General features: G+C 35.5%; 66 protein-coding genes (2 of these 66 only partly in view). 51 read left to right on the top strand and 15 right to left on the bottom strand.

The genetic code is table 11. The features are described 5' to 3' along the window. From AN957_RS15530 to AN957_RS15505, 6 genes are all read left to right on the top strand, one after another. On the top strand, positions 1 to 123 hold the final stretch of the coding sequence (locus AN957_RS15530; RefSeq protein WP_053476365.1) for a magnesium transporter CorA family protein. Its footprint begins 819 nt before the window's first position; the window shows 123 of its 942 coding nt (coding positions 820-942); the start codon falls outside the window, past its left edge; the stop codon is at positions 121 to 123. 228 nt (positions 124 to 351) lie between these two features. After that, on the top strand, positions 352 to 585 hold the full coding sequence (locus AN957_RS15525) for a hypothetical protein (protein WP_053476364.1): 234 nt from the start codon (positions 352 to 354) through the stop codon (positions 583 to 585). 196 nt (positions 586 to 781) lie between these two features. Continuing rightward, positions 782 to 1,108, top strand: a complete 327-nt coding sequence (locus AN957_RS15520) for an STAS domain-containing protein (protein WP_053477550.1) — start codon at positions 782 to 784, stop codon at positions 1,106 to 1,108. Beyond that, on the top strand, positions 1,105 to 1,587 hold the full coding sequence (rsbW, locus tag AN957_RS15515; RefSeq protein WP_053476363.1) for an anti-sigma B factor RsbW: 483 nt from the start codon (positions 1,105 to 1,107) through the stop codon (positions 1,585 to 1,587). The genes AN957_RS15520 and rsbW overlap by 4 nt, the downstream gene beginning before the upstream one ends. After that, entirely contained in the window at positions 1,553 to 2,335 is a 783-nt protein-coding gene (gene sigB / locus AN957_RS15510; RefSeq protein WP_056684989.1) for an RNA polymerase sigma factor SigB, read from the top strand. Before rsbW ends, sigB begins: the two co-directional genes overlap by 35 nt. A gap of 316 nt (positions 2,336 to 2,651) precedes the next feature. Next, entirely contained in the window at positions 2,652 to 3,086 is a 435-nt protein-coding gene (locus AN957_RS15505; RefSeq protein ID WP_053476361.1) for a hypothetical protein, read from the top strand. Positions 3,087 to 3,208: 122 nt separating this feature from the next. Here AN957_RS15505 and AN957_RS15500 read toward each other — a convergent pair whose 3' ends face one another. Then, on the bottom strand, positions 3,209 to 3,463 hold the full coding sequence (locus AN957_RS15500; RefSeq protein ID WP_053476360.1) for a GlsB/YeaQ/YmgE family stress response membrane protein: 255 nt from the start codon (positions 3,461 to 3,463) through the stop codon (positions 3,209 to 3,211). A 243-nt stretch (positions 3,464 to 3,706) separates the two neighbouring features. Here AN957_RS15500 and AN957_RS15495 point away from each other — a divergent pair, with 243 nt between their 5' ends. Next, a complete protein-coding gene (locus AN957_RS15495) occupies positions 3,707 to 4,033 on the top strand; it encodes a YflT domain-containing protein (RefSeq protein WP_053476359.1) in 327 nt (108 codons plus the stop codon). A 114-nt stretch (positions 4,034 to 4,147) separates the two neighbouring features. Beyond that, positions 4,148 to 4,327: a hypothetical protein gene (locus AN957_RS15490; RefSeq protein ID WP_053476358.1), complete on the top strand. Its 180-nt coding sequence runs from the start codon at positions 4,148 to 4,150 to the stop codon at positions 4,325 to 4,327. A gap of 104 nt (positions 4,328 to 4,431) precedes the next feature. Here AN957_RS15490 and AN957_RS15485 read toward each other — a convergent pair whose 3' ends face one another. Together AN957_RS15485 and AN957_RS15480 are read right to left on the bottom strand one after the other, a co-directional pair. Next, positions 4,432 to 5,793, bottom strand: coding sequence for an amino acid permease (locus tag AN957_RS15485; RefSeq protein ID WP_053476357.1), 1,362 nt, complete (start codon positions 5,791 to 5,793; stop codon positions 4,432 to 4,434). A 171-nt stretch (positions 5,794 to 5,964) separates the two neighbouring features. Next, positions 5,965 to 6,549 (bottom strand): LysE family transporter, encoded by a 585-nt coding sequence (locus tag AN957_RS15480; protein WP_053476356.1) that lies wholly within the window; start codon positions 6,547 to 6,549, stop codon positions 5,965 to 5,967. 115 nt (positions 6,550 to 6,664) lie between these two features. On the opposite strand from AN957_RS15480, the gene AN957_RS15475 reads away from it, so the two are divergent. The 3 genes from AN957_RS15475 to AN957_RS15465 all read left to right on the top strand — a co-directional run bounded on the left by AN957_RS15475 (position 6,665) and on the right by AN957_RS15465 (position 9,739). Further along, a complete protein-coding gene (locus tag AN957_RS15475; protein ID WP_053476355.1) occupies positions 6,665 to 7,219 on the top strand; it encodes a helix-turn-helix domain-containing protein in 555 nt (184 codons plus the stop codon). A 135-nt stretch (positions 7,220 to 7,354) separates the two neighbouring features. After that, positions 7,355 to 8,683, top strand: coding sequence for a radical SAM/SPASM domain-containing protein (locus tag AN957_RS15470; protein WP_056684987.1), 1,329 nt, complete (start codon positions 7,355 to 7,357; stop codon positions 8,681 to 8,683). A 498-nt stretch (positions 8,684 to 9,181) separates the two neighbouring features. After that, complete coding sequence (locus AN957_RS15465) at positions 9,182 to 9,739, top strand: GNAT family N-acetyltransferase (RefSeq protein ID WP_053476353.1); 558 nt, start codon at positions 9,182 to 9,184, stop codon at positions 9,737 to 9,739. Positions 9,740 to 10,101: 362 nt separating this feature from the next. Here the strand turns inward: AN957_RS15465 and AN957_RS15455 are convergent, their stop codons facing one another. Further along, positions 10,102 to 10,992, bottom strand: coding sequence for a helix-turn-helix domain-containing protein (locus tag AN957_RS15455; protein WP_053476351.1), 891 nt, complete (start codon positions 10,990 to 10,992; stop codon positions 10,102 to 10,104). Positions 10,993 to 11,424: 432 nt separating this feature from the next. Between AN957_RS15455 and AN957_RS27805 the strand changes: the two genes are divergently transcribed. The 5 genes from AN957_RS27805 to AN957_RS15435 all read left to right on the top strand — a co-directional run bounded on the left by AN957_RS27805 (position 11,425) and on the right by AN957_RS15435 (position 15,456). Continuing rightward, positions 11,425 to 11,571: a hypothetical protein gene (locus AN957_RS27805; protein WP_156319124.1), complete on the top strand. Its 147-nt coding sequence runs from the start codon at positions 11,425 to 11,427 to the stop codon at positions 11,569 to 11,571. A gap of 103 nt (positions 11,572 to 11,674) precedes the next feature. Continuing rightward, positions 11,675 to 12,424, top strand: coding sequence for a glucose 1-dehydrogenase (locus AN957_RS15450; protein WP_053476350.1), 750 nt, complete (start codon positions 11,675 to 11,677; stop codon positions 12,422 to 12,424). 101 nt (positions 12,425 to 12,525) lie between these two features. Beyond that, positions 12,526 to 13,485, top strand: a complete 960-nt coding sequence (msrA, locus tag AN957_RS15445) for a peptide-methionine (S)-S-oxide reductase MsrA (protein WP_053476349.1) — start codon at positions 12,526 to 12,528, stop codon at positions 13,483 to 13,485. Between the two features lie 307 nt (positions 13,486 to 13,792). Further along, positions 13,793 to 14,293 carry an Lrp/AsnC family transcriptional regulator gene (locus AN957_RS15440; protein ID WP_053476348.1) on the top strand — a complete coding sequence of 167 codons (501 nt, stop codon included), beginning with the start codon at positions 13,793 to 13,795 and terminating at the stop codon, positions 14,291 to 14,293. Next, positions 14,293 to 15,456, top strand: coding sequence for an aminotransferase (locus tag AN957_RS15435; protein ID WP_053476347.1), 1,164 nt, complete (start codon positions 14,293 to 14,295; stop codon positions 15,454 to 15,456). The genes AN957_RS15440 and AN957_RS15435 overlap by 1 nt, the downstream gene beginning before the upstream one ends. A 65-nt stretch (positions 15,457 to 15,521) precedes the next feature. Here AN957_RS15435 and AN957_RS15430 read toward each other — a convergent pair whose 3' ends face one another. From AN957_RS15430 to AN957_RS15415, 4 genes are all read right to left on the bottom strand, one after another. Then, positions 15,522 to 17,462, bottom strand: coding sequence for an FtsX-like permease family protein (locus AN957_RS15430; protein ID WP_053476346.1), 1,941 nt, complete (start codon positions 17,460 to 17,462; stop codon positions 15,522 to 15,524). Continuing rightward, positions 17,452 to 18,213 carry an ABC transporter ATP-binding protein gene (locus tag AN957_RS15425; RefSeq protein ID WP_053476345.1) on the bottom strand — a complete coding sequence of 254 codons (762 nt, stop codon included), beginning with the start codon at positions 18,211 to 18,213 and terminating at the stop codon, positions 17,452 to 17,454. Before AN957_RS15425 ends, AN957_RS15430 begins: the two co-directional genes overlap by 11 nt. A 103-nt stretch (positions 18,214 to 18,316) precedes the next feature. Beyond that, on the bottom strand, positions 18,317 to 19,321 hold the full coding sequence (locus tag AN957_RS15420) for a sensor histidine kinase (RefSeq protein WP_053476344.1): 1,005 nt from the start codon (positions 19,319 to 19,321) through the stop codon (positions 18,317 to 18,319). Beyond that, positions 19,314 to 20,009, bottom strand: a complete 696-nt coding sequence (locus tag AN957_RS15415; protein ID WP_053476343.1) for a response regulator transcription factor — start codon at positions 20,007 to 20,009, stop codon at positions 19,314 to 19,316. Before AN957_RS15415 ends, AN957_RS15420 begins: the two co-directional genes overlap by 8 nt. Before the next feature lie 184 nt (positions 20,010 to 20,193). Between AN957_RS15415 and AN957_RS15410 the strand changes: the two genes are divergently transcribed. The 11 genes from AN957_RS15410 (at position 20,194) to AN957_RS15370 (ending at position 29,815) form a co-directional block, all read left to right on the top strand. Further along, positions 20,194 to 21,171, top strand: coding sequence for a ring-cleaving dioxygenase (locus AN957_RS15410; protein WP_053476342.1), 978 nt, complete (start codon positions 20,194 to 20,196; stop codon positions 21,169 to 21,171). Between the two features lie 489 nt (positions 21,172 to 21,660). After that, positions 21,661 to 21,810, top strand: coding sequence for a hypothetical protein (locus AN957_RS27800; protein WP_156319123.1), 150 nt, complete (start codon positions 21,661 to 21,663; stop codon positions 21,808 to 21,810). A gap of 22 nt (positions 21,811 to 21,832) precedes the next feature. Next, on the top strand, positions 21,833 to 22,588 hold the full coding sequence (locus tag AN957_RS15405; protein WP_053476341.1) for a GTP pyrophosphokinase: 756 nt from the start codon (positions 21,833 to 21,835) through the stop codon (positions 22,586 to 22,588). A gap of 24 nt (positions 22,589 to 22,612) precedes the next feature. Further along, on the top strand, positions 22,613 to 23,233 hold the full coding sequence (locus tag AN957_RS15400; RefSeq protein ID WP_053476340.1) for a TetR/AcrR family transcriptional regulator: 621 nt from the start codon (positions 22,613 to 22,615) through the stop codon (positions 23,231 to 23,233). Positions 23,234 to 23,419: 186 nt separating this feature from the next. Next, positions 23,420 to 24,205: an SDR family oxidoreductase gene (locus AN957_RS15395; RefSeq protein WP_053476339.1), complete on the top strand. Its 786-nt coding sequence runs from the start codon at positions 23,420 to 23,422 to the stop codon at positions 24,203 to 24,205. 120 nt (positions 24,206 to 24,325) lie between these two features. Continuing rightward, positions 24,326 to 26,206, top strand: coding sequence for a molecular chaperone HtpG (gene htpG, locus AN957_RS15390; RefSeq protein WP_053476338.1), 1,881 nt, complete (start codon positions 24,326 to 24,328; stop codon positions 26,204 to 26,206). Positions 26,207 to 26,276: 70 nt separating this feature from the next. Next, a complete protein-coding gene (locus AN957_RS15385; protein ID WP_053476337.1) occupies positions 26,277 to 26,750 on the top strand; it encodes an SRPBCC family protein in 474 nt (157 codons plus the stop codon). A gap of 93 nt (positions 26,751 to 26,843) precedes the next feature. Then, positions 26,844 to 27,812: a bile acid:sodium symporter family protein gene (locus tag AN957_RS15380; RefSeq protein WP_056684984.1), complete on the top strand. Its 969-nt coding sequence runs from the start codon at positions 26,844 to 26,846 to the stop codon at positions 27,810 to 27,812. 31 nt (positions 27,813 to 27,843) lie between these two features. Next, complete coding sequence (locus AN957_RS29010; RefSeq protein ID WP_342668493.1) at positions 27,844 to 28,200, top strand: EamA family transporter; 357 nt, start codon at positions 27,844 to 27,846, stop codon at positions 28,198 to 28,200. Beyond that, on the top strand, positions 28,185 to 28,784 hold the full coding sequence (locus AN957_RS29005; RefSeq protein ID WP_342668492.1) for a DMT family transporter: 600 nt from the start codon (positions 28,185 to 28,187) through the stop codon (positions 28,782 to 28,784). The genes AN957_RS29010 and AN957_RS29005 overlap by 16 nt, the downstream gene beginning before the upstream one ends. Next, positions 28,781 to 29,815 (top strand): DmpA family aminopeptidase, encoded by a 1,035-nt coding sequence (locus AN957_RS15370; protein ID WP_053476334.1) that lies wholly within the window; start codon positions 28,781 to 28,783, stop codon positions 29,813 to 29,815. Before AN957_RS29005 ends, AN957_RS15370 begins: the two co-directional genes overlap by 4 nt. Before the next feature lie 257 nt (positions 29,816 to 30,072). On the opposite strand, the gene AN957_RS15365 is transcribed toward AN957_RS15370, so the two are convergent. After that, positions 30,073 to 31,980, bottom strand: coding sequence for an endonuclease MutS2 (locus AN957_RS15365; RefSeq protein ID WP_053476333.1), 1,908 nt, complete (start codon positions 31,978 to 31,980; stop codon positions 30,073 to 30,075). Between the two features lie 602 nt (positions 31,981 to 32,582). Between AN957_RS15365 and AN957_RS15360 the strand changes: the two genes are divergently transcribed. Beyond that, the gene (locus AN957_RS15360; RefSeq protein WP_053476332.1) at positions 32,583 to 33,041 is read left to right on the top strand and encodes an SRPBCC family protein; all 459 of its coding nucleotides are present in this window, start codon (positions 32,583 to 32,585) and stop codon (positions 33,039 to 33,041) included. Between the two features lie 61 nt (positions 33,042 to 33,102). On the opposite strand, the gene AN957_RS15355 is transcribed toward AN957_RS15360, so the two are convergent. Further along, on the bottom strand, positions 33,103 to 33,516 hold the full coding sequence (locus AN957_RS15355) for an acyl-CoA dehydrogenase family protein (protein ID WP_231690084.1): 414 nt from the start codon (positions 33,514 to 33,516) through the stop codon (positions 33,103 to 33,105). Positions 33,517 to 33,692: 176 nt separating this feature from the next. On the opposite strand from AN957_RS15355, the gene AN957_RS15350 reads away from it, so the two are divergent. The 3 genes from AN957_RS15350 to AN957_RS15340 are packed head-to-tail and all read left to right on the top strand — an operon-like array spanning position 33,693 to position 37,386. After that, on the top strand, positions 33,693 to 35,189 hold the full coding sequence (locus AN957_RS15350; RefSeq protein WP_053476330.1) for a spore germination protein: 1,497 nt from the start codon (positions 33,693 to 33,695) through the stop codon (positions 35,187 to 35,189). A 30-nt stretch (positions 35,190 to 35,219) separates the two neighbouring features. Further along, entirely contained in the window at positions 35,220 to 36,317 is a 1,098-nt protein-coding gene (locus AN957_RS15345; RefSeq protein ID WP_172797644.1) for a GerAB/ArcD/ProY family transporter, read from the top strand. Next, complete coding sequence (locus AN957_RS15340) at positions 36,301 to 37,386, top strand: Ger(x)C family spore germination protein (protein ID WP_053476328.1); 1,086 nt, start codon at positions 36,301 to 36,303, stop codon at positions 37,384 to 37,386. The genes AN957_RS15345 and AN957_RS15340 overlap by 17 nt, the downstream gene beginning before the upstream one ends. An 87-nt stretch (positions 37,387 to 37,473) precedes the next feature. Here AN957_RS15340 and AN957_RS15335 read toward each other — a convergent pair whose 3' ends face one another. Together AN957_RS15335 and AN957_RS15330 are read right to left on the bottom strand one after the other, a co-directional pair. After that, positions 37,474 to 38,673: an MFS transporter gene (locus AN957_RS15335; protein ID WP_056684978.1), complete on the bottom strand. Its 1,200-nt coding sequence runs from the start codon at positions 38,671 to 38,673 to the stop codon at positions 37,474 to 37,476. Positions 38,674 to 38,979: 306 nt separating this feature from the next. Then, a complete protein-coding gene (locus AN957_RS15330; RefSeq protein WP_056684975.1) occupies positions 38,980 to 39,897 on the bottom strand; it encodes a spore germination protein in 918 nt (305 codons plus the stop codon). Between the two features lie 135 nt (positions 39,898 to 40,032). On the opposite strand from AN957_RS15330, the gene AN957_RS15325 reads away from it, so the two are divergent. Further along, positions 40,033 to 41,403, top strand: a complete 1,371-nt coding sequence (locus tag AN957_RS15325; RefSeq protein ID WP_053476324.1) for an aldehyde dehydrogenase — start codon at positions 40,033 to 40,035, stop codon at positions 41,401 to 41,403. A 75-nt stretch (positions 41,404 to 41,478) separates the two neighbouring features. Beyond that, positions 41,479 to 41,736: a hypothetical protein gene (locus AN957_RS15320; RefSeq protein WP_053476323.1), complete on the top strand. Its 258-nt coding sequence runs from the start codon at positions 41,479 to 41,481 to the stop codon at positions 41,734 to 41,736. 38 nt (positions 41,737 to 41,774) lie between these two features. Here AN957_RS15320 and trhA read toward each other — a convergent pair whose 3' ends face one another. Continuing rightward, positions 41,775 to 42,422, bottom strand: a complete 648-nt coding sequence (gene trhA, locus AN957_RS15315; protein WP_053476322.1) for a PAQR family membrane homeostasis protein TrhA — start codon at positions 42,420 to 42,422, stop codon at positions 41,775 to 41,777. Positions 42,423 to 42,563: 141 nt separating this feature from the next. Here trhA and AN957_RS15310 point away from each other — a divergent pair, with 141 nt between their 5' ends. The 10 genes from AN957_RS15310 to AN957_RS15270 all read left to right on the top strand — a co-directional run bounded on the left by AN957_RS15310 (position 42,564) and on the right by AN957_RS15270 (position 50,103). After that, on the top strand, positions 42,564 to 43,151 hold the full coding sequence (locus tag AN957_RS15310; protein WP_053476321.1) for a DUF1836 domain-containing protein: 588 nt from the start codon (positions 42,564 to 42,566) through the stop codon (positions 43,149 to 43,151). Between the two features lie 355 nt (positions 43,152 to 43,506). After that, a complete protein-coding gene (locus AN957_RS15305) occupies positions 43,507 to 44,571 on the top strand; it encodes a multicopper oxidase domain-containing protein (RefSeq protein WP_053476320.1) in 1,065 nt (354 codons plus the stop codon). Positions 44,572 to 44,738: 167 nt separating this feature from the next. Beyond that, entirely contained in the window at positions 44,739 to 46,100 is a 1,362-nt protein-coding gene (locus tag AN957_RS15300) for a right-handed parallel beta-helix repeat-containing protein (protein WP_053476319.1), read from the top strand. Then, the gene (locus tag AN957_RS15295; protein ID WP_056684973.1) at positions 46,090 to 46,563 is read left to right on the top strand and encodes a nitrous oxide reductase accessory protein NosL; all 474 of its coding nucleotides are present in this window, start codon (positions 46,090 to 46,092) and stop codon (positions 46,561 to 46,563) included. The genes AN957_RS15300 and AN957_RS15295 overlap by 11 nt, the downstream gene beginning before the upstream one ends. A gap of 38 nt (positions 46,564 to 46,601) precedes the next feature. After that, positions 46,602 to 47,555 (top strand): ABC transporter permease, encoded by a 954-nt coding sequence (locus tag AN957_RS15290; RefSeq protein WP_053476317.1) that lies wholly within the window; start codon positions 46,602 to 46,604, stop codon positions 47,553 to 47,555. 1 nt (position 47,556) lies between these two features. Beyond that, a complete protein-coding gene (locus tag AN957_RS15285) occupies positions 47,557 to 48,255 on the top strand; it encodes an ABC transporter ATP-binding protein (RefSeq protein WP_056684970.1) in 699 nt (232 codons plus the stop codon). A gap of 121 nt (positions 48,256 to 48,376) precedes the next feature. Continuing rightward, complete coding sequence (locus tag AN957_RS27795) at positions 48,377 to 48,526, top strand: hypothetical protein (protein ID WP_156319122.1); 150 nt, start codon at positions 48,377 to 48,379, stop codon at positions 48,524 to 48,526. A 32-nt stretch (positions 48,527 to 48,558) separates the two neighbouring features. Beyond that, positions 48,559 to 49,194 (top strand): FMN-dependent NADH-azoreductase, encoded by a 636-nt coding sequence (locus tag AN957_RS15280; RefSeq protein ID WP_053476315.1) that lies wholly within the window; start codon positions 48,559 to 48,561, stop codon positions 49,192 to 49,194. 388 nt (positions 49,195 to 49,582) lie between these two features. After that, positions 49,583 to 49,843: a CGCGG family putative rSAM-modified RiPP protein gene (locus AN957_RS15275; RefSeq protein ID WP_053476314.1), complete on the top strand. Its 261-nt coding sequence runs from the start codon at positions 49,583 to 49,585 to the stop codon at positions 49,841 to 49,843. Continuing rightward, complete coding sequence (locus tag AN957_RS15270) at positions 49,828 to 50,103, top strand: hypothetical protein (RefSeq protein WP_053476313.1); 276 nt, start codon at positions 49,828 to 49,830, stop codon at positions 50,101 to 50,103. Before AN957_RS15275 ends, AN957_RS15270 begins: the two co-directional genes overlap by 16 nt. Before the next feature lie 33 nt (positions 50,104 to 50,136). Here the strand turns inward: AN957_RS15270 and AN957_RS15265 are convergent, their stop codons facing one another. Next, entirely contained in the window at positions 50,137 to 51,276 is a 1,140-nt protein-coding gene (locus AN957_RS15265) for a CAP domain-containing protein (protein ID WP_053476312.1), read from the bottom strand. Positions 51,277 to 51,492: 216 nt separating this feature from the next. On the opposite strand from AN957_RS15265, the gene speD reads away from it, so the two are divergent. Continuing rightward, complete coding sequence (gene speD / locus AN957_RS15260) at positions 51,493 to 52,305, top strand: adenosylmethionine decarboxylase (protein ID WP_053476311.1); 813 nt, start codon at positions 51,493 to 51,495, stop codon at positions 52,303 to 52,305. Positions 52,306 to 52,399: 94 nt separating this feature from the next. Here speD and AN957_RS15255 read toward each other — a convergent pair whose 3' ends face one another. After that, positions 52,400 to 53,311, bottom strand: a complete 912-nt coding sequence (locus AN957_RS15255; RefSeq protein WP_053476310.1) for a MerR family transcriptional regulator — start codon at positions 53,309 to 53,311, stop codon at positions 52,400 to 52,402. A gap of 242 nt (positions 53,312 to 53,553) precedes the next feature. Between AN957_RS15255 and AN957_RS15250 the strand changes: the two genes are divergently transcribed. The 7 genes from AN957_RS15250 to AN957_RS15220 form a co-directional block, all read left to right on the top strand. Beyond that, positions 53,554 to 54,213 (top strand): TetR/AcrR family transcriptional regulator, encoded by a 660-nt coding sequence (locus tag AN957_RS15250; RefSeq protein WP_053476309.1) that lies wholly within the window; start codon positions 53,554 to 53,556, stop codon positions 54,211 to 54,213. Positions 54,214 to 54,227: 14 nt separating this feature from the next. Beyond that, complete coding sequence (locus tag AN957_RS15245; protein ID WP_053476308.1) at positions 54,228 to 54,998, top strand: CPBP family intramembrane glutamic endopeptidase; 771 nt, start codon at positions 54,228 to 54,230, stop codon at positions 54,996 to 54,998. Between the two features lie 82 nt (positions 54,999 to 55,080). Further along, positions 55,081 to 55,809 carry an AAA family ATPase gene (locus AN957_RS15240; protein WP_056684967.1) on the top strand — a complete coding sequence of 243 codons (729 nt, stop codon included), beginning with the start codon at positions 55,081 to 55,083 and terminating at the stop codon, positions 55,807 to 55,809. Positions 55,810 to 56,033: 224 nt separating this feature from the next. Beyond that, positions 56,034 to 56,459, top strand: a complete 426-nt coding sequence (locus tag AN957_RS15235) for a hemerythrin domain-containing protein (protein WP_056684965.1) — start codon at positions 56,034 to 56,036, stop codon at positions 56,457 to 56,459. 40 nt (positions 56,460 to 56,499) lie between these two features. Further along, the gene (locus AN957_RS15230; protein WP_245637792.1) at positions 56,500 to 56,811 is read left to right on the top strand and encodes a hypothetical protein; all 312 of its coding nucleotides are present in this window, start codon (positions 56,500 to 56,502) and stop codon (positions 56,809 to 56,811) included. Positions 56,812 to 56,825: 14 nt separating this feature from the next. Continuing rightward, the gene (locus tag AN957_RS15225) at positions 56,826 to 57,122 is read left to right on the top strand and encodes a hypothetical protein (protein ID WP_053476304.1); all 297 of its coding nucleotides are present in this window, start codon (positions 56,826 to 56,828) and stop codon (positions 57,120 to 57,122) included. Then, positions 57,103 to 57,447, top strand: the start of a protein-coding gene (locus AN957_RS15220; protein WP_056684960.1) for a nitrate reductase subunit alpha. The gene runs 3,339 nt beyond the window's last position; only the first 345 of its 3,684 coding nucleotides appear in the window; its start codon is at positions 57,103 to 57,105; the stop codon falls past the right edge of the window. Before AN957_RS15225 ends, AN957_RS15220 begins: the two co-directional genes overlap by 20 nt.

Raw genomic sequence — 57,447 nt, 5'->3', positions numbered from 1 at the left:
GGTTATATTTTGTCCATTATCTTAATTATTACGTCTACTCTCCTTCTTTATGCTTATTTAAAAGTAAAAGGATGGACTGGAGACCTGCTAAAAGGGAAAAAGAAGGGGTCATTTTTTAAGTAGCAAAGGCTTTTTACTAGATTACAAATATTTCAAACAGATTAAATTCCCAGGTAGAGAGTTTTGTATGTATCTTCTAGTGGTAAAACACTAGCAAGGTTATAAATTAGGTAACCTGACCGACTCAAAATCTAGGAGATGGAGAGTGATAGAAATATGTATTTGCTAGAAAAGAAGACTTAAATGATTTAGAAATGTTAACGATTCATTACTTAAAGGGAGGAAAAGTATATGAATATGAATGACCTTAATATTGTAGATATGTTGATAGAAGAAAATAAAACGAATAAAACTGGTACAAAAAAGCAAGAAGACGAGTATCTTAAACAGGACAGCCAAGTATATGGACATGTCACTGATAAAGATATGCAAGAGCAAAGCGGAATCCGATATGGAAATATCACTTCCGAGGATAACGTAAAAGAAAAGTTAGAAAATAAAGAGGAAGTGTCCCAACCGAAATAGGATTTGAACATTTGAATGAATGTGAGAATAAAAAGACTTGCACAATAAAACGTGCAAGTCTTTCTAACTTGAAATCTCTCGTCTGCTCTACATACTAATATTTTATAGTATTAAAATTTTTTAATAGAAAAGAGTTTCAATTTTAATAGGCGAGGGTATAAAAAAACAAATATTTAAAAGGTGTGATGATATGAAGATGAACATCAATAAACAATATAAAGAGAAGGAAGTATTGGTGTTTGTAGAAGGAGAAATCGATGCATTTACAGCTCCAAAGCTTAGAGAGGAACTGTGGCATTTGTCTGAAAAGGAAAACGCAACCGTGACTATTAATCTAAAGGAAGTCACCTATTTAGATAGTACTGGTCTCGGTGTATTTGTCGGATTATTCAAGCGATTAAATAGTAATAATGGAGAGTTGAAGCTAATTGAGTTATCTAACAGACTTTATAAACTCTTCGAAATGACAGGCTTAATAAACATAATGGATATTTGTGTGAATTCTGAAGATGGAGGGCGATGATGGAAGTGATGGATTATATTGAAATGAAGTTACCAGCTAAGCCTGATAATATTGGGATCGTTAGACTAACATTGTCAGGAATAGCCAGCAGCATGGGATTTACATATGAAGATGTTGAGGATCTTAAGATTGCTGTTAGTGAAGCATGTACGAATAGTGTTCAGCATGCTTATGATAATAATGAGGGTGGAGAAGTAGTTATTGGATTTGGGATTTATAAGGACAAGCTAGAAATGATGGTAGCCGATAGCGGAAGGAGCTTCAATTTTAACCGGATTAAAGCAGAGCTAGGCCCATATACCGAATCAAGTACTGTGGATCAGCTTGCAGTGGGAGGGTTAGGGTTGTATTTAATCGAAACACTCATGGATGAAGTTCGTGTAATGAATCATTCAGGGGTAACGGTCTACATGATGAAGTATCTAAATGGGGAGCGTGAAAATTATGGCACAATCAACCCAATCGGTAAGACGGTCTAAGGAAGAGATTGAGAGCCTAATTTTAGAGTTTCAAAATGGAAACTCAGTAGCCCAAACGACATTAATAGAACATTATACTGCACTTGTAGCAAGCCTCGCAAGAAAATATTCCAGAGGGAGAAATTTTCATGAAGATATCGTACAGGTAGGGATGTTGGGGCTACTATCTGCGATAAGAAGATATGACGTAGAAAAGGGAAGCTCATTTGAATCTTATTTATTTCCTACCGTTATCGGAGAAATTAAGCGATATTTAAGGGATAAGACATGGAGTGTCCATGTACCGAGGCGTATTAAAGAAATTTGGCCGAAATTAAATTCAATAGTGGACGAACTCACTAATCTAAATCAGCGATCACCAAAGATTAACGAAATCGCCTATTATCTTGGTATTTCAGAAGAGGAAGTACTTGAAGCAATGGAAATGGGCAAAAGCTATCAAGCTGCTTCAGTCGATCAGCCGATTGAAACTGGGAGAGAGGGCAGCATATTAACTACCTTGGATGTAGTAGGATCGTCAGATATAGGCTTTGAGAGAGTGGATCGGAAACTATTACTTGAAAGTGCACTTCATGTATTAACAGAAAGAGAAAAGGAAATCATCCATTGCACGTTTATTGAGAATAAAAGCCAAAAAGAAACAGGAGAGCAATTGGGTATTTCTCAAATGCATGTTTCAAGACTTCAAAAAAAGGCAATTGAAAAATTACGAAAAGAGCTTAAAATAGAGTTGGACAATAGCTCATGATAAGCATAACGTGTAATTACATTGTAAGCTATTATTAATAGCACAAATTGAGCCGCCCGAAAAGGTAGTATTAATCTTTCCGGGCGGCTCAATTTGTTAATTAGTGGTAGACACTACAACATCCTGACTGTCAGATAATGTCGCTTTTATTCAGAAGATGTAAATGATGCAGCTGGGAAGAAAAATTCACCCCAGCTTAGAGATTAGACTTTACCAATAAGAAATTCAAAATAAATGATATTCTCTGCTTTCGTTTAAAGGGTTTAAGTGATAAATGATGAATAGATTAAAAAGAGTAAAAATGAGGGGGGCTTGAATGAAAAGAATTCTTATCAATATATTTATTTTTACTATCTCCGTAATAACTCTTATTGGATGCTCAAATAATAATTTCCTTAAAGAGTTTGATTTGAACCAGCTAACTAGAGTTGATGTTCAAATATTCACAGGTGAAAAAAGTGATACTGAAACAATAATTTCAGAGGAAGAAAAGATTGTAACTTTAAGAGAATTATTTGCAAAAGTTGAATGGGAAGAGAACGTAAAGGCTGAAATGGCTCGAAAAGAAGATGTGAAATCAACTTTATTCTTCACATATGATAAAAATATGCCAGAAAGATTAATTGAATATTATATATGGTTTAATCAAGGCGGCACAATAGCGACGATTATGGACAGAGAAAAGAATGCTCTAGGAACATTAGACAAAGAAGATGCCCAAACATTAAAAGATACTCTAGTGAATAACTAAAAGAGCAGGGTGACCTGCTCTTTTTTGTGTGATTTGGTAGATTGAATTTTAATATTAATTCAAGTTTTTCATTCGAGAAGAGAACCAGTTAGGATGTTACTGAGACATCCCTTTTAGCAATTTTAAGCGGAGCGTCTCACACTTCTTAAAACGATGCTGACAATGAATACTAGAGCAACGGCACCTATAAGTGCTGGGATAAAGTGAAAACCACCAATAACAGGTCCCCAATTCCCTAAGATGAATGATCCTAGCCAAGCTCCGATAAATCCTGCGATGATGTTTCCGATCACTCCACCTGGTACATCACGACCAAGAATGAGCCCTGCTAACCATCCAATAATTCCTCCGATTATTAATGCCCAAATAAATCCCATGTTACATCACTCCTTTTAAATAGTTATAGCTAATGTGTACCCGCCTCTATAAAAAATAAACATTTTCGATAGAAATGCATGTTCACACATATATATTTATCTAAAAATCCTACATCTATTTAATAGATTAAGTTAAACAAATGTTTTGAAATCTCTTAAACTGGATATACAACTAGTAGAACCACATGCTGATGAATATATCAATCAGCCAAAAGATTTTTTACACTTAAGGAGGAAAATCAAATGGCAAATGTGATCATTGTAGAAAATGGCGTGGAGGCAAAGGAACAAATTCAGCAATTCATCGATCAAGGATTTACGAAGGAAGACATATATTTATTAGCTCATGATAACAACCGTTCGAATGATCTTACAAATGCTTTGAATATAAAGGATATCGGGGTAGAAGAACAAGGTTTTTTTGATTCATTCGCAAATGTTTTTCGAACAAGGGGAGATGAGCTTCGGTCGAAATTAAAGTCACTTGGTGTATCTTCATCAGATGCGGAGCAATATGAAAGAGAAATGGATCAAGGAAAAGTGGTAGTCCTAGCAACTAGATCTGCATAGGCTGAAATAAAAGAAGAATTGCTAGGAAACTAAAAGCCCCCTTTTGTTTCCTAGTAAGCCTTTTAATTAGTTTTAAATGGATAAGGTCTAATTAAAAATATGAGGTGAATGGATATGAAAATTTCTAATCAAAGCTTAGATACATTATTAGGTGCTGTGAAAACGGCTAGACATACTAAGAGGGAAAAACGCACGTTAGAAGATTATTTTAGGAATCCAATTATTCATAGGGAGATAAGTGGGGAGAGGGTATATGTTCCCTTAAATATAAATAGGGTTTGGAATGAGGTTTAAACCAAATAGTGGAGAATTAGTAGTTGGAAAAATGGGAATATAGAAAAGGCAGATCGCTTCAATAAGCATCTGCCTTTTGTTTTCTGTAAAAACTCTTTAATTATTTATATATTTGCTGATTCCGCCCTCGTTTTTCGTATGAAATAAATAGTAATAAGAAGGATGAACCATACTGGAGTGACGAATAAAGCAACCCGTGTATCTTCGGCAAGAGCAAGTACTACAAGAACAAAGGCGAGAAAGGCAAGAATTAAATAATTTGAGAAAGGATAAAGCGGCAATCTGAATTTGCTCGTTCGTGCTAAGTCTGGTCTCGTTTTGCGATATTTTAAATGACAGATAACCGTTATACCCCAGATAAATAGAAAACATACAGTAGAAATACTTGTAATCAGTGTAAAAACGCCTTCAGGCATGACGTAGTTTAATATAACAGCAATCAAAATGACAACAGTGGAAAAGAATAACGCATTAGAAGGCACCTTCCGTGAAGTAAGCTTAGTAAGCGGGATTGGTGCATTCTTATCCTTTGCTAGCGAATATAACATCCGGCTTGTACTAAAAATAGCACTGTTACACGCAGATGCAGCAGACGTTAGAACAACAAAGTTAACGATACCTGCAGCCGCAGCAATCCCAATTGCAAGGAATACTTGTACAAAAGGACTTTCTGCTGGGTTAATCGCATTCCACGGATAAATACTCATAATAATAATTAAAGCACCAACATAAAAAATTAATATTCGGATAGGGATATTATTAATGGCTTTAGGAATAACTTTTTCCGGATCTTCTGTTTCACCAGCAGTTAATCCCACAAGCTCAATGCCGACAAATGCAAACACAACCATTTGGAAGGAGAGGATAAACCCATTTATCCCATTAGGGAACATTCCGCCATGGCTCCATAAATTTGTAAAGCTAGATACGCCAGAGTCAGTCGAAAATCCTTTTACAATCATGATTAGCCCAATAACAATTAAAGCTAATATAGCAATAATTTTTATTAGAGCAAACCAGAATTCCATTTCACCAAAAAGTTTAACAGTTGCTAGATTCATAAACAGTAAGATAACAAGAGCGATTAAGCCTGGCATCCATTGCGGCACTTCCGGGAACCAAAACTGAGTATAAAGTCCAACAGCTGTTAAATCTGCCATTGCAATTGATATCCAGCAGAACCAATATGTCCATCCAGTAATAAATGCAGCCATATCTCCTAAATAGTCTTTTACAAAGTCAACAAAGGAATGGTATTGTAGATTGCTTAACAGCAGTTCGCCTAGTGCACGCATAATTAAAAAGCAGATGATTCCAGTAATGATGTAGGCAAATAGAATCGATGGTCCAGCCAAATGAATTGATTTCCCTGCACCTAGGAATAATCCAGTACCAATTGCTCCCCCAATTGCAATGAGCTGTACATGCCTGTTTTTTAGACCTCTAGCTAGTTTTTCTTCCTGCATAGATATTCCCACTTTCTCTTATCTAGTTGTTTGCATATACTGCTATAATTTTTTTCTATTATTTTAGCTGTGTACTACGACAGCTTGTTAAAGATTGTAACATACTATATGTTAAATCAAAATACTTGAAAAATAAAAATTAATAGAAAGGGTCACAGGACCCATTTCATGTTAAACAACTAGTATAGAAATTGCACAGTACACTAATAACAAGGCCATAACAATATTGAATTGACGTCGATACTTTACAAGAAACCTTTGAAACAACGAACCAAAAAGACTCCATGTAAATGTACTTAGAAATCCTACAAATGCTAGAAATAATGAGAAAAGGAGCAGACTCAAATTGGACGTGTGATAGGGTAGGATAAAGGTAGATACGACTGTCAGACCATACAATATTCCTTTTGGATTAATGAATTGTAAAAGCATTCCTGTTAAGAAACGGTTGTTTTTGTCTGCTTCATCGCTTGACTCATTCGCTTTACTGGTGAGTATTTTATAAGCTAGATATAGCATATAGATCGTCCCAATAATCATCATGACAAATTCAATTTTAGGAATAATGTTTTTAAGAACAAGATTGAAGTAGCTGGAAGTGATCATAATAACAAAGAACCCTGCACTTACGCCTAAACAAAAACGAATGGTCTTCTTTAATCCATATTTGTTAGCAAATAACATCGCCATGATATTATTCGGACCCGGAGTAAAACTTGCAATAAAAACGTAAAGTAAAAAAGATAATATTGGCATATTGGAACCCTCCATTTGTTTGTATGTTATAATGTTCTAAATAATCAATATAACGACTTACTTTTTATTGTACATAATGGACGTTATATTGTACAGAAGAAAAGGGTGATATAATTTGGAAGATATTCATTTAATCCTTGCCAAAAATTTAAAAGCCTTTAGAGAAAGAAAAAAATTTAGTCTAGAAAAGGTTTCAGAATTAACAGGGGTAAGTAAGACAATGATTGGTCAGATAGAAAGAGGGGAGTCAAGCCCAACGATTACGACAATTTGGAAAATCGCGAATGGGTTAAAGATTTCATTTACTTCCCTCATCAATCAATCGCAGCCAGATACTATAGTCATTCCAAAAAAGGAAGTACAAGTTTTAACTGAAGATAACGGAAAATATCGAGTATATCCCTATTTCCCATTTCATGATGAAAGGCGCTTTGAGGTTTACACAGTAGAAATTGAGTCAGGAGGATTTCTAAGTGCGGATTCTCACGGGGAAGGTACGGAAGAATTTATTACTGTGTTTGAAGGGGAATTAATGATCCAAGTAAATAATATGGATTATACCATTAGAAATGGTGATTCCATTCGATTTAAGGCAGATAGGCCACATACTTATCAAAACTCGGGTGAAACAATTACTAGATTAAGCATGACTATTTACTATCCAGCATAAAAAATCCTATTCAGCAGAATAGGACTTTTTTTGTGGTTTGATGCAAATCACAGAAAATTTTCAAATGAAATTATATAATGAAACATACGTCAAAATTTTTGTCTTTGTTTGGTTAATGAAAAGAGGTTTTTGAAAATGCAGGGCAACAATACATATATTCCTTCGAGGTTTAATGCCATCACTCATACAGATGATAATGGAATCGTCCTATTAAATAGTTATAATGGGGCTATTTGTTATTTTTCAGAAAAAGAGAAAGATGAGGTACTGAATTCTCTAAAAAGAGCAGGTACGAATGAATTAGCATCTGAAATAAAACAAGAGTTATATGCAAATGGTTACTTAGTATCTGTACAGGTTGATGAGAAGAGGAGAGCTCAATTTCTCCATCAATCCATGCATCGGACAGATTTAATGCATCTAGTACTTTTACCTACGGAGGCTTGTAACTTTCGTTGTTCCTATTGCTATGAAACATTTCCTCGGGGAAAAATGAATAGAGAAACCATACGTGGATTACATGCATTTGTAAAAGAAAAAGCGACAACCTTATCGAACTTAAATATAAGTTGGTTTGGTGGAGAGCCACTGTTGGCTTTAGATGTGATTGAAGAGCTGTCTACTTCATTTTTAACAATTGCAAAAGAAAATAACATTCATTATTCTTCTGACCTTGTGACAAACGGATATTTTTTAACAAAAGAGGTATGTCAAAAATTGCTGTCTTGGGAAATACGGCAACTGATGGTCACTATTGATGGAATTGGCAAGATTCATGATCGTAGAAGATATTTAGCAGGCGGAGGGAAAACTTTTGACAAAATAATAGACAATCTAACGAAAGTAAAAGAAATATCAGGTGATTTTGATATGACGATTCGTGTGAATTTCGATGAAAGTAATTTGCAAGAAACGTCAAAATTAATTGAATTCCTGAAGGGTCAATTTGCAGATGATAAAAGATTTGGCATCTTCTTTCGACCAGTTGGTAGATGGGGGGGAGCAAATGATGATGAACTCCCTGTGTGCAGCCAGATTACTTCCAATAAAAAAATTTGGGAATTTACAAATGAAGCAATTACAAATGGATTGGGAATTAGTTCAATGATTTCAGGCTCCCTCATGCCAACAGGTTCGGTTTGTTACGCGGCCAAACCAAATTCTCTAGTTATTGGGTCTAATGGACAGTTATACAAATGTACAATTGCACTTAACGAAGAAATGAATAAGGTTGGAAATATTCATGAAGATGGCAGTGTAACACTTGATTACGACAAAATTGCCGTATGGACAACATCTGGGGAAGAAACGGATTCTGTCTGCCAATCTTGCTATTATCGTCCTGCATGCCAGGGAAACCATTGTCCTCTGTATCGAATGAGAACCGGTGATAGACCTTGTCCATATGAAAAAAGAAATATAAAAAAAGTATTAAACATTATTTGGAAAAATAGTTTGAATTAAAATTTGCTTAGAAGATTTTTGCTCATACAAAGGGGGTGAAATGATGCGTGTTCTACGTCCTGCTACATCACCAGTTACTAATATGAACTCAGGAAAAGTGATAAAATCGGTACCTGGAAACCTAAATTAAGATTAGAATCCTGCCTCCCTATTATCAAAGAATGGGAGGCAGGATTTTTCTATACATCAGAATCTTTATCTAATCAATGTTTATTAAAGACCAGAGTTCAACAAGATGATGAAAAAGATAAAGAAATTATACCAGAATTTTTTAGGGTTTTTACTCTGATGTCTGAGTGTGAGGGTGCATCTGAAACGGCTAAGAAAGTAACTGTAAAACAAATCAGACAAATAGTGGAAGAAACCAGTTCTACAGCTAATTTTTTAGTCTGTTTTTTCGAGAAATTATTTAATTATCCCAATTATACAAATGATTATTTTATAATTAGATAGGATGATGAATTCCCTTGTCCCAGATTTAGAAAGGAGTTTTAAGACATGTCCTATCAGAATAAGAACGAGTTTCCAATCCTTTATACAGATCGCCTAGTCTTAAGGGAGGTCACATATTTGGATACTAATGACATCTATCATTATCTCTCAGATGAAGAAGTGATGAAGTATTATGGGTTAGCCCCTTTCGAGTCCTTAAAAGATGCGGAGGAGGAGATTGACTGGTATCGTAAAATTTTTGATCATAATACCGGTATACGCTGGGGTATAACTTTAAAAGGCAATGATAAGGTAATAGGAAGCTGTGGATTTCTTAACTTCACGAAACAGCATTCACGCGCTGAAGTTGGGGCTGAAATAGCGAGAGAGTTTTGGAGAACCGGAATTGTTTCTGAAGCTTTTCAAGCTATTTTAGCTTACGGATTTAAGGAAATGGAACTGATGAGAATACAGGCTCTGATTGAACCGGAAAATATTGCATCGAAAAAACTTGCTGAAAAAAGCGGCTTTGTGAGAGAAGGGCTTCTTAGAAAATATGAATACACGAATGGAAAGTTTGATGATTTGCTCATTTATTCAATTTTAAGGGAAGAATTCCTATAAAGAAATAATAATTGTTTTAAGAATAATACAAGATAGTATTTACATAGTGTTCTATAAAATGCCTAATTTTTTGTAGTTTGTTAATAGGGAAAGATCAAGCTGTTCTGCTTTTGGGAAGGAGCTGGTCACTATGTATAGAAATAAAAATAAAGGAATTGTTTTAATTTTATGCTCAATCCTTTTCATATTTCTAATTGTGAGTGCTTTCCGTAACATTTCAATTTATGTTGTGTATAGTTCAGGTTTCGGTACCTTCATTATTAGTGGATTACTGATACTGGCAATCATTTTTGCATATGTAAAAGGAAAATAAAACAGTTCACGCAAATAAGAGGGACATTATTTTGCCCCTCTTCCCCAAACTACTCACTGCCTAGAAATTCTCCCTTTTTCTTGTTAACCATTTGAATGTATTCTTGTCTATCTAATAATTGGAAAATGAAAATGGATGTTTTAAATGCAATTCTTATTTTTTGTGGATCAGCATTTAATTCTTCTAAGGACAGGCCTTGTTGGTAATAAAGCTGACCAGCCATTGATACATCTTCATTTTCTGAAGAAAGCTTAATTCCTAATTCAGCATGGATTAGGGAATGTTCATAATCCTGCTGTAAAAAATATAGTTTTGCTAAATTATAATGAATTTTTATTTGAAATCGATGATGCTGTTTAAGAAAATCATGATAGGATAGTATGGTATTATATTGCTGCAGACTTTTTTGAAACATACTATTTTCTGCATAAATAATTGCCAGGCTGTTTTGGATTTTGAAATCTATAAAGTCTTGCCCAAAAAGGGGATGATTGCTGTCTAATAAGTCTTCAAGCATAATTACCGCTTTTTTCCAGTTTAATTTTTGTAAATAGTAACTAGAAATGATATGTACCCATTTAATTAATTGATCGAATTTGTATCCTAAATTCCTAGTAGATTGTTTTAGTTCATTTGAGGTAATTTCAAATGTTTCATTGTAGTCTTTTTTTTTCATTAATTCTTCAAGCATCCGTTCAGTGTCTTGTATGTAGCCTTGCGCATCATTCAATAATATTTTATAAAAATAATCCAAGCTTACCTTTAATCGAATCGAGAGTATGTATAGTATATCTACGCTTGGATATCCCCTTCCAGCTTCAATGCCACTGATAGTTGCTTGCGTGCAAATCCCTTCTGCAAGCTGAGCCTGTGAAAGATTATTTGATTTTCTCAATCTTTTAATTTCTTCGCCTAGAGCTTTAGCATTTAAAACTATCATTTTCTCACCATTATATAAAAAATTTTATATTATTTTAGAAAAAACTATTATTTCCAACTATTATTATATCATACCCCTTTTAACAGCCTAGAATCGAGAACGCAACAAAATATGAATTCTTTTAGAATACAATTATAAATATAAGGATAGGGTGATGAAAAAATGAAAAAAGTAGTAGCAATTCTATTATTAGCAGGAATTTTATATTCACAAGTTGGAGTATCCGTTCCAACAGTAAGCGCAGCTGGAGGAGATGTCACACTACCGTTCGAACATTAATATTTTGTTAGATCAATATCCAAAGCATGTATTTGCTTTGGATATTGACATTTTTAAAAAGAAAGAATATCAGCTAAAAGATGTTTGAGATCGTAATGAATTATTCATACAACCCTGGTATTGGGCAACCTTTATAAAGGTGGGGATGATTTGGTGTCCTTAGGCAATAAGGTGAAATATAATGAAGATATTTATATCATTGTTCATATATATGAATCCGGTTTCGTAGAAATCAAAGATGTCAAACATCTTTATAATGTAGAGCTGGTTCGTATGTCAGATATTAAAGTAATCGAATAATCGATCTAACGAAGCACTCATTAATCCAATGGGTGTTTTTTCTTTTTTGCATTAAAAATGCAATAATGTAAAGATAAATATTAATGATAAAGGGGTCGCGGGAATGGATTTCAGAAATAGAGTCGTTGTAATTACCGGTGCATCTAATGGCATTGGAAAAGTACTAGCTGCTGCTTATGCTGAAAAAGGAGCTAAAATTGTCGTTGCTGATATAGATGAGAAAGCTGGAAAACAAATTGAGTCAGATATTAATAACGATAAAGGGAATGCCCTTTATATTCAGACCGACGTTCGGAAAGAAGAAGAAATCATGCATTTAATGAAAACAACGAAGGCGGAGTATGGGCAAATTGATATCCTTATAAATAATGCTGGCATTTCAAAATGGAAATCGCTGTATGAATTATCAGCTGATGAGTGGGATAATATTTTACATACAAATCTTCGCAGTGTATTTCTTTGTTCAAGAGAGGCAGCGAAGTATATGAAAGAAAATAAAAATGGCGGAGCGATTGTCAATCTTGCTTCCACGCGTGCTCTCATGTCAGAACCGAATTCGGAAGCGTATGCAGCTTCGAAAGGGGGGATTGTTGCATTAACACATGCGATGGCTGTTTCATTAAGTAATGACAAAATTATCGTTAACGCCATATCTCCAGGATGGATAGAAACAGGTAATTATAATAACTTAAGAAAAATTGACCATGAGCAACATCCATCTATGCGTGTTGGCAAGCCAGAGGATATAGCTAGAGCTTGCTTTTATTTAACATCAGTGGAAAATGATTTTGTAACTGGTGTGAATCTTGTGGTTGATGGAGGGATGACAAGGAAAATGATTTATAAAGAGTAAACAGCTTCATCAGTGTTTTTCTTTTAAATATAGTGGTAATCTTAGAATATACACTTAAAGTAATAATATAGTACTTTTAAAATGAAGGAGTGAAAGTATCAATGTCTAATCATTATGAAAAAGCAACATTTGCAGGTGGCTGTTTTTGGTGTATGGTAGCACCTTTCGATGAACAGCCAGGGATTAAAGAAGTGGTTTCTGGCTATACAGGCGGGCATACTGAAAATCCTACATATGAAGAGGTTTGTTCAGATACAACGGGTCATTATGAAGCAGTCCAGATAACATTTGATCCAACGATTTTCCCTTACAAGAAGCTGCTTGAGCTTTTTTGGCAGCAAATTGACCCAACAGATGCAGGTGGACAATTTAATGATCGCGGTCTATCCTATCGAACAGCAATATTTTACCATAATGAAGAACAAAAAGTTATGGCCGAAGCTTCAAAAGATGAGCTTGCAGCAAGCGGACGTTTCTTGAAGCCGATTGTTACGGAAATATTGCCAGCTACTCCATTTTACAGAGCGGAAGAAAAGCATCAGCATTATTATAAAAAGAATGCTTTCCACTACAATCTATATAAAGAGGGTTCTGGAAGGGCACCCTTCATACGTGAAAACTGGAAAAAGTCGAAAAGTGATGCACAGTTGAGGAAAGAATTAACTGAGATCCAGTATGAAGTGACAAGAAATAATGCAACAGAGCCTCCATTTCGGAATGAATTTTGGAATCTTACAGAAGAGGGAATATATGTTGATATTATCTCGGGCGAGCCATTATTTAGTTCGAAGGATAAATATGATGCTGGCTGTGGGTGGCCAAGCTTCACAAAGTCACTGCGCAGTTCAGAAATCGAAGAGAAAATGGATACTTCACATGGCATGCGCCGTATCGAAGTTCGTTCAAAAACATCAGACTCTCACTTAGGACATGTCTTTGATGATGGTCCAGGTCCTTTTTATAATCGGTATTGCATTAACTCTGCGGCACTTCGATTTGTTTCGAAAGATAAATTAGAGGAAGAGGGTTATGGCGAGTATTTGAGTTTGTTTGAAAACTAAATTTTTATTTAAGTATTTTATAAGCGCTTGTCCCCTAGTATTTGATAAGGGGAAAAGCGCTATTTTTTATTGGGAAGATATAACCAATGCTGAAAAAAGATGTATGCTTCTATTATTTCTACACTATAGGAATCAAATTTTATATCTATACGGCCTAATTTCTTACGGGATATAGCTATATTCATATCTCTTCCAAAAATGAAGATACTGTTAAAAAAGAAAGGTTATTCTATCGAATGGATTCTATTCTAATCCACGCGTATTTGATATAATAAGACGTATTTTTAAGACATATGGAGGTTCTTCGATGAAGCTGACACATAAGGAATTGGAAATTGTAGAGATTTTGGAAAAAGATGCGCGAATACATACGGATGATCTTGCAAAAATGGTCCAATTAAGCATGCCTGAAACAAAAGAGATCATCAAAAAACTGGAAGAACAAAAGGTAATAGTAAAATACACGTCAGTGATAGATTGGGGGAAAGTAGAAGACCATTCAGGCCTAACCGCTATGATTGATGTAAAAGTAACACCTAAGCGTGGCGTAGGCTTTGATGAAATAGCTGAAAGAATTTACCGCTATAAAGAAGTAAAGTCTGTATATTTAATGTCAGGTGCTTATGATCTATCCGTTGAAATTGAAGGGAAATCCATGAATGAGGTTGCCCATTTTGTTTCGCAGAAGCTATCAACCCTTGACTCTGTTATCTCAACAACTACTCATTTTATATTGAAAAAATATAAGCATGATGGCACCATTTTTGAGTCAGGCGATGATGACAAACGAATTGTGGTGTCACCATAATGAAGAAAAACTATTTATCCAAAAAAGCTCAAGCATTAAAACCTTCAGGCATTCGCCGGTTCTTTGATTTAGCTGCCGGTATGAAAGGTGTCGTTTCCTTAGGCGTCGGTGAGCCGGACTTTGTCACACCTTGGACGGTAAGGGAGGCAGCTATTCTCTCCATTGAGCAAGGCTATACATCGTATTCGGCAAATGCGGGATTGCTGGAGCTGAGGAAAGAAATTTCTGGCTATATGAAAAAGCAATTTAATGTAATGTATTCTCCAAGTTCAGAAATTATTGTTACAGTCGGTGCCAGTCAGGCAATTGACATTGCAATGCGAACCATTCTAGATCCTGGCGATGAGGTTATTATTATTGAACCATGTTTTGTCTCATATTCACCGATGGTTGACATGGCGGGTGGTGTCCCAGTTCATGTACAGGCTTTGAAAGAGAATGATTTCAAAATATTGCCCTCTCAATTAGAAGAAGTAATAACTGAAAAGACGAAAGCCATCTTGCTCTGTTCGCCCAATAATCCAACTGGATCGATGCTGAATAAAAAGGAACTTGAAGAAATTGCAGAGATAGCGGTTAAATACGACTTACTTGTCATTGCTGATGAAATCTACGCGGAGCTTGTTTATGATGAGGAATATACAAGTCTGGCATTGATCAAAGGGATGAGAGAAAGAACGATATTAATTTCTGGTTTTTCTAAAGGATTTGCGATGACAGGCTGGCGTCTTGGATTTGTCTGTGCACCAGAAGAGATTACACAAGCCATGCTGAAAATTCATCAATATGCGATTATGTGTGCACCAACAATGGCCCAATTTGCAGCGATTGAAGCACTGAAAAATGGTCGTTCAGATGTTGAAGAAATGGTGAAAAGCTATCGCAGACGACGTAACTATATTGTTCAGTCATTCAATGATATGGGTTTAACATGCCATACGCCTGGTGGAGCTTTTTATGCATTTCCTTCGATAGAATCTACAGGACTTAGCTCTGAAGAGTTTGCTGAAAGGCTGTTACTTGAAGAGAGTGTAGCTGTTGTCCCAGGAAATGTCTTCGGTGTAAGCGGGGAAGGGCATATCCGCTGTTCTTATGCGACATCCATGGAGCAGCTGCAGGAAGCAGTCAAACGGATGAATCGATTTATAAATAAGTTAATATAGAAAAAGCGCTTGTCTCCCTATTTTTTATTTAGAGAGAACAAGCGCTTTTGTAATTTATTAATAAATTACAATGCATCTTTAATTACTTTCTTAGAATATAGAACAGATAGGACTCCAAATATGGAATACAAAGCTGTGTAAAGAACCATAACAATGATCATTGGTGTCCATACTTCGGAGCCAAATAGAAACCATCCTGATTGAACAGCAAAATAGCTGTGCAGAAGTCCTATGACAAGGGGAATCCCAAAATTAAAGAATTGTTTTGCTTGAATTCCTTTTAAGAGGTCTCCCCGAGTAAATCCAAGCTTTCTTAAGATCGTATAATTTGGTTTCTCATCCTCACTTTCATCCATTTGCTTGAAATAGAGAATACAACCAGATGTTATCAAGAAAGTTAACCCTAAAAATCCAACAATGAACATGATGAGTCCCATATTAATTTTTTGATTTGTGCTCATTTCTAATTGGGAATCATTTCGGCCAGTGAAAGTAAATTCTTGAAATAGCTTATTCGCTTTTTCAAGGTTTTCATCGTCATTAAGATCAATACCGATATATATATTGGATTCCATTTGGATTTCTGGATTTAAATCTTTTTTCAATCGTTCGAATATGGATTCATCCACTATTGCCACGGGCAAGCCACCGCCAGTGAAATAATAAGGAATGATGAAATCCTTATTCAAACCTAAATATTTTTGTGAAATATTTTCCGACTTTCCTAACAGGCTAATTTCGCCAGAGTCTTTAAGTGTCATGAATTTTTGGAGTAAATCATTATAGCCAGTAAAAAGAGTTTCGTTTGAAGATAAATCTAACCCTTCGATTTCATTATCACTAACAACAGGAATCTGCATAACATTTGGATCAAAATTCATTCCATTTAGGTTAAAATCGGCGATTTCCTTTATATTTGCTTCAATCTGAAGGACGTTAATTTTTTTCTCGGTATACTTCATATGATTTTCATCTAACGCCTTTTTAAATTGTTCTGAATCTTCATTGTCTGTTAAGGTAAAATGAGCGGGAACATTGTTCTCAGCACTTTTTTCAGCAGAGTAATAAGAAATAAAACTTAGAGAAAGTAAACCAATAGCAAGTGCTGATACTGTTGTAATAATAGTTAGTAACAATGCATTTGATCTCATTCTGAACATAATGGTTGAAAGAGACAATACTTCATTTATATTCAAATAGCCGTCTTTCTTTTTTCGAATGAGATTAAAAATAAAACTGACAGACCCTTTATAAAATAAATACGTTCCAATAATTACGGATCCAAGTATAAAGAGCATAGCAAGCAGCAGCTCAATCATCGTTGTAAAATCTCCGCCAAAAAGCTTAGAGGAAACATAATAGCCCATGATAATTAAAGCAATTCCCACTATACCAATGAAGATTTCAAAAATTGACAGTTTCTTCACTTTTCCTTCTGTTTTTGAGGTTACCCTGAATAAAGAAAGAATAGTTTGTCTTTTAATAAACAAATAGTTCATAAGCATGATTAATAGGTAAATAGCACCAAATACGATAATTGTCTGGATAAGTGCCTTTAAAGAAAATTGAAGGGAGGCAATGCCTTCAATGCCTGTAATTTTTAACAAAATCATAATGATTAATTTTGATACAGAGAAACCTAACAGGATTCCGACAATTAATGAACCAAAATATAGAAACAGGTTTTCTAAAGTAAGAATGCGGAAGATTTTTCCCTTTGTCATCCCGATTAATTGAAATAACCCAACTTCTTTACTGCGTCTTTTAATAAAGATATTATTGGCATATAAAAGGAAGATTGACACAATTCCAATAAGCAAGACCGTTGCAGCACGAATGGAAGCCGCTCCCTTCACTGTTCCCTTTGTTTCATTCATGGATGGATCATATTGTAATGTGACAAATGCGAAATACAAAGCAACACTAAAGATGAGGGCGAAAACGTAAAGATAATAGTTCTTTAGATTTTTCTTCAGATTGCGGATGATCAGATGATTAATGCTCATTTTGCACCCCGCCTAGTATCGCTTGCGTTTTCATGATGTCATTAAAGAAGGTTTGCCTTGTTTCTTCGCCTTTATTTAATTGAGTATAGATTTGCCCGTCCTTAATAAAAATCACGCGATTGCAGTAGCTTGCTGCAACTGGGTCGTGAGTAACCATTATAATGGTTGCTTGTCTTTTCTTGTTCAATTCACTTAATTTATTTAATAAATCAGACGCAGATTTAGAGTCAAGTGCGCCAGTTGGTTCGTCGGCAAAAATGATGCTTGGCTCATGGATAAAGGCTCTTGCTGCTGAAGTGCGCTGCTTTTGTCCGCCAGATATTTCGTTAGGATACTTATTTTTTAACTCTAAAATACCTAAATCTGCCGCAACCTCATTAAATTTTTTATCTGCTTCTTTCTTGGATATTTTTCGAATAGATAACGGCAATAAAATATTTTCTTTTACCGTTAGCGTATCAAGCAAATTATAATCTTGGAAGATAAAGCCTAAGTAATGTTTCCGAAATATAGCAAGCTGTTTTTCCTTCATGCTTGTCATTTCTTTTCCTTCAATCGTGATTGAACCTGTGCTTGCTTTATCAATGGAGGATAGTACATTTAGCAAGGTAGTTTTTCCTGAGCCGGATGCTCCCATAATACTGACAAATTCTCCTTTGTCTATTTTTACATCTATGCCCTTTAAAACCTCTTGTTTGTTAAATTTATTGCCATAGCTTTTATGGATCTTACTAGCTTCTAAGATATTCATTGTCTTCTCCTTTAATAGTGAAATTCTATTTTTATTATAGAGTTCTCCATTTTGCTATTCCTTCGATTGTCCGAACAAATAATAATAGCATGTGACAATTTTGTCACATGCCTGTTATGTTTACAAATTCATTTTTTTTCGGAAAAATGAGCGTGAAGGTCGTTCCTGAACTAAGCTTCGATTGGACATCGATGTGGACTTTCAAAGATTCTGCCGCTTTTTTGGACAAATATAGTCCCATACCTGTAGCGGAAGTATCTTGATGATTGGTTGTTGAGGTAAATCCTTTATCAAAAATACGCGAAAGGTCCTTTTGCTCGATGCCTCGACCAAAGTCTCTTACATCAAGCATGGTTTGCTCATCCCGCTGATAGCTTTTAATGATAATATCGGACGAGTCACTATATTTCACTGCATTTGTTAACAGCTGACGAATAATGAAACTAAGCCACTTCGCATCACTAAGCACCTCTTCTACTTCTAGATCAATGTCAAAGCCAATGCCTTTTTGCATACACCAGGATTGTAATGTTTTGATTTCCTTGAAAATCAAGTGTTCCAAATTTGTATGTTCGATATATAAATCATTTTTAATAAAGGGAATCCGTTTTTGATGAAGCTGCTGATCAAGTAAAAGATGAATCCGAAGCCATTCGTAAGTCATCTGAGATTTCAGCATTTTATCATCTATACGATCAATCATTAAATTTATTGCAGTCAACGGTGTTTTCACCTCATGTATCCATGAAAGCAGGTCATCCTTTTCTTGCTCTAGCAACAGCAGATTTTGTTCTGATTCATTTTTTAGCCTCATTACTTGATTTGTGATGCTATTTTCGATGATCCATTCAAAAGGGCTTTCTGGTTCTGGAATGCTAGAAACATCGAAGTCATTGTCACGTTCTTCCAAGCTTAAATAAAAGCGAGATTCTTTATGATAACGCACAGTGATAAATACAATAAAAATAATTGTTGATAGAAAAACATAATACTGGACAGATCGGAATGAACCTGCCGAATCTATATATCCGATGATGAGCGAGAGCAATTGGATTGTAATAAAAAACAGAATCCAGCTGCGTCTTTCTTTGAGATAGGTTCTAATCATGGGGATAGTCCTCTTCAATCGCTATATACCCTTGTCCGACCTTCGTTTCTATATAACAGCCTAATCCAATTTCATCTAGTTTTTTTCGTAGACGATTGACATTAACTGTTAACGTATTATCGCTAATAAAGCGTTCATCATCCCAAAGGCTTGTAATGAGTTCCTCACGGCTTACAATTTGATTTTTTCTATCAATAAGCAATTTTAATATAAAGATTTCATTCTTTGTTAATTCTACAGTCCCAGCTTCATTAGTAACCGTATTTTTTTCAAAATCGATCTTCGCATCATACCAGGTTTTTAATTTATTCGCTGTCGTATTGTAATTATAGACACGACGGAGAATGGCCTGTATTTTGGCAACGAGTACATCAAAATGAAAAGGCTTCTGTATAAAATCATCAGCACCCAGCTGCATGGACATCACCATATCAGTTGGATGATCACGTGACGATAGAAAAATAATCGGAACATTTGAATGTGTTCGAATGTTACGGCACCAGTGAAATCCATCGAATTTCGGCAATTGAATATCGATAATGACTAAATCGGGATCCACTGCAGTAAATTCTTGAATCACCTTACTAAAATCTTGAATACCGTATACATCGTATGACCAACCCGTTAATCTTTCTTTTACTTCATTAAATAATGTACGATCATCTTCAATTAATAACAATTTAAACATTTTAAACACCACACTTTTTTTTATTACCTAAATTAATTGTAAAGGAAAATCTTGTTAAGTGCTATAAGTGAAAGGAAAGGGAATAATAGGATAGAACTTTACATTGAATTTATTTCATGTTATATTTATCTCGAATTAAAAATATATTAATTAAGTGTATTTTATATAAATGGAGGAATTATAAATGAATGGATTAAAGGGAATACATCATGTAACAGCTATTACAAGTAGTGCAGAGAAAAACTATGAATTTTTCACCTATGTATTAGGGATGCGTTTAGTAAAGAAAACAGTCAACCAGGATGATATTCAGACCTATCATTTATTTTTTGCGGATGATAAAGGCAGTGCTGGTACAGATATGACCTTCTTCGACTTTCCCGGGATTCCGAAGGGTGTACACGGAACGAATGAAATTTCCAAAACGTCATTCCGAGTTCCAAGTGATGCAGCATTAGAGTATTGGGTCAAGCGCTTTGATCGTCTAGAAGTGAAGCATACCGGAATAAAAGAACAATTTGGCAAGAAGACCCTTTCGTTTGCAGATTTTGATGACCAGCACTATCAGTTAATCTCCGATGAAAAAAATGTAGGGGTTGAAGCTGGTACCCCATGGCAAAAAGGTCCGATTCCGCTCCAATATGCAATCACAGGCTTAGGACCGATTTTTGTTCGCGTAGCAAACTTTGATCACTTTAAAGAAATGATGGAAAAGGTGTTATTATTTAAAGAAATTGACCAAGAAGAATCGTTTCATTTGTTCGAGGTTGGAGAAGGAGGCAACGGTGCACAGGTTATTGTCGAATACAATACCATTCTCCCACAAGCAAGACAAGGGTTTGGAACAGTGCATCACGCTGCATTCCGGGTTGAAGACCGCTCTGTTTTGGAAGAATGGATTGAACGAATGGGGACCTTCGGATTCCATACATCTGGCTTCGTTGATCGTTTCTTTTTCGCATCCCTTTATGCAAGAGTGGCTCCACAAATTCTTTTTGAATTTGCTACAGACGGTCCGGGTTTTATGGGAGATGAACCGTACGAAACATTGGGAGAGAAGCTATCACTGCCTCCATTCCTTGAACATAAGCGAGAGCAAATTGAAAGATTAGTTCGCCCGATCGATACGGTTAGAAGTACGATTGAATTTGATAAAGAATAAGTTAGAAACCTTACTATGCATTTATTTGTGTAGTAGGGTTTTTTCTATTATTAGACTCAGGTAAGAGAAAGCTTCATGTACCCCTGAAAGTAGAAAAAGTGAGTTCATGGTAACAAGAGTGTGTGTCATGTACCCCTGAAAGCAGAAAAAGTGAGTACACGGTAACAAGAAGGTGTGTCATGTACCCCTGAAAGCAGGAAAAGTGAGTTCACGGTAACAAGAATGTGTGTCATGTGCCCCTGAAAGCAGAAAAAGTGAGTTCACGGTAACAAGAGTGTGTGTCATGTGCCCCTGAAAACAGAAAAAGTGAGTTCATGGTAACAAGAGTGTGTGTCATGTACCCCTGAAAGCAGAAAAAGTGAGTACACGGTAACAAGAAGGTGCGTCATGAGCCTAAGAAAGAAAAAAAGCAAGCCATAGTCATAAATGACACGGTGTCATGAAAAACATTGACATATGACAAAGTGTCGTTTAGGATAAATGTATAGGATGACAAGTTGTCATATTGGAGTGAAGAAAACAATGGATATTGAAAAATTAAAGAAGCTCATCAATGAGTTAAAATCAAAAGGTGTCAATGCCTCATTATGTAAAAGACCAGCAATTATTCAAAAACCAATTACTGCTAACGGGCGTTAACCACATAAAAAAGGAGAAAAAGATGGAAGACAAAACACCTAGCAATTTAACGCAATTAAAGTTATTAAAAACAGAACTCATTCGTTTCATGATGTCATACAAGTTTGCATTAGACGAAATGAATACGAAGATAGATATTTTAAAACAAGAATTCCAATATATTCATGACTATAATCCGATTGAACATGTGAAATCTAGGATTAAATCTCCTGAGAGTATTTTAAAGAAGATTCAGAGAAAAGGGTATGAGCTTTCCTTGCCATCTATTAGAAAAAATATAAAAGACATTGCGGCCATTCGTATCACCTGTTCTTTCATTTCTGATATTTATGAAATCAGTAAGATGCTCCAGAATCAAAAAGATATAACAGTTATTGATTGCAAGGATTATATAAAAAATCCTAAACCGAATGGATATCAAAGTCTTCATTTAATCCTACAAATCCCGATTTTTATGTCCGATAGAGAGGATCATATCAATGTAGAAATTCAAATCCGTACCATCGCCATGGATTTCTGGGCAAGCTTGGAACATAAAATTTACTACAAGTATAATAAAGAAGTCCCTCAAACGATTAAAGATGATCTGCGTGAAGCAGCAATGACTGCCACACAATTGGATAAAAAAATGGAGAGTATTCATAAAGAAATGAATAAAATCAAGGAACTTATAAATCATGAAGAAGACTTGAATGAAGTATCAATCAATAATGAAAGATTCCGTCTCCCTAAAGACTTTTTATTACCGATTATGAAAAGAGCAAATTTAGTTGAATAATTAGTAGAATAGGAAGCGAGCAAATTGCCAAAAATTACATTTTTTAACTTACCTGAAGATAAGAAGGAAACATTAATCCAAGCAGCAAAAAAGGAATTTTCAAGGGTGCCCTTATATGATGCTTCGATTACGAATATTATTAAAGAAGCTGGTATCCCACGAGGCAGCTTTTATCAATATTTCGAAGACAAGGAAGACGCGTTTTTCTTTTTATTAAATGAACTGACGAAAGAGCATAAGTATATTTTTATACACTTATTAAGCAGTAATAATGGAGATATATTCGAAACAATGATTGATTTTTTCCGAGTAATCATCTCTGAAGAAGAAAATTTTAATTTCTTAAAGAATACATTTTTGAATATGACTCATCGAATCGAAAGTACTTTTTCAAGAAGCTTTAGCTCGAATGAGAGAAATGAAAACTTCGAGAAATTCAGTTCATTCATTGATAAAAATGTATTAAACATATCAGATGAAAATGAATTGTTTTATGTTTTCCAAATCATTGCAGCAGTTACATTCCGGAGCTTTGTCGATAAATTTGCTCGGGATCTTCCGATTGAAGAAGCAATGAATACGTATTTGATCGAAATGAATTTGTTGAAGAAGGGGCTTTATCGAGATTCGCTTGAGCCAAAATAGGATTTTTAGTAGAGGTGCTTATTCAAACTAAATTATGTTTGGACGAGCACTATTTTTATATTTAAATTTGCTTTTTTTCCTTATTGTCTTAAACTGATAACAGAAGTCTGGTTTATTTTGTAAAAGTATAAGAAGAACTATGCTGCTGTTTGGAAAAAGCCTAAGGAACATGAGGAGGAGTGTTCAATGGATTTAAATCTTAACGGAAAAGTTGCACTTGTTGTTGCCTCAAGCCAAGGTCTAGGAAAAGCAATTGCGACACAGCTTGCCAAGGAAGGGGCTCAAGTTATGATTACGAGCCGTAACTTAGAAAAACTGCAATCGGTCCAAGCTGAATTGCGTGAAGAACATCATTGTGAAGTGAAATTCCATGTTGCTGACATTACAAAGCCAGAGGATATTAAAACGCTTGTGGAAAAAACAAGGGAAGTCTTCGGGAAAATTGATATTCTTGTTAATAATGCAGGCGGACCGCCAGGAGGGACTTTTGAACAATTATCTGATGAGGAATGGGAAAATGCCTTTCAGTTAAATTTATTCAGCTATGTCCGAATGATTCGTGAAGTACTGCCTGATTTAAAGAAAAGTGGCGGCAAAATTATTAATATTGCCTCTACCTCGATTAAACAGCCTATCACTGGACTGATCCTGTCGAATACGTTTCGTTTAGGGATTGTAGGGATGACAAAGACTTTAGCAGAGGAGCTCGGTCCATACAATATTCTCATTAATACAGTGGCTCCTGGCAGAATTGCTACTGATCGAGTAGACTATTTAGATCAATTAAATGCAAATAATCGTAATGTATCTAAGGAAGTGATCGTTGGAGAAGCAATCAGCGCAATTCCGCTTGGAAGATACGGAACACCAGAGGAATTTGCCAATGTAGTTACCTTCCTTGCCTCTGATGTTAACACCTATATTACTGGCAGCTCTATCCTAATTGATGGTGGCATGGTAAAAGCGTTGTGAAAAAAATGAAGTACATATATTGACTCAAAAAATAGGATATGTTATTTAATAGATGATAGGTTTTAGCACTCTGACTGCTAGAGTGCTAAAATGGTGAAATGACTGAAAGGAGCGTTTAATATGGAAAAAAAGCAATTTCAAGCTGAATCTAAAAGATTATTAGAAATGATGATCAACTCTATCTATTCTCAAAAAGAAGTGTTTTTACGCGAATTGATTTCAAATGCAAGTGATGCAATTGATAAAATTTATTATAAGGCACTAACAGACGAGCAGTTAACCTTTGAAAAGGATAGCTACTACATAAAGGTAGTTCCTGATAAAGAAACACGAACATTGAAAATTATTGATACGGGGATTGGAATGACGAAAGAGGAGCTGGAAAACAATCTCGGTGTCATTGCGAAGAGTGGCTCCTTAGCATTTAAAACTGAGAATGAAATCAAGGATGGACACGATATTATTGGTCAATTTGGTGTTGGTTTTTATGCAGCATTCATGGTTGCGGATGTCGTAACTGTTATCAGTAAAGCTCAAGGAAGTGATGAAGCTTACAAATGGGAATCTGAAGGAACGGATGGCTATTCAATCGAGCCCGTTCAAAAGGATTCTGTAGGAACAGAGATCATTTTAAAAATAAAAGAGAACACAGAAGATGATAATTATGATGAGTATTTAGAATCGTATTCATTAAAGTCTACCATCAAAAAATACTCTGATTTCATTCGCTACCCGATTAAGATGGATATGAGCAGCAGCCGTCCGAAAGAAGGCAGTGATAATGAATTTGAAGAGTATGTGGAAGAACAAACAATTAACAGTATGGTTCCAATTTGGCGGAAAAATAAAAGCGAGCTGACGGATGAAGATTATGAGACATTCTACATGGAAAAGCGTTATGGCTTTGATAAGCCATTAAAGCATATTCATGTAAGTGTAGATGGAACGATTCGCTACAATGCGATCCTATTCATTCCTGAGAAAATTCCTTTCGACTATTATTCTAAGGAATTTGAAAAAGGATTGGAGCTTTATTCAAATGGTGTTTTAATTATGAACAAGTGCGCAGATTTACTTCCTGATTATTTCAGTTTTGTTAAAGGGATGGTCGATTCTGAAGACCTGTCTCTCAACATTTCAAGGGAAATTCTTCAGCATGATCGCCAGTTAAAGCTAATAGCAAAAAATATCAGCAAGAAAATCAAAAGCGAGCTTCAAAGCCTACTAAAAAATAATCGTGAAAAATATGATGAGTTTTATAAATCCTTTGGTCGCCAGTTGAAATTTGGCGTATACAGTGATTTCGGCAGCAATAAAGAGATGCTGCAGGATTTATTAATGTTCTATTCTTCAAAAGAAAAGAAAATGGTTACACTCGATGAATATGTCTCAAGAATGCCAGAGGATCAAAAATATATTTACTACGCTTCAGGCGATTCAGTTGAAAGAATTGATAAGCTGCCACAGACAGAGATTGTTGCTGAAAAAGGCTATGAAATTTTATACTTTACAGAAGATATTGATGAGTTTGCGATCAAAATGCTGATGACTTATAAAGAGAAGGAATTTAAATCTGTTTCTAGTGGTGATTTAGGCATTGAAACAGATGAAAATGATAAAAACAATGACGAGCAGAAAGAGGAAAATAAAGAGCTCTTTAGTGCAATGAAAGACATTTTATCAGGAAAAGTCAAAGAAGTAAGAGCCTCAAAACGGTTGAAGTCCCATCCTGTTTGCTTAACAGCAGACGGGGAAGTGACGATTGAAATGGAAAAAGTATTAAATATGATGCCTGACAATCCAAATGTAAAGGCAGATAAAGTATTAGAAATTAATTTAAATCATGATGTATTTAAGTCATTGAAAGAAGCATTTGAACAAGATAAAGAAAAACTGAGCTTGTATACAAATTTGCTTTATAATCAAGCACTCCTTATTGAAGGCTTGCCTATTCAGGATCCAGTTGAATTTACAAATGATATTTGTAAAGTAATGGTATAATATAAAAAAAGTCAGCCCTACTAAATGAATAAAGTAGGGCTGTTCTATTATCGTTTGGAGGTATTTACATATGCTCGCAGTTTTAGAAAGTGTTGAAGGCGGTTATCGTGCAATATTTGAACGTCATCTCAACCATGGAGTTGAACAAGTCTGGGCGATGCTAACTGAAAATGAAAAATTAGCTGCTTGGTTTACTGAGTTAAAAGTAAATGAACTCCGTAAAGGTGGATATATCAAGTTTGATATGGGTGATGGCACGTTTGAAGAAATGGAAATTCTCGAGTTAACAGAAGAGGCTGTTATAGAATACACATGGGGTGAGGACATCATCCGCTTTGAATTGTCAAAAGAATCTGAAGGCTGTAATTTAGTCCTAATTGAAAAAATCAATAAACTCACGGATCATACCCCAAGAGACCTTGCCGGCTGGCATGTATGTTTAGATGTAATCGAGAAACTGCTCGATGGGAAAACAATCCATTCCAGAAACGAAGAATGGCAAAAGTGGTATGAGCATTATGTTAAAGCAGTAGAAGTATTATAATCATTGATTTTTGTGTAAGAAAACGGTTTTTCCGAAAAAAGGAAGAATCGTTTTCTTCTAATAAAAATTGTTAAGTGATGAGGAGAATAAATCTTGTTACAAAAACTGAACAAACAACTAGAAAGAATGATGCCGTTAATCACGCCAACCAGTGTTGTAATAGGTGTTTTGCTAGCTGGTATTTTTAAAGACTATTCTTTTTTAATTCCATGGATTTTTGCATTTATGACTTTTGCAGGCAGTCTTAGTTCCAATTTTTCTTCGTTGAAACAAACATTGAATCATCCATTCTCCTTGTTCTTAGTTCTGTTTATTTTACATATATTGATGCCTGCCTGGGCTTGGGGAGTAGGGCATATTGTATTTAGCGGGGATTTATATACAATTACTGGCTTTATTTTAGCAATGGCAATACCTACTGGAATTTCAAGCTTTATATGGGTATCGATTTACAGAGGAAATATTCCTTTTACTCTAGCCATTATTTTAATTGATACATTCCTATCTCCATTTATCGTGCCATTTACTTTATCTATTTTAGTCGGTGAAAAAATAGAAATGGATGTATTCAGCATGATGAAAGGCTTAATTGGCATGATTGTTCTTCCATCAATTCTAGGCATGTTCTTGAATCAATGGACAAAGGGGAAGGTAAAGGATGTGTGGAGTCCTCGGTTAGCTCCATTTTCGAAAATTGGTATGGGTCTAGTAGTTATTTTAAACGGGGCTGTGGTTGCTCCGTATTTGCAGGAAGTGAATATAAAACTAGTCATTATAACTATAACTGTTTTTTGCATTGCCTTTACTGGTTATTTATTTTCCTTTTTCATAGGAAAATGGTGTAAGTGTGATAAAGAAACAGTCATTGCTTTAACTTTTACCGGTGGGATGAGGAATATAAGTGCAGGGGCTGTTATTGCTGTTTCCTACTTTCCTCCTCAGGTCGCTGTTCCGGTCGTTATTGGCATGCTCTTTCAGCAAGTATTGGCATCCATTTATGGGTTGATGATGGATCGTTATTTTAATCGAACAAGTATGGTAAAAAAAAAGCAAGCAATGTAAGCAAATGTGATTGATGAAAGAAGTGACTCGATTGAAAAAACAGCAGACCTATTTTATTTTGTTTTTTGTTATGGTTGCATGGGGATTCAATGTCACAGCAACTAAAATGTTAGTCGAAAATTTCATGCCTGTAACAATGACAGCACTCCGTATTTTTGTTTCTGGGATTACTGTATTCCTTATTCTTTTTTCGATTAAGAAAGTTCGAATGCTTACAAAAAAGGAATTCCCTTATGTCTTTTTTGGAGGGTTATTTAATGTGGTTGCCCACCAGTATTTTTTATCGACTGGTCTTACACAGACCACTGCTACGAATGGAGGATTGATCCTTGGACTTGGCCCACTGTTAACAGCTATTTTGGCTGTCATTTTTTGGGAAATGTTCTAACAGGCATTCGTGTCATAGGCATTGTATTAGGACTTGCCGGTGTATCTTTTATTGTGTTTCAAGGCAGCAGCGGGATTGATGGCGTTTCAATAGGAGATATTTACATATTCATTTCTATCCTTGCACAGGCAGCCAGTTTTATCCTTATCAAAAAGGGATCAGAGACATTGGATCCTAGGCTAATGACTGGCTATATGCTGTTAATGGGTGCTGTTCTTCTCTTTGTGATCAGTTTATTTGTGGAGCCTGAAGGTTTAGCGAGCATGGCTAATCATTCTATCAGTCTATGGGCTGTATTCTTTGCTTCCGCCAATATTGCAACAGCAATCGGTCATATGGTCTATAACAGTGCCATAGGAAAAGTAGGAGCAGCGGAGGCTTCCATGTTTCTAAATTTAAATCCTTTTTTCGCACTAGTAGGGGCAGCGTTTTTTTTAGGAGAGAATATTACCATCACACATATGTTGGGCTTTATCCTTATATTGTTTGGTGTTGTGCTCGGTTCAGGTGCTTATGAAGAGATATATCGTAAATTTAAAAGGAATCAGGATATGACAGTGGAAAATAGGGGGAAATACATGTGAAGATAAGAAATCGCGGAATAACAATTGGAACTCTTTTACCGGGAAAAAAGAATTGCATTACTGATGTACAAGGAGTAAAAGTTGGACATGTAACCTTGGACTATCCTTTGGATGAAGGAGAATATGCATGCACAGGAGTGACCGCTATTCTGCCTCATGGGGATAATCTCTTTAAAGAAAAAGTTATTGCAGCAAGCTATGTGCTAAATGGGTTCGGAAAAACAACAGGTCTTGTCCAAGTGAATGAGTTAGGTGTGCTTGAATCACCAATTATGCTAACAAATACGTTTGGAGTTTCTGCAGTAACACAGGGCACTTTAGAGTATATGCTTCAAGAAAACCTTGAGATCGGTGATACAACAGGTACAATAAATATTGTCGTTGGCGAATGCAATGATGGTCAGTTAAATTCAATTAGGGAATTTCCTGTAAAGCCAAACCATGCGATTGAAGCGATACAGACTGCAACTGCGGATATCTCTTTGGAGGGGGCAGTCGGTGCGGGGAAAGGTATGGTTTGTTTTGGGTATAAAGGGGGAATTGGTTCCTCGTCTAGAGTGATTGAAGAGGGCAATCAAAAATATACAATCGGTTGTATGGTACTTAGTAATTTTGGCGGGAAGATAGAGTTTCCGTTTGAAAAGTATCGTGGGATTAAAGATGTCCGGAAAGGAATCGATGAAACTTCAGATGGTTCTATCATTATGGTTCTTGCAACAGATGTACCGTTAAGTGACAGACAGCTATTACGTGTTGCTAAACGATGCGGCATAGGATTAGGCCGAACGGGCAGTCATTTTAGCCATGGCAGCGGGGATATCGTCATTGCCTTTTCAACTGCTACTAAAATTCCCCACAATAGCGAAGCCATTCTTCAAACCACAACACATATTAGAGAGGATCATCCACTGATGAACCAGCTATTTGCCGGTGCAGCTGAAGCAACAGAGGAAGCGATTTTAAATTCGCTCTCACAAGCTGTAACAACAAAAGGCAGAAACGGGTTAGTAGTAGAATCAATGTTTTCTTAATAGGTTGAGGACTATAATAATATTATGTAAACAAGAAAAAAAATTACAATTAAAGGGAAATTTAGTTTCATAAAAGACTTAAAGGACCTCAAATTAACAATAAAAGGAATAAGTGGTTTCATAAAAGTAAAACGGTGACCAGAAATTACATAAACAGGAAAAAGAGGGCGCCTAGAATATTCTTTAGTGACCAGTATTAACAGTAAAAGGAAATACTGGTCACTAAAATATTCAGTGCGAGGAAGCTAGGCATCCTACTAATTATTGTTTTTTCGATTTTTTATCTCTGCATTCACTTTTTTCAATGCTTTTTTTGAGCCTCTTTCTATATCTCGCTGGAATTTCCGTTCTTCATAACTGACAAATAATAAATTCATATCGTATCCATCCGGGTATAATTCACTAGCTTTTATCTCAAGCTCCAATCTTTTTGCATTTACCTCTATGAATGCTTCTTTATAAAGGACAGCTACATGATTAAATGAATCTTTCTTTTTGTATACGATCCCAAAATCATCATATTCTGTTAACTTCACTTTATCTCCAACTTCAAAATCATAATCGGCAGCCTCTTCAAATGTCTCTTCATTGTTTTTGCGTATTTTACTATCTTTTACTCGTTCTAAATCGTATTTCTTATTGTTTATATATTGCTGTGCCTTTTGCAAAATATGCTCAGGGATATCCATTTTCCTCGCTATCCACAGTGCATTGCTATCTCCAGATTTCCCAATTATTAGTTTATACAAAGGTTCAAGTGTGTCACTATTGAATTGCATCGCGGCATTCATGAAATCGCTGTGAATCTCTGAATATCGTTTAATTTCTCCGTAATGTGTGGTTGCAACGGTGATGCAACCTTTCTTGTAAAATTCCTCAAGAATAGCGATGGCTAAGGAAGCACCTTCATTTGGTTCTGTTCCACTTCCTATTTCATCAAATAGCAGCAGTGTATGATTATTTGATGCTTTTAATATTTCTGAAAGATTTTTCATATGTGATGAAAAGGTACTTAGTGAATTTTCAATGCTTTGATTATCTCCGATATCAACATATATATGGTCAAATACGGCAAGCTCTGTTCCTTCATCAGCTGTGATGTGAAAACCTGACATAACCGCTAGTGATAAGATCCCAATTGTTTTCAGAACGATCGTTTTTCCGCCTGCATTTGGACCAGTAATGATTAAACTGCGATAATCCTTCCCAATTTCAAAGTCTAGAGGCACAATATTCCCTTGTAATAGAGGATGTTTGCACTTTACCAGTTTGATATATCCATGATTATTCAATTTAGGTTCAATGGCATCCACGCTTTTACTAAACTTAGCTTTAGCAAAGATCATATCGTACTGGCTTATTAATTCAATATTAATCCTAATTGCCCGAATCTCTTCAAGGATTATTCCTGAAAGGGTAGCTAAAATCTGATATTCTTCAATGGCTTCCTCGGCTTTAAGAACAGCTAATTCTGCATTTAATTTTGAGACGGATGCAGGCTCGATAAACACAGTGGATCCTTTAGAAGAAACCTCTACAATCGAACCAGCCACTTTGTTTTTATACGAGGCTTTTATAGGAATCGTAAAGCGGTCATCCTTTTTACTTATAAAAAATTCTTGAATGCATTCTTTGTTGGCACTGCTTCTAAGAAATTTATTTAAGCGTTCCTCAATTTTTTCTTCCGTCTTTGATATGTGATTGCGAATTCGTTTTAACTCTTTACTTGCTTCCGAGTCCACGCTGTTTCCTTTAATCGAGAAATTAATTTCATCTTCAATCCCCCTAAACTCAGTCATTGAGTGCGCATAAGAGTGCAAAATCGGAGCGAAAAATTCTTTGTCCGCCATAAACTTCTTAATGTTTCTGCAGCCTCTTAAAAAGTCAGAAATCGCGATTAGCTCTGATGGACTTAACATCATGCCTTTTTCTAGCTTTTCGATGTGATTGCCGATATTTGTAATCCCTTTTAATGGAAGATGGCTTTCGGCATTCAATAAATTCCGTGCCTCTGTTGTCTCGTTTAATCGGGTTCTTACAACTTTCATGTTTGTGCTTGGGTGAAGTTTATCAATTAATTCCTTACCAAGACTGCTGCTGCAAAAAGTTTTCACGATTTCTTTAAGCTCATGATATTGTAATTTTTCAAAAGTCATTGTATTCATATTTGCCTCCATTGTATCGTCTTAGATATAAAAAAATGCCCGCAAAAACTCTCCTACCTTTCCAAATAACGTAAAAAAATTGTTATTTGGGTAGAAAGCTCCTGCGGGCATCTGCTTTGTATGAAACAAAGCATAAATATCGTCAACAATAAGGGGAATGAAGCAAAAAAGCATGACAGGACAAATCCCGCCATGCTTTTCGTCATAACATACTTAATGTTACACGAATATATGGAAAAGGAAGCAGTCTTAAGGTAGGCATTCACAATGAAACACATTGTGAAAAAAGGCAGACTTAATAAACTGGCTAAACCAGTTATTAAAACCTTATTCAACTAAATTAGTTGATACCTACTCCCGACATAAATCCCCACACCTTTTTTTAGAATAAATAAAATATAGCATTCATAAAATCATGAGTCAACTTAATATTTTATAAATCAGCAAAATTAATTTAAATCAATTAAGCAGGAAAAATAAATAAGTAAGTTGAATTTAAAAGGGACTTTACAAATCAGGAGCTGATTTCATCATTGCAAACTTAAAAAACAGAATGGTTAAACTAAATAGAAATATAAGGAACCTTTATGAGGAGGGAACACATGACTAACCCATCATTTGTTTATGTGACTTATATTGCAACAACTCCTGAAAAACTTTGGCATGCACTTACTGAAGGAGAAATGACGGAGAAGTATTTCTTCGGCAGTAAGATTGAATCAAATTGGCAAGTGGGGTCAGAGGTTACTTATTCTAGAAATGGGACAGTTTGTGACTATGGAACAATCCTTACTTGTGAGCCAAAGCGTTTGCTTTCTTTTACATGGACGTATGTAAATGATAAAGCCATCCGTGACGAACCCACTATTGTAACGTTTAAATTAGCATCGATGGATAATATTGTTAAATTTACTTTAAAACATGAAAACCTGGTTTCGAGTGATATGGTGGAGCAGGAAGATACGTTTGAAGGATTTAACAATGGATGGCCTGCAATATTAAGCAATTTAAAGAGTTTGCTTGAAACAGGCCATACCTTGCCGCCAATTTCAATTACTTAAATAAGAAAGTCGTCCATTTTAAGTAATCGATATTTAAGACGGACGACTTCTTCATTTTCGTTTATTCAATTTCCTTTAAGGCAATTTCCTGATAAACCTTGAAAATGGATGAGCAAAAATCATCCCATTCTATGGCTGCGTCAATTGAAACATCATTAACCTCACCTAGTACAGGTCTTTGTAATAAATCTTCCAGCTGTAAGCTAAACTTATATTTCTTCTCCTCTGATGTACCATCTAAAATACTCGCAACAAATTCAGCAGGAGAATACCAATCCGATACTCTTTGAATATCACGGAAGATTTGCGTCAATAGAAGATTTCGCGGTCCTTCCCATTGCTCATTCACAACAACGTCTCTGAATATTCGCGGCAATGATGAAAATTCCTCCATTACCCCGTGCCCAGCAAAGACTGATATGGCTTCTCGCAAAACATCCGCTCCTTCATTTGTAGTACAATTTTTTTGCAGCAATACTAATTCTCTCAAATTGAATAATTGCTTTCTTAACTCAAGTGGTATTTCTGTTGAGATGCTTTCTGCCTTCTTAAATATTAGGAACAAAAAAGAAAAAGCGTATAATTTAAATGCTTCTTGTAAATTATGAAAATAGGTACTCATTTTGTTATTTTTAAACGGGTGATTTGTAGATGAGAATTTGGAGGAATAAAAAAAAATTAGACAAAAATGAAAAGGATCCTAAAAAGGATGATTCTTTCCAAGTTTTGTTGCAGCAATTATCGGAATCTGACGAATTTACGCAATTTACGTATGCATCAAGGTCATCAACGCTTTGTATAGGATATTACACATCTTTAATAGATACAGAAATTTTGCATCGGGATATTATGCCCTACTTAAAAGAGTTGGAAGTTATTACTTCCTTGCCTAATGTCATTCCCATAGAAGAAGTAACCCTTGAAAAGGATACAACAATAATTCAGGATCAATTGTTAAGAGGTCATGTAATCATTTTTGATGTAAATAATTTAAACCAAATGGGTCTTGCAAAAGCAAGTGTTGAAAGAACACGTCAAGTAGCCATTCCCGAGGTGGAATTTAGTGTTGTAGGTCCGAAAGAGGCATTTGTAGAATCACTTGATACGAATATTAACCTCGTTCGAAAAAGATTGCCATTGCCAGAGTTAATCATAAAGGAATTACATATTGGAAAAATATCAAAAACGAGAGTTTCTGTACTTTATATTGAAGGAATCGCGAATAAAGAGAACGTGAATACAGTTATTCAAAGGTTATCAGAGCTACAGGTGGACCAAATTAATGATAGTTCTTATCTTACACAGTTAATACAGGACAATCAAAATTCGCCATTTCCGCAATTAATCGATACGGAGCGTCCAGATCGGATTGCTTCGGTGCTTGGGGAAGGGAAGGTTGCCATTTTAGTTGATGGTGCTCCTCACGGCTTAATTGGACCGACAACCTTTTTTGAATTTTTTTCTGCATTTGAAGACTATTTTTTAAATTGGACGGTCGCCTCTTTCTTCCGTTTAGTGAGATTTTTTGCCGTCTTATTTTCTATTTTAGTCACGCCCATTTATGTCGCAGTTCTTACATATCATTATGAATTAATTCCTAAAGACATGTTAAGTACATTAATTACTTCAAGAAGCGCGATTCCATTGCCTCCGATCATGGAAGCACTTGTACTGGAATTGACGATTGAATTATTAAGGGAAGCAGGAGCTAGACTCCCTACAAAGGTTGGACAGACAATTGGTATCGTTGGCGGTATTGTTATTGGGACAGCCTCGGTAGAAGCAGGTTTAACAAGTAATGTTTTATTAATTATTGTTGCCTTGGGGGCATTAGCATCCTTCACTACTCCTGTTTACCAAATGGGCAATACGATCCGATTAATTCGTTTCCCCTTTTTATTGATGGCGCATTATATCGGCTTATTAGGCGTTGCAATTAGCTTTTGTTTCCTTCTTATTCATTTATTAAGATTATCTTCACTTGGGAGACCGTTTCTTGAACCATTTTATCCCCTTAGAGTTCAGGATTTAAAGGATTCTCTTATCCGCCTGCCATTTTCAAAGCAAACGAAAAGGCCAATCCTTGAGCAAACGGAAGATACGATGCGATTTGATCCAATGAAAGCAAAAGAAAAGAATGACATATAAAGGGATAGAGAAAGGGAGCGTGTGTTTGATTTGGAAACAAAAGAACTGCAAATATCACCTTTTCTCGTTTTCTTTATCATTAATGCTGTTCAAGTTGGGATTGGCGTGTTAGGATTCCAGCGGGTCATTATGAAGTCCGCTGGGAATGACTCTTGGATGGTTGTTTTAGCTGCGGGTATGATGGTAAGTTTCATTATTTGGTTAATGTATCTACTACTTAACAGACATCAGAAGGATATTGTACAGATTCAAAAGGATATATTTGGAAAGTGGGTTGGCAGCTTCATAAGCTTAATATGGATTATTTATTGGTTATTGATAGGAATTGTAACTTTAAGAAATTATATTGAAATTGTTGAGGTATGGATGTTTCCTACAATAAATATTTACATGTTTAGTCTGATCTTTATTATTCTTGTCTATTATTGTGTATCTGGTGGTTTCCGCGTTGTTACTGGTCTTAGCTTTTTAGGTGTATGCATTCCATTTTATTTATTTTTTACATTTCTATTCCCAATCGAGTTTGCACATTTTCGGAATTTGCTGCCCATTTGGAACCACTCCATTAAGGATATCACTTTTTCTATTAAAGATATGATTATAGGATATTTAGGGTTTTCAACCTTGCTCATGTATTATCCATATATTAAGCACCCAAAAAAATCGCAAAAGTGGGCGCATTTAGGGAATTTATTAACGATGGTCATTTATTTATTCATTTTAATCATCACTATTGGATTTTTTAGTGAGAAGCAAGTAAGTAGGCAAATTTGGGCAACCTTATCATTATGGAAAATTGTTGAAATGCCATTTGTAGAAAGGTTTGAGTACATTGGTATTACATCATGGGCTTTGATCATTCTTCCAAATATCTGTTTATCTGTTTGGGCTTCAACAAAAGGCATTCAAAAAATTTTTAATTTAAAGCCAAAAAGAGTGGTAATCGTAATACTGAGTATATTATTTTGTGTAACTGTAGCAGTACAGGGAAGAGAGGATATTGCTCTGTTAAGTAAAACGATGTCGTTAATAGGATTATGTTTAGGCTTCATTTATGTTCCTTTGCTCACCTTAATATCTTTTCTGCTATCTAAAATGAGGAGGGGGAAGTTTGAGAAGGGTACCTAATTTCCTAATTCTTTGCCTAACAATGCTACTTTTTCTTTCGGGATGTATGAATATTAAGGCAAGAGTGCTGGATGATATTCAATTGGCTACAGCAGCGGGTTACGAATACATTGATGAAGATAAAATAGAGCTTACTGCAGTTTTCCCGAATTTTCAACCAGATAAATCGGTGAAAAATGAAACATTGGTTGCTTCTTCTATTTTAAGTAAAGAAGTTCGCGATAAACTTAGTTTGCAATCAGAAAAACCTTTGGTCAGTGGGAAACTAGAAGTAACTTTATATGAAAAGAAAACTGCAGAAAGAGGAATTAAGGATTTATTAGACACATTGGAGCGGGATCCATCTGTAGGGTCAAATGTTTATCTTGCAGTGGTTGACGGAAGCCCAAAAGAATTGCTAAATAAGCAGTATGGAAATATGGATAATGGGATATTTTTATCTAATCTTATCGAGCAAAATATCGAATCAGGTTTAATTCATAAAACGAATTTACATCAATTTTCATATAAGTATTACGCAGAAGGAATAGACCCGATGCTTCCTATAATTGAACAAAAGAATGGCAAAATAAACCTTAAAGCAATCGGTTTATTTGATGAGGATAAATTGGTCGATCAAATTGAAGAGAAAATGTATTTTTATTTGAAAATTCTCTTGAATCGAAAAGGGGAAAATGATACTCATGCAATTCAATTGGGTGAAAAAACTAAACTTTCTATATTTAATATTAGCTCAAAGAGAAAGTATCATATTCCAAAACCAATGACAAACTCTGAGATTACTGTAAAAGTAAAGTTAAAATCAATGATTCGAGAATATAATGATGGGGAATTAACCGATCGTAAGATAAAGGAGTTAGAAAAGGCATTTGAAGAGGATATAAAACGTAATTCGGAAGAAATGATTAAACAATTTCAAGAAAAAGAAATTGATCCTTTAGGCATTGGTGAAGAGGTTCGTTCTCGAACGCGTAATTGGAATAAGGAAAAATGGGAAGAAATCTATCCGGATATAAAAATATCTGTACAGGTCACGATGGATATTATTCAATCAGGAATCGTTGAATAGCACAGAACTTAATAAATATATATGAAGTAAAAAAATCTTCCTCCGGACGAATAGATTGTAGCGGAGGAAGATTTTAAAATAATGCTCCTAGGCCTTTTGAACTTTCCTAGTTTTTGAAAGCATACCAAGATAAAGAATGATAGAGCAAAGTACAGAAACTGCTGAAACAGCATAAATAGCACTGTATCCAAACCAGTGGGCAATTTGTCCAAACATGATCGCACCGATTCCGACACCAAGATCAAAGAAGGAGAAGAAAGTTGCATTCGCCATTCCTCTGCGATTAGCAGGTGCCTCTTTAACAGACCAAGCTTGTAAAGCAGGCTGAACAGTCCCGAATCCAAGACCATACAAAATCGCAGCAATATAAAGAAATAGACTGTTTGGCAGCCATGATAATAGGATCATAGAAATAATAATTAATAGTGCGCCAGGAATGAAAACAGCACGATGTCCTTTCTGATCATACAGTTTTCCTGCAAAAGTTCGACTAACCATTAAAGCTAGTGCATAGAGGAGGAAATACCATTGAATACCAGGGATTCCTTTCTGAGCTGAATAGATGGGAAGAAAGGATGCGATTCCCCCGAATGTAACTGTGATAAAAAATAAGAGCATGGATGGAGGGAGGGCACTTTTTTCGTAAATATCCCATTTTTTAAGCTGTACAGTCTGCGGCTCAACTTTCTTATATCGAATCGTGGAGGATAAGAAAAATGCAGCAAGGCCAAGAATTGCACAGATTAAAAATAGCTGGGTGAAAGAAACCACACCGACTAAAGCAAGACCTAATGTCGGTCCGAATGCGAGGGCCAAGTTTCCTGAAAGACCATAATAGCCCATCCCTTCCCCGCGTCTTTTAGCTGGTATTAAATCTGTTGCAATTGTACCGGAAGCTGTTGTTGAAAAACCCCATCCCAGTCCTTGGATAATCCTCATAATAAACAAGAAAACTAAACTTTTAACAAATCCAAACGAACCGACAGATAGGACGAAAATTCCAAGTCCAGTCAGGTATACAAACCTTCTTCCTTTAGACTCTAGTGCATGCCCTGCATATGGCCGTAGAAGAAGGGCAGAAAAAGTAAAAATCCCCACAACGATCCCTATTAGTTGATCATTTCCTCCAAGCTCCTCTACAAATAATGGAATTGTTGGCAAGGTCATTTGAAACCCAAGAAAAATAAAAAAATTAGATAAACAAATGATAACAAAATCACGAGTCCATATTTTCTCGGTATGTATCTGCTGTTTTACTGCAGATTCAGAACGTGAATCACTACCCATTAAAGATTTCCTCCTATAATGAAAACTTGTTTTTAGGATACTTTTCCAGAATAATTGCTGATACTGGTAAAATTGCATCCGATAAAGAATAATATTTAGAGTCGCTAAATATATTGTCTATTCTACTAGAAATTTGCTCATTTTTCTATTGGAAGAGGTCAAGAATAAAACGAAATCATTTCAGTACGCCTAGTAAGGCACATACAAATGTCGCCGCTGTTAATGAAAACACAGCAATAGAACCTGCTTTTTTTTTATCTCTCCACAGTGTAATTGTAAATCATAAAGAATAAAGTGAGATAATCATTAAAACAATATTAAATAGTGATCTTCAGAAATATGGAAGAAAGACCAAAAGGTAGCTGGCAGCACTAATGAATCCGGTGAATTATCCATTAACAAAACAATATAACCATCTTCGAGAAAAGCTGAAGCTCGATCCGGTCTTTCTGTATAAAGAATGGATGGGAATAATGAAAGCTTTCTCTCCTCTATATGCTGCTCCAGCAAGGCAAGGTTTTGCACAGAATCTACATTTAATGAGTTAACCCTATTTTTGATATTGTCGAGCAATTGCTCATTTGCTAAATCTTTGATATAGACAATAAAGAGTTCATTATTTGTCCGTTTAGATAAAACAGCCGATTCTACGATAAGGTTTTCATCCCTAATTCTTTTTCGAATGAGAGAGATATTGGACGCTGCCTTTTCAGTAAATGCTTCTTTAGGCCCTTTAAGAACGATTTCATTATCAGCATTGCTTACATCTCTTCCTTGAAAATTAGCAGCCGTGATGCTATAGGCTTTCGTGTAGTCATCAATAAGTAATACAGCATTCCCTTTATTGATTTCATAGATTGCATCCTTATTACAATCGACAGTAGATAAAGCTTGTACCGCTAATAAATTCTCGATACTACATGATGGGTTATCATTGTTCAGCAACGGTTGAATCGCGTATTCATCTAAAAGCTTAATATCGGTTATGGTTGAAATAGAAATAAGACAAGCCTGCTTATTCAATCCGCCAATTTGAAACGTTCGGAATTTGACATCTTTATTATCAGGAAAGGAATAGATTTTTTTAAATATTGACATTGAATATTCAATGTCAGCATGAATTTTTTGTTCTTTAATTTGAATTTCTTCTGTGTTTGATTTTTCATAAAACGGATTGTTCTTCTTATTTGACGAAAAAGTTTTTTTTAGTAAATCACCTAACATTTGCTACCCCTCCCAATAGTAAGTGTTCCACAGTTATATGAAGTTATGTAAAGACTTTCGCGGAGGAATGTTAATCATTCTTGGATAATGCTACAATTTAATTAATTCAATCATGATGAAAAAGGGGGCGCTAAAGTGGAGAAATATGGAGACTTGATAGAGAAACAAAGGAAGTTCTATTTACAGGGAAAAACGAAGGAGCTATCTTTTCGGCTGGAAGCCTTGAAAAAACTACAAAGTCTTATTCGAACAAATGAACAAGAATTGATGGATGCTTTAAAGAAGGATTTAAACAAAAGTGAATTTGATACGTATTTAACAGAAATAGGAATTGTACTTGAAGAGATAAAATTTACTCTGAAGCATTTGCATGCTTGGGCCAAACCGAGAAGGGTGAAATCTTCTCTGGCAACGCTTGGATCAAAAAGCTATATCTATCCAGAACCGTATGGAGTTGCTCTAGTAATCTCTCCGTGGAATTATCCGTTTCAATTAGCTATAGCCCCACTGGCAGGTGCGCTTGCAGCTGGAAACTGTGTAATTTTGAAGCCTTCGGAATTAACACCGAATACATCTGCTTTGTTAGACAAACTGATTAGTGAAAATTTCCCTGAAGAGTATATTGCTGTTGTTGAAGGCGGTGTTGGGGTGAGCACGGCTTTGCTGAATGAAAAGGTTGATTATATCTTTTTTACAGGCAGTGTGTCCGTTGGAAAGGTAGTTATGCAAGCAGCTGCAAAAAATTTAACTCCAGTTACCCTTGAGTTAGGAGGAAAAAGTCCGTGTATTGTTCATGAAGATGCAAACCTGAAATTAGCAGCAAAGAGGATTGCTTGGGGCAAATTTACAAATGCAGGACAAACTTGTGTAGCACCTGATTATTTATATGTACACAGTCGTGTGAAGAATGAATTTTTACATGAACTAAAACTGGCTATTCATGACCTATATAGTGAAAATATTTTTGATTCCGGTCAATTTACAAAAATAGTAAGTGAGAGGCATTTTAAGCGGCTAATATCCTTTCTAAATAATGGCGAACAGTATCTTGGCGGGAAATATGATGAAACCAAACTTACCATCGAACCGACGATATTAGATATGATTCACTGGAATGATGAAGTGATGCAGGATGAAATATTTGGGCCGATTTTGCCTGTGATGGATTATGAATCCTTGCCGAAGATTATCAGTGAGATTCAAAGTAGACATAAACCACTTGCATTATATATTTTTACAGAAAATGAAAAAATACAGAAAAAAATATTGAACGAGATTTCATTTGGCGGGGGCTGTATTAATGACACCGTTTATCACCTTAGCTCCCCTTATTTGCCATTTGGCGGAGTAGGAGAAAGCGGAATAGGCGCGTATCATGGTAAGGGGAGCTTCGATGTATTTACCCATGAAAAAAGTATTTTAAAACAAACAACCATGTTTGATCTTCCCTTTCGATACCCAACAATGAAAAATGGATTAAAATTTATCAAAAGAATTCTGAACTAAAAATCCAATGTAATAATTCGGTAAAAATAGTATAATATTAAATTGTGGAATCATTCTGCAAAAGGAGGGACCTAGATGGAATTTTCATTAGGGTTACTTATTAGTGTAGCTGTGACGATTTATTTAGTAATAGATGCACCTAAGCATAATAAAAGTCCTGTATTATGGGGGATTCTCGGCTTTATTTTAGGATTGCTAGGCCTTGGTATATACCTGATTGTTACTGGAAGAAAAGTATTAGGATGGATCATTGTTGTTCTATATATTATCCTTGTCATTATAATTATTTTGTTCTTTGCAGTAATCTTTGCCGCACTATTTAATATGCAATAAAAAAAACCGTTCTGCTTATTAGCGCAGAACGGTTTTTACTATATCACGTATAAGAAAACACTTAAAAAATGGGCGAGGCTGCCAAGCATAATAAAAATATGAAAAATTTCATGAAAGCCGAAATGTTTGAACTCCAAAAATTTAGGTTTTATTGCATAAATGGCTCCGCCAATGGTGTAAAGAACCCCTCCAAAAATTAATAAAAACAGACCAGGGGAACTTAATGATTCTGAAAGTGGAGAGAATGCAAATATAATAATCCAGCCCATTGCAATATAAAGAGCAGTTGAAAGCCATCTTGGACAGTTGAACCAGATCATTTTAAATAATATGCCAGAGATGGCTACTGCCGTAACGATTCCAAATAATAACCACCCTGTTACTCCGTTTAAGCTGATCAAGCAAAATGGTGTATACGAGCCTGCAATTAATATGAAAATCATGGAATGGTCAAGCCTTCTTAAAAATGCGATTACTTTGTCTTTAGCAATGACCATATGATAGGTTGCCGAAGCTGAATAAAGCAGTATCATGCTAATTCCAAAAATGATTACTGCTGTAATGGCAAGTGCAGATGAGGTTGTCATAGAAGCCTTAATGACCATAGCTAACAACCCAATGAAAGAAAGAATGGCGCCAGCGAGATGGGTCAGTCCATTAATTGGCTCTCGAATATAAGAATTCATAAGTAAATCCCCCTATTAGCGTTTGATGTAGTATTGATAACTACTTATAATCATATAACCATTCTATCAAGTAGTCAACATTTACATAACCCTTTTTTTTAAGTAATATTAAATTAATAAATATTATAGTAGGGGAATAGAATGGATCAAATACAGGATATGATAGATAAACTTGGCTTAAATAATCAAATTACATTAGAAGAGATTCCGCAAATCGATTTATACATGGATCAGGTCATCCAATTGTTTGAAAATAAATTCAGCAACTCTAAACGGAATGAAGATGAAAAGGTTCTAACAAAAACGATGATTAATAATTATGCTAAAGGCAAATTGTTTTTCCCAATCAAGAACAAAAAATATTCCAAAGAACATCTCATTTTAATAAGTCTCATTTATCAATTAAAAGGGGTACTTTCTATTAATGATATTAAGGAGACACTTTTTAAAATTAATGAAAAAACGAGTATGAATCAATTTCATCTAGACGGTTTTTATGAAAGCTATCTGCATGTTGCAAGCAAAAATATCGAAAACTTCAATGAGGACATAGTCGCAAAATCAATCGTTGTCAAAAATGAAATCGATTTGCTCGAAGATCCTGAAAAAGAAGATCTTCAAAAAATATTAATGATAGCTTCCCTTGCAAATATGAGTAATCTTTATCGTAGAGCTGCAGAAAAGCTCGTTGATGAATTAGCTATCGTACAAAAGAAAAAAGAGAAGTAATCTGTAGGAAAATAAGGGACAACAATCGCTTTTAAGGTATACAAAATCGTCTTAGCAAAGAAAAAGGTACGAAACCATGATGGAGGTTTTCGTACCTTTTTTATGTTAAATGTTCAGACTTAAAGAAATCGAGTAGATAGGAAGGCTGAAACTAGACAAGTTCCTCCTTTATCGATCAGGTTAGAAATATTTTCGCAATAATTTCAGAACAAAACAACCTTTATCACTTGATTACACACTTCTTCACAAATCCTTCACACATTTATATGCTTATGTGAGAAAAATCACCTATTTGGATGCGGAATGTCATTATTATAAAAGTATGAAAGGAAATTAAAAAGAGGGGGAAACACAAATGAATAAAGGTGTAAAAATTCTTCTTACTTCCGCTTTAGGCATTGGACTTTTAACAGGATGCAACCAACAAGCAGCAGATTCAAAAAACAACAAGGATATGGAACAAAAGGTATTGGCAGCAGAAAAAGGTGAGGTAGAAGTAATTAAGCCGCATCAAGGGCTGAATCAAAAACCAATTCCATTAAAAATGGAGCGAGTTGGCCCGAACGAAGTAAACGTGGAAATGACTTCACAAATAACTGATATTGAAATTGATAAAGGAAAAATGTACAAGGCATGGACTTTTAATGGAGAGGCACCAGGGCCATTAGTAGTAGTAAATGAAGGAGATACAATTAACTTCACACTAAAAAATATGGATCCAGCCATTCCGCATAGCATGGACTTTCATGCTGTACATGCATCACCTTCAAAGGACTTCACAAATGTAGAGCCTGATGAAACAGGAACATTCAGCTATCCAGCAAATAAACCAGGTGTCTTTATGTATCATTGTGGAACATCACCAGTACTATCACATATTGCGAATGGTATGCATGGAACAATCATTGTTAAACCAAAAGCTGGGTATCCGACAGATAAAGATATCGATAGAGAATTTGTTATCGTTCAAAATGAATGGTATAAGTACAATGATTTAGAAGACTTTACAAATGGTGTTCCTAGTCATGTGGTCATGTCTACAAAAGCATTGAAAGAAGGCGACCAAAACACAAATGGTGATACATTTAGCCTTAAAGATAAACCATTACTAGCTAAGGTTGGTGACAAGGTTAGAATTTATGTTAATAACGTAGGTCCGAATGAAGTAAGCTCATTCCATGTAGTTGGAACTGTCTTCGATGATGTATATATGGACGGCAATCCATTTAATCATATGAAAGGTCTTCAAACAGTTATGCTTCCAGCTAGTGGTGGAGCAGTTGTAGAATTTACAGTTACACGTGAAGGCAGCTATTCAATTCTAACACATCAATTCAACCATGCTCAAAAAGGAGCCGTCGCTATCTTAAAGGTGACTGAAACTGGAGAAGATGACGGCACGGCAACAATGGGCCATTAATAAATTTTCATAAAAACAACACACACATATTATATATAAAAACAATACAAAAGTGAACCCTTTTTGACAAATTAATGGGCAGTACTTTCCCTGAATGATAAAAAATAGATCAATTGGGAATGCTGCCCTTTTATATGGTGGAAATGTGCAGGGCAGGTGAAGCTCACATGTATAAGAAGATTGGAATATTTATCGTGCTCGTTTGGTTCATTTTTATTGGTAAGGCAAATGCTGAAGAAGTTTCAGTAACGGATGGGAATGAGCTGCAAGAGGCATTAGCAAATACGAGTGAAAACAGAGTCATAAAGTTAGAGGCAGGAGAGTATGTAGGAGCTTTTACGATTAGTAAACCCGTCCATTTAATTGGAGAAGAAGGGGCAAAACTGATTGGTCCTGGAAGCGGAAATGTCCTAACGATTGAAGCGGATGATGTGACAGTAGAAGGTCTTCAAATTGAAGGCAGTGGATCACAAAATGCTGGAATATATGTGAAAGGAAATCGTTCCTTTATCCATAAAAATATCATCCAAGATGTTTTCCATGGAATTTATGCTAAGGAAAGCTATGGGCATCGGATGGAGAATAATGTGATAACTAGTTTTAAAGGAAGCAGCAATCATAAAGGGTATGGGATTTATTTAGTAAAAGCACCGAATTCTGTGGCTACAAGCAACTTTATTTATGATACTCAGGATGGTATTTATGTTTCGTATTCCAATTTCTGTGAAATTAGAGGGAATCAAATGGTAAGGGCAAGGTATGGTGTACACACGATGGATTCAAGAACTGTACTCATTGCACAGAATGAGGTCAGGGAAAGTGTAAATGGGTTAATGATTATGCAGAGTAATGAAATATCCATCGTGGCTAATTCTTTCTATTTAAATACGAAGATTGATGGAGCAGGCATGTTTATCTTTGATACCTTTGATTCGAAAATCTCTTCTAATATAATGCAAGGGAACTTTAAGGGGATTTTGCTTGAAAATGCGAAGCGCAATACTTTCGAGTTTAATACCTTTATCGGAAATCACACAGGGCTGGAATTGAGAGAAGCTTCGGATGAGAATACGATTTATTTAAATAATTTTTATCATAATACAAGGCAAATCATTTCAGATCAGGAAAATACAAATCTTTTTACTCAGGATAATTACGGAAACTATTTTGATGATCATGGCTCACTTAATTTGAATAATGACGAGCTCGTTGATTATGCTTACAAAAGCGGAGATGTTTTTTATAATATGACGAGCGAGGAGCCCTATTTAAGCATTTTTTATCAAAGTCCAGCAGTGGAGCTATGGAATATGATTGAGCAGTACACACCGATGCCATCTGATTCCTTTGTTATTGATGAATCTCCGCTTGTTAAGCCTGCACCAGTTAGCTGGAATAAAGGAAATTCTGAGGAAGCGGTTATTTCAAATGCTACATTTAATGTAATGCAGATTGTCACCTTTCTTATTGTTTTAATTGGAAGTCTTTCAATTCTTTTGAAGTTGGGGAGGGGTAAGCATGAAGTGTAAAGTGTTGATGCTAATGATTGGATTTATACTTTTATTAGCAGGCTGCCAGTCGAAGGCTGCTGCACCAGTTGAAATAAAGGCAAATGAGGAATCATGTGCTGAATGTAAAATGGGTATTGAGGAGCTGAAATCAGCCGCACAAATTATTTTAGAGGATGGAAAACCACTTTTATTTGATGATATTGGCTGTATGATTAATTATCTACAGCAGAAAAGCCCTAAATATGAAGCAGCATTTATTCATGATTTCGAAACAGAGGAATGGATAGATTTTGATAAAAGTACTTTTGTCCAAGGTACGTCCATTGAAAGTCCAATGAGTTATGGAATTGCAGGATTCGAATCCGAAGAAAAAGCTTCTCAATTCCAAAAAAAACATGATTGTGATATGTATTCGAAAGAGGAGCTATTAAAAGCAGATATGAAAAGCTTTAAGTCTGGAGGTATGGAACACGGTCATTAGGTAAAGGATGATGGTCAACCGATTAGGAGGCAATGGATATGAAGCCTACATTACTATTATCAATGGTAAAGCACGAATTACAACTATTATTACGCAGTAAGTGGCTTTTAAACTTCATGATATTATTTCTATTTTTATCTGTATTACTATATTTTTACGGTTTACAATCGATTAAATCAGATCCTGTAGAAACCACATATGGATTAGAATCAGTTAATACAAATATTGAGACGATGAATGTGAATCCGGAATGGTATGGATTAAAAGAGATTAAGAAAGAGGTTAGCTCATCAGAAGAAGTGAACCAATCGGCATATAATAGATCCATTGCGATGTTAATCAATTTATCCTTATGGCTTATTCCAATCATCTGTTTAATACTAGGAGCAAATTCAATCATTGCTGATAAGGAGAGTGGCAGGTTTTCATTGTTTAAGACCTATCAGGTTTCGTATTGGCATTATATGTGTAGCAAGTTTGTTTCTTTAGTCTTATCATTATTTGTTGTAATGGGGATTTCATACGGCTCATTTGGTCTCATTCTATCTCTGATAGGTAAATCATTTGAAGGATCGATCTATCTTGTTTTTATGGCGGTTAACATGCTGCTCATCGTCGTATTTTCCGCAGCAGCTTTATTCATCGGAGCAGTCAGCAAAACAAGAATGCAAGGTTTATCCTTTGCGTTATTTTTCTGGAGTATTGTTGTATTTGTCTATGAATTTGTCATCTTTTCGATTGTCGATTGGATCCCTTATTCAATGAAGCTAGGGAGTCTATTCTCACTCATCTTACTAAACCCTGTGGAATCCATTCGTGTGTGGTCAATATCAAAATTAAATGCAGAATATGTATTTGGTCCAGAATATTTAATGATAGAAAAATGGGCAGACAATGGCATGCTAACTGGTGCTCTTTTCCTATCGATAATCATTCTACTGTTTCTAACCATTGCCTCATCCACTTATTTATTGAAAAAAAGGGGTGTTTAATATGATTTTAGAGCTGCAGAATATTTCAAAAAAATATAAAAACAAAATAGCCTTGGCCCCTGTAGATCTTACAATAAATAAAGGAGAATGCATTGTATTATGCGGCGGGAATGGTGCTGGAAAAAGTACAATGATTAAAATCTTAACAGGCATTGAAAATTCATCTACTGGCCAGGTCGTTTTTCACTCGGAAAAGAAGAAGCCATTTGCCTATATGCCTGACCAAATGAATTTTCCTCCCGAATTTACCCCTATTGAGATATTAAATTATTATGGGACATTTTTGAACACACCAAAAGTGAGAATTCAAGAAGTTCTAGTAGATGTTGGCTTATGGGAGAAACGTAATCAAAGGGTTGGAGGGTTCTCTAAAGGGATGTCTCAGCGGTTAAATTTAGCCCAATGCCTATTAGCGAATACAGATATTTATATCCTAGATGAACCGACGAACGGTTTGGATCCGTATTGGGTCATTCAATTTAAAGAAGTCATTCAAACATTGAAAAAACAGCAGAAAACGGTGATTGTTAGCAGCCATATTATGAGAGATGCCATTGAAATCGCAGATAAAGTATTAATCTTATTTAATGGAAAGGTTAAGTCATTTGGAACTTTGGACTGTATATATCGTGACCACGAGTGCAAATCGTTAGAAGAAGTATTTTTGTCCATTCATCAAAAGGAGATTAGTGCAAGTTAAAAAGCCAGAACGTCAGCATTCTGGCTTTTTTGATTTTTTTATAAAGAAAAGGGAATGATAATAGTATACCTTCTATATGGAGAAGGACATTATTTACAGAAACATTGGAGGGGGTAAAATAATGAATCAGCAGCCCTTGCATTATGATGGAAGATTTCAGCGAGACAGTAAAAATAACCATGAACTACAAAAGGAAATTCCATTCGAACTAACAGAGGAAATGAGGACAAGTATTGGGCAAAACCCATATTCAGTAAATAGCGAGGATTAGATTTAAATACATTAAGGAAGGTTGAGTGAAAGATGGCAAGAGTTCTATACATAACAGCACACCCTCATAATGAAACACAATCATATAGCATGGCAGTTGGAAAAGCATTCATTGATACTTATAAAGAAGCTAATCCGAATGATGAAATTGTGACCATTGATTTATATAAAGAGCAGATTCCACATATTGATGCAGATGTGTTCAGCGGGTGGGGGAAACTGCGTACTGGTTCAGCTTTTGACGATTTAACAGCAGAGGAGAAAGGTAAAGTGAGTCGCCTGGATGAATTAAGCAGCCAGTTTGTAGAAGGGGATAAGTATGTGTTTGTGACTCCTTTATGGAATTTTTCCTTTCCTCCAATCATGAAAGCATATTTGGACTCTGTCGCAGTAGCAGGAAAGACATTTAAATATACGGAACAAGGACCTATTGGACTACTGCCGGATAAAAAAGCCTTACATATTCAGGCTCGAGGAGGTTATTATTCAGAAGGTCCAGCTGCTGAAATGGAAATGGGCCATCGTTATATTCAAATTATAATGCAATTTTTTGGCATACCAATATTAGAAGGATTGTTCATAGAAGGACATAATGCACAACCAAATAAGGCAGAGGAAATTAAGGCAAATGCGATTGCTCGAGCCAAGGATCTAGCTCATACTTTTTAATAAAAAGAGAAAGTGATCAAACGTCTAGGTGTTGTCTAGACGTTTTTTGATTGATAGTCGTCATACGCGGTAAAGCTGGAGGAAGATGGACGATAATAGATCCTCATTTTTTTTGATAATCTGGAGATCAATTAAAATTTGGTTTAATCTTGCTCCATGGCCTTACTATCTGTTTAAGTTAATGCATATCGCTCCTTATCAACATAAATAAAATAACCAGCATTTCTTGCTCTTTCTCTGCTTATGATTTCGATTCAATCTTGTTTTTTTTGACACAATAATTCCGCCTAAAATGGATGCGATTTAATTTTTTTATATGATATGATTGGATTATCTTCATTACCACAAAAGATGAAGCAGGAAGTTATCGGCCAAGGGGGAATAATAGGTGGGGAAAAATTGGTCAATGGATCTTGAGCATAATGAATATGAAGACAATGTTGATCTAATCATTGAGGATGGGATTAAAGCAGTGCAGGAGACTGAACCAGGCTACTACGTGAATTTAGTAACCTCAGGACAATTTGGAAATCCAACTGATTATTTCGTCCCATTATTAACAGAGGTTTTTGGTGATACGATTCAGATGAAATTTATCGATCAGTGCGGATGTGGGGGGTATGTATTACGAGTATGGAAACAACATTAGCTAATATACATTCTCTAAGCCAATTTAAAAATCAACAAGTGATTATAAACTTTTACGAAGAAGATGAATTAGTTCAAAGAGAAGGTCTTTTTTTTGAATCCCTTCAAATTGTCGATTGTCTGCTTCAATTCAGCAAGGAGGGAATGATTGTTTTTGCACTTCCTTTTGATGGATTTATGTACTTCACACAACGGACTGAATTTAAGAATTTTTATTTTTTGGAAAAAGACAATAAACGAGTAGAGTTATACTTTCCCTAAAAATTTGGCTGGACCCATCCATAGCCCAGCCATTTACCTTCTGAAAAAATTCTCTGTGTAATAAGGATGTGAGTCCTCATTAAAAGCAACTCCGACACCTAAATATTGATATTCGGGACGAAGGATGTTTTCTCGATGCCCAAGTGAATTCATTAGTCCTTCATGTGCAAAAATGCTGCTGAACTGTCCAGTTGCCAAATTCTCTCCAGCAAATGTATAGAAAATATCATCCTCACTCATGCGGTCAAACGGGGATAGTCCATCAAGATTTGTATGAGAAAAGTAATTATTTTCTGCCATATCCTTGCTATGTTTCCTTGCCGTTTCTTTGACGTGTTCATCCCATCCTAATACATTCAATTGATGATTAACTCGAGCAGCATTCGTTAAGTCAAAGAGCTGATATTCAAAGCCTTCTTTTAATTGTTGACTACCGTTAGAATAAAAATTTTTTTTATTTGATTCAAGTTCTTGGGTAATAATTTGAAGAGAAGTGACAGTATTACCCTTGTGCTTATCGTAAAAAATAGTCACAAAACTTTCATCTAGAACGTACACATCATAATCACGATCGTTCTCCAGTTGAAAGTAGGTCATTCCTTTACGGATTTTGTCTAATGGATCTCCTAATTTTTCATGGACGTCGTTTTTTGTACTCCCTTGTTCAATGCCAACAGAAGAAGTAATTAAATCTTGGTTCGTATACAACCCAACAACCGTATTATTTTCATCGTATGCAATCATTAAAAAATTTTGATAATCATCATGATACGTATGCCATTCAGTTCCATATTCATTCCAAGAGGTACGCTTTGCCGTTCCGATTTCTTCCTCCACTTCAGACAGTTGTTCTCCTAGAATGATGTTATGAATCGAAAAGACTTGTTCAGTCGGGATAGATAAATTGGGTTTTTTTACTTGATTTGTTTCAGAATTATTATTTTTATTCGGACTAAGTGGTGAAGGATCTTCGTTTCCTGTTATTTCATTGACTTTTTGATAAATGCTATTTAAGGCGGCAGCAACATCTGGATGTTCGACTATGCCGCGAATTTCCGTCTTTATCGATTCCAATATAGGATAATATTCTGTTTTCTGAATCTGTTTCTCGATAAAAGGCCATGAAACAATGAAAATGAACAGCAGGACTAAAGTACGGAATAACCTTCTCAATGCTTACCCCACCTTTCTGCCATTTAATAAAATCATTTATTCCCTATATTATAAGTTTTAATAATAAAATTGAATAGCAGGACCTCTTTCCCTTTTTTTGGTTACAAATAAATTTGGCAAAATACTTATAAAGGAAAAGGCTGATTTTTATCGGTGAAATAGGGTAATATAACAATATTTAATTGAGGGAAAAACCTTTATAAGGGGGAAATACGATTGGAATTAACGCCTGAACAGCGAATTGAATTGCACGGATTTAATAACTTAACGAAATCGTTGAGCTTTAATATGTATGATATTTGTTATACAAAAACAAAAGAGGAGCGCGAAGCATACATTGAGTACATTGATGAAGAGTATAGTGCAGAAAGATTAACAAAAATACTTAACAGTGTTTCAGATATTATTGGTGCACATGTGTTAAATATTGCCCAACAGGATTATGAGCCTCAAGGTGCAAGTGTGACAATGCTTGTATCGGAAGGACCAGTTGTTGAAGTCCCAACAGAATCATACAATGAATCACCCGGACCTCTTCCAGGGTCAGTTGTCATGCAGCTTGATAAAAGTCATATTACAGTACATACGTATCCTGAATATCACCCGTCTGAAGGGATTAGTACATTTCGGGCAGATATTGACGTGTCTACATGTGGAGAGATTTCTCCACTGAAAGCTTTAAATTTTTTAATTCATTCTTTTGATACGGATATCATGACGATTGATTACCGGGTAAGGGGATTTACAAGGGATAAAGACGGGCATAAGCTTTTTATTGATCACAATATTAGTTCCATTCAAAATTATATTCCAGAAGAAGTGAAAAATGAATTTGATATGATTGATGTCAATATTTATCAATCCCATATTTTTCATACAAAATGCAGAATTCGTGACTTTGATCTCAATAATTATTTATTTGGCTATACGAAGGAAAAGCTCGATTTAGAGGAAGTAGAAGAAATTACTGAAAGATTGACTACTGAGATGGACGAAATCTTTTATGGAACGAATTTTGAATCTATATAATCCACATTATACCTGACACCCCAAGGGTGTCAGGCACCACACGTGGACATTTTCAATGACTATTATACGTTTGTGCTAGACTAGTGCCTGCAGATTATTTCCAGAACTTCCACCATGTCTCCTTCTTTTCTTCGCCTGCCGCAGCACTTCTAAAACTTAAAATCATATCTTGGAACATCACTTCACGCTGGTTGACGTCCCTCCAATACTCCTCACGTTCTCTATGAATCGTTTCCAAATAAATTTCCCGATCTGTGTTTAAAGTCTCAATAAGTGCGCTTATTTCTGTATGTGTAACCTCGGCAGAGCTAGAAATATAGTGAATCATCGTTTTAAACTCTTCTGCTGCAGCTTCTGAAGAATCCGCCACACGATGTGCAAGGTTGCGAATTTGCTCTGTCGTACCTTTTGAAGACTTTGCAATTCTTTTTGATAAAGTTACAAGCTTTTCTGAAGTATGCTCAGAAATTTTATGTATGTCCTCGGAAAGATGATCAATTTCGGCGATCGTTCTTTCGTTTGATTTATATATGGAATCTGATAGACTTTTAACTGTGTGTACTGAACCTTTGAGGATTTCTTTTTTAACCTCGTCAATTACTTCTTTACGAACCCCGTGCCGGATTTCATCACGTACATCATCGATTATTTCGTCCTTCCATGATTTCATTGCTGCTAGAAATTCGTCAATATCATTATTTGATGTGGAGGATTCCACTTTTTCTGATCGTACTGGTAATAATGTTGCTTCGGCAGTGTTGGATACCTTCTGTAATTGAAAATCCTTTTCGATAATTCCTCTGATCATGTCTTTGCTAAGACTTTTATCATAAAGCTGTTTGATTGTTTCCAGCAGACTCATTTCATCATCTGTATAATAACGTGCTCCCTGCTTAGTACGGGGAATCGCGAGCAGCCCATCAAGCTCTTTTTCCCACTGCCTTAATTTTCCAGGTGATACACTTAATTTTTTTGCTGCTTCTTTAATCGCGTATGATTTATTCATTTTGTTTTCCAGCCCTTTCTGAGAAATGAAATGTCTATATTGGATTCTTTTTTTACTAATTCAGCAAGGACCCTTCTATTTTCCTGCCTCGTGACAAAAGCTATCAAAAGAAGACGGATTTCAGCAAAAAAGAAGTATTTTGTAAAAATGACTACTCTGTCATTTATTTATTGACAATGAATAGCTTATGCCATACTATAAAAATGACAGTGATGTCATTTTTACTATAGAAGGTGATTACTATGCCAAAGGTCAACCATGAATATGTGATAAGAAAGAAAAGCAGCATTATAGAAGCTGCTTTATCTGTGTGTAAGGTTAAACCTCTATATGAAATTACGATGAAAGATATCATTAATGCATCAGGATTAAGTCAAGGTGGAATCTATCGATATTATTCGGATTTAGACGAGATACTTGTTGCAGTGATTAATCAGTCCAATTCAAATGTAGAATATACGCAAGAAATTGATGCAATCATTGATAATAGCAATTCTCCCAAAGAAACAATAGAAAATTTGTTTACTTTCCTTGGTGAATACATAAAAGAAAACTTATCAACAGTTGGTAAAATTCAATTTGAGCTCACAATCATATTTGCAAATAATCCTGAAAGACAGAAGAAAATGTTATCAAACATAACTGAAAATGAAAGCGGCCAATATTTGATCGAGCGGTTATTTAGTACAATTCATGAGGGAATTTCAAATGGGAGCTTTAAGCCAGTAGTTTCACTAGAAGACTTATTTCCGTTTATTATGACTTCTATTGATGGCATTGTAAGAGATGTGGTTTTACAAAAATGTTATGGTATGTTCCAAAATGAAGAAAAGCAACTTGACGAAATTCGTCTAATGGATACACTGTGCAAGTCCGTATTATTATTCTTAGGGTCTAAATAAGGGGAGGGTCACGTTTGGGAAAGGGGATAAGAAGGTTTCTAGTTTACACATTTGTTTCCTCATGGATACTATGGGGCAGTTTAGCCATATTAACACAGTTTAATCTGCTCAGTTTTGGAACTCCATTTTCGATGGTGTTGTTTATTCTTGGTGGTGTTACTCCAGCCATTTGTGAGATATGGCTGAAAAAGCGACATAGTTCTAAAGAAGAATTTCAATCATTTGTAAATAATATAAAAAATCCTAGACACCCATTAGGATTGTATCTATTTACCATTGGACTTGCTTTTTCAGCTTGTTTTTTGCCGACTCTTTGGGATGGAGCAACCATGGAGAACCCTTTATATCTGGCGTTGATTGAATTTCCAATTATGATTATTGGAGGCGGATTGGAAGAGATAGGCTGGCGTGGCTATTTACAGTCTGCTTTGCAAAAAAAGTGGTCGTCATTTTCTAGTACGCTCATTGTTGGATGTATTTGGGCAATCTGGCATCTGCCATTATGGTTCGTGGTTGGTTCAAATCAAATGAGTATGAACTTTCTTTGGTTCACTCTTTGTGCACTGGGATTATCTTTTCTGCTTACTGTCATTTATTTATCTTCAAATAGTATTTTTCTATGTATTATTTTTCATGCACTAATCAATTCATTCTGGGATGTATATATCCCGGTTACGAATATTCCGTCTGGATTATATACACTTTTGTTTGCCCTATTTATTTTTACCGTATTTGAAATTAATCAAAAAAGAAATAGTACAAAAGGGCATAATTTACGACTTTAATGACAATGTTTGCAAGCAATCTTTAAATCATACCTCATTATTTTTCCAATAATTTTTTCTAATTGAGGAGGTTTCTTTCATTATGTTTTTAAAAAGAATTAGCCTTTTACGTGACGAAATCCCATCCGCTAATCAGTATCCATTTTCTATCCCTTCCATCAGTAGTATCGAAGAACTTAAGTTGGATCATGCTGTTACATTTTTTGTAGGTGAAAATGGGTCTGGGAAATCAACTTTATTAGAAGCGATTGCTGATAAATGTGAATTTAATACGGCTGGTGGCGGAAGAAATAACATATATGATGTACATGCATCTGGTTCTTCTTTAACGGATTTCATACGTTTATCCTGGATGCCAAAGGTGACAAATGGCTTTTTCCTAAGAGCAGAATCCTTCTATCATTTTGCCTCCTATTTAGATGAGGTTGATTATACAGGATATAGGCAATATGGTGGAAAGTCCTTGCATGAGCAATCACATGGGGAATCTTTTTTCTCTCTATTCTTAAATCGTTTTAAAGGAAATGCTATTTATCTTTTAGATGAGCCTGAAGCAGCACTATCACCGCAAAGGCAGCTGTCCTTCCTGCGGATTATTCATGATTTAACCCGTAATGGAAATGCTCAATTTATCATTGCCAGCCATTCACCTATTCTACTAGGCTATCCGAATGCAAAAATATTTAGCTTTGATCATGGAGAGATTGCTGAAGTGGCCTATGAGGATACGGATCATTACCAGATAACAAAATACTTCTTGCAAAATCGGGAACGGTTTTTGAAGGAACTTTTTTTAGACGATGGTGAATAAGGAATCCTATGACATAGTAGTAAACAAATAGATAACTTTTATTAAGAAGATGGATGTTTCCAAACTGGAGCCATTCATCTTCTTTTTTTGCAAATTACGTCAAAAACTCATAATGTTCACAATTTAAGTCGTATTGACAAGTTTAGTAACTACTAATGTGGGGAAACTGACTAATAAATTTACTAGGACTACTAGACAGTAGTTTGGAAGGATGGAGATAGCGAATGTCAGGACCAAGTTTAAAAAAACCAGATGCCCATTCATCGATCCATGAGGCGGCATTAAATGAAGCAAAGGAATTGAGAGATATTTTTCAGCGCTGTTTGGAGGATGGGCAAAAGGAAAAAGCACTCCAAGTTGCTGAAGTGATCATTGAACATTGGGAGACACGGACACTAAAGCATGCAGAATCGGAAGAAGAGGGCTTATACAAAGAAATGGTCATGGAAAATCCTGAGTTAAAGGATTTAGTTGTTCAACTTACTCGAGATCATGACATCATGAGAAGAATTGTCCAGCAAATGAAAGAATTGCTTCAAAAACAAGAGGTTGATGGGGAGTTCACGACATTAATGGATGGCGTTATCATTGTTGATCTGGTCCATAACGAGGATGAAATGAATAAATTACTGCACAATAGCAAACACTAACGCAGGGAAATTAAGGAAATTGGTAGCGAGGAGGATGCAAATGGGAGAGTTCAAACTGCAAAAGGAAGAATCATTACGGATTGCTGCTCCGAATGTATATAGAAGGATGATAGAAACCTTTGAGAAATATAATATCCATCCGTATGATGCCCATGGAACTGTAATCAAAACGCAAGAGGGTCTAGAAATTACTTTAAGGCTTTCAAATCATTTCAATGAGATCGCGAAAACAGAAATTAGTTTTGAACAAGCACAGCGGCCTGATGAAGAACTTTCTTGCTTTTTCGAACAGGCAGCTGAAAAATGCAAGAATCAATTAATCACTGACTATTTTAAAATGATTAAGCTTTAGAAAGGGCTGGTAGCGTGTTTTCATTTGAAACAGATGCATTACTTGTAAATGATCGAGAAGACCTAATTGCTGTATTACGTATGAGATTCGGATCCCTATCTGGAGAAATCATAGAGAAAATATATGAAATAAATGAATATAGTACATTGCAACGACTCATTCTTGCGGCAGCCAATGCTGCGAATTGGGCTGTTTTTGAAGAGGAATTACTAGCTAGCAAGGACTCATTTCGCATTCTGGGAGAGGAATTTAATCCACTAAGAGATAGCTTAAAAGGAGGAGAATGCATAGATGGAGCAAAGACAAAATAAGCTCATTCAGGCACTCAGGCATTTAAAGCGCGGCGAACGAATCAATGATGGCTGGACGGAAGAAAGCCCTCGTCCTCGTAACTCAGAAGATCTCTATAGAAGGCGTTGGCAGTACGATAAAATCGTTCGCTCTACACATGGAGTAAACTGTACAGGCTCCTGCAGCTGGAGAATTCATGTCAAGGATGGAATTATTGCTTACGAAACTCAGCAAACAGACTATCCATCTACTGGTGAAAACTTTCCAGATTATGAACCCCGAGGATGTCCAAGGGGTGCAAGCTTTTCTTGGTATACGTACAGTCCGACTCGAGTAAAGCATCCA

Origin of the sequence: Cytobacillus solani (assembly GCF_001420595.1) — a bacterium.
In the GTDB taxonomy this organism is placed as follows: domain Bacteria; phylum Bacillota; class Bacilli; order Bacillales; family Cytobacillaceae; genus Cytobacillus; species Cytobacillus solani.
Note: the sequence above shows the minus strand (reverse complement) of the source record. Positions and strands in the feature narration are given on the sequence as shown.

Excerpts from the sequence above, each read along its gene's own strand:
- AN957_RS15240 (WP_056684967.1), top strand. The coding sequence starts at position 55,081 with ATGTTTTTAAAAAGAATTAGCCTTTTACGTGACGAAATCCCATCCGCT.
- AN957_RS15270 (WP_053476313.1), top strand. The coding sequence starts at position 49,828 with ATGGAAACAACATTAGCTAATATACATTCTCTAAGCCAATTTAAAAAT.
- htpG (WP_053476338.1), top strand. The coding sequence starts at position 24,326 with ATGGAAAAAAAGCAATTTCAAGCTGAATCTAAAAGATTATTAGAAATG.
- AN957_RS15495 (WP_053476359.1), top strand. The coding sequence starts at position 3,707 with ATGGCAAATGTGATCATTGTAGAAAATGGCGTGGAGGCAAAGGAACAA.
- AN957_RS15405 (WP_053476341.1), top strand. The coding sequence starts at position 21,833 with ATGGAAGACAAAACACCTAGCAATTTAACGCAATTAAAGTTATTAAAA.
- AN957_RS15420 (WP_053476344.1), bottom strand. The coding sequence starts at position 19,321 with ATGATTAGAACCTATCTCAAAGAAAGACGCAGCTGGATTCTGTTTTTT.
- AN957_RS15435 (WP_053476347.1), top strand. The coding sequence starts at position 14,293 with ATGAAGAAAAACTATTTATCCAAAAAAGCTCAAGCATTAAAACCTTCA.
- AN957_RS15335 (WP_056684978.1), bottom strand. The coding sequence starts at position 38,673 with ATGGGTAGTGATTCACGTTCTGAATCTGCAGTAAAACAGCAGATACAT.
- rsbW (WP_053476363.1), top strand. The coding sequence starts at position 1,105 with ATGATGGAAGTGATGGATTATATTGAAATGAAGTTACCAGCTAAGCCT.
- AN957_RS15235 (WP_056684965.1), top strand. The coding sequence starts at position 56,034 with ATGTCAGGACCAAGTTTAAAAAAACCAGATGCCCATTCATCGATCCAT.
- AN957_RS27800 (WP_156319123.1), top strand. The coding sequence starts at position 21,661 with ATGACAAGTTGTCATATTGGAGTGAAGAAAACAATGGATATTGAAAAA.
- AN957_RS15285 (WP_056684970.1), top strand. The coding sequence starts at position 47,557 with ATGATTTTAGAGCTGCAGAATATTTCAAAAAAATATAAAAACAAAATA.
- AN957_RS15520 (WP_053477550.1), top strand. The coding sequence starts at position 782 with ATGAACATCAATAAACAATATAAAGAGAAGGAAGTATTGGTGTTTGTA.
- AN957_RS15395 (WP_053476339.1), top strand. The coding sequence starts at position 23,420 with ATGGATTTAAATCTTAACGGAAAAGTTGCACTTGTTGTTGCCTCAAGC.
- AN957_RS15290 (WP_053476317.1), top strand. The coding sequence starts at position 46,602 with ATGAAGCCTACATTACTATTATCAATGGTAAAGCACGAATTACAACTA.
- AN957_RS15490 (WP_053476358.1), top strand. The coding sequence starts at position 4,148 with ATGAAAATTTCTAATCAAAGCTTAGATACATTATTAGGTGCTGTGAAA.
- trhA (WP_053476322.1), bottom strand. The coding sequence starts at position 42,422 with ATGAATTCTTATATTCGAGAGCCAATTAATGGACTGACCCATCTCGCT.
- AN957_RS15465 (WP_053476353.1), top strand. The coding sequence starts at position 9,182 with ATGTCCTATCAGAATAAGAACGAGTTTCCAATCCTTTATACAGATCGC.
- AN957_RS15320 (WP_053476323.1), top strand. The coding sequence starts at position 41,479 with ATGGAATTTTCATTAGGGTTACTTATTAGTGTAGCTGTGACGATTTAT.
- AN957_RS15280 (WP_053476315.1), top strand. The coding sequence starts at position 48,559 with ATGGCAAGAGTTCTATACATAACAGCACACCCTCATAATGAAACACAA.
- AN957_RS15430 (WP_053476346.1), bottom strand. The coding sequence starts at position 17,462 with ATGAGCATTAATCATCTGATCATCCGCAATCTGAAGAAAAATCTAAAG.
- AN957_RS15250 (WP_053476309.1), top strand. The coding sequence starts at position 53,554 with ATGCCAAAGGTCAACCATGAATATGTGATAAGAAAGAAAAGCAGCATT.
- AN957_RS15525 (WP_053476364.1), top strand. The coding sequence starts at position 352 with ATGAATATGAATGACCTTAATATTGTAGATATGTTGATAGAAGAAAAT.
- AN957_RS15415 (WP_053476343.1), bottom strand. The coding sequence starts at position 20,009 with ATGTTTAAATTGTTATTAATTGAAGATGATCGTACATTATTTAATGAA.
- AN957_RS15295 (WP_056684973.1), top strand. The coding sequence starts at position 46,090 with ATGAAGTGTAAAGTGTTGATGCTAATGATTGGATTTATACTTTTATTA.
- AN957_RS15470 (WP_056684987.1), top strand. The coding sequence starts at position 7,355 with ATGCAGGGCAACAATACATATATTCCTTCGAGGTTTAATGCCATCACT.
- AN957_RS15360 (WP_053476332.1), top strand. The coding sequence starts at position 32,583 with ATGACTAACCCATCATTTGTTTATGTGACTTATATTGCAACAACTCCT.
- AN957_RS15330 (WP_056684975.1), bottom strand. The coding sequence starts at position 39,897 with ATGTTAGGTGATTTACTAAAAAAAACTTTTTCGTCAAATAAGAAGAAC.
- sigB (WP_056684989.1), top strand. The coding sequence starts at position 1,553 with ATGGCACAATCAACCCAATCGGTAAGACGGTCTAAGGAAGAGATTGAG.
- AN957_RS15385 (WP_053476337.1), top strand. The coding sequence starts at position 26,277 with ATGCTCGCAGTTTTAGAAAGTGTTGAAGGCGGTTATCGTGCAATATTT.
- AN957_RS15505 (WP_053476361.1), top strand. The coding sequence starts at position 2,652 with ATGAAAAGAATTCTTATCAATATATTTATTTTTACTATCTCCGTAATA.
- AN957_RS15310 (WP_053476321.1), top strand. The coding sequence starts at position 42,564 with ATGGATCAAATACAGGATATGATAGATAAACTTGGCTTAAATAATCAA.
- AN957_RS15485 (WP_053476357.1), bottom strand. The coding sequence starts at position 5,793 with ATGCAGGAAGAAAAACTAGCTAGAGGTCTAAAAAACAGGCATGTACAG.
- msrA (WP_053476349.1), top strand. The coding sequence starts at position 12,526 with ATGTCTAATCATTATGAAAAAGCAACATTTGCAGGTGGCTGTTTTTGG.
- AN957_RS15455 (WP_053476351.1), bottom strand. The coding sequence starts at position 10,992 with ATGATAGTTTTAAATGCTAAAGCTCTAGGCGAAGAAATTAAAAGATTG.
- AN957_RS15410 (WP_053476342.1), top strand. The coding sequence starts at position 20,194 with ATGAATGGATTAAAGGGAATACATCATGTAACAGCTATTACAAGTAGT.
- AN957_RS27795 (WP_156319122.1), top strand. The coding sequence starts at position 48,377 with ATGAATCAGCAGCCCTTGCATTATGATGGAAGATTTCAGCGAGACAGT.
- AN957_RS15450 (WP_053476350.1), top strand. The coding sequence starts at position 11,675 with ATGGATTTCAGAAATAGAGTCGTTGTAATTACCGGTGCATCTAATGGC.
- AN957_RS15480 (WP_053476356.1), bottom strand. The coding sequence starts at position 6,549 with ATGCCAATATTATCTTTTTTACTTTACGTTTTTATTGCAAGTTTTACT.
- AN957_RS15425 (WP_053476345.1), bottom strand. The coding sequence starts at position 18,213 with ATGAATATCTTAGAAGCTAGTAAGATCCATAAAAGCTATGGCAATAAA.
- AN957_RS15350 (WP_053476330.1), top strand. The coding sequence starts at position 33,693 with ATGAGAATTTGGAGGAATAAAAAAAAATTAGACAAAAATGAAAAGGAT.
- AN957_RS15365 (WP_053476333.1), bottom strand. The coding sequence starts at position 31,980 with ATGAATACAATGACTTTTGAAAAATTACAATATCATGAGCTTAAAGAA.
- AN957_RS15300 (WP_053476319.1), top strand. The coding sequence starts at position 44,739 with ATGTATAAGAAGATTGGAATATTTATCGTGCTCGTTTGGTTCATTTTT.
- AN957_RS15255 (WP_053476310.1), bottom strand. The coding sequence starts at position 53,311 with ATGAATAAATCATACGCGATTAAAGAAGCAGCAAAAAAATTAAGTGTA.
- AN957_RS15305 (WP_053476320.1), top strand. The coding sequence starts at position 43,507 with ATGAATAAAGGTGTAAAAATTCTTCTTACTTCCGCTTTAGGCATTGGA.
- AN957_RS15440 (WP_053476348.1), top strand. The coding sequence starts at position 13,793 with ATGAAGCTGACACATAAGGAATTGGAAATTGTAGAGATTTTGGAAAAA.
- AN957_RS15230 (WP_245637792.1), top strand. The coding sequence starts at position 56,500 with ATGGGAGAGTTCAAACTGCAAAAGGAAGAATCATTACGGATTGCTGCT.
- AN957_RS15500 (WP_053476360.1), bottom strand. The coding sequence starts at position 3,463 with ATGGGATTTATTTGGGCATTAATAATCGGAGGAATTATTGGATGGTTA.